The sequence below is a fragment of the Nostoc sp. CHAB 5836 genome (genome assembly GCF_020829445.1).
Taxonomy (GTDB): Bacteria; Cyanobacteriota; Cyanobacteriia; order Cyanobacteriales; family Nostocaceae; genus Nostoc.
Genome location: NZ_JAIVFV010000053.1, coordinates 1 through 40,450 on the forward strand (window position 1 = coordinate 1; position 40,450 = coordinate 40,450).

Here is a 40,450-nt window from a genome sequence, read left to right on the forward strand (position 1 = left end):
CTCCATACTTAACTATAATTATATTTTCTACTTTAATTTTTAATCTATTAATTAATTTTTCACTTACACCAAAATCATCAACAAAAAATAACCATTTTTCTTTGGTGGATTCTGGTTTATAAGAGGTTGATTGAGTGAGTACAGAGCGTTTCCATGAAGGAACATAGAACCAGTCTGTAATATCTTGCTTATTATCTAATGTTGCTGGCTTATTCTTTAAAGAAGGTGATGGAGATTTCGCATCAATCCAGTATCTTTGTCGTTCAAAAGGATAGGTAGGTAAAGGTAGACGATGACGCTGCTCGTGAGTATAAAATCCTGACCAATCTATATCGACACCAAAAAGCCACAACCGACCTAATGTCTGCAACAAAAAGCTCACATCTGATTGTTGCTTTTTAATATGAGGTAAGGAAGTCAGTACACGTTGTTTAGCATTAATATCTAAATGCTGTGTAGCAAACGTGCTTAAAGTTCGTCCCGGCCCTACTTCTAGAAAAACACCTGCAAACTCCTCTAACAGTTGAGATATGCCATTGGAAAATTTCACAGTTTGTCTTAAATGTTGGCTCCAATAGTTAGGATTTGTGGCTTGTGCATCTGTAATCCAACTACCAGTCACATTAGAAATAAAGCTGATGCGTGGTGGATTCAGTTGAACTGTTTTTAGCAACTGCACAAACTCTTCTAATATTGGTGACATCATTTGTGAATGGAATGCATGAGATGTATGCAATAGACGACATTCAACATCTTCAGAGGATAATTGGTTTTGTAGGGTGGCGATCGCTTCTTTTGTTCCAGAAACTACACATGAAGTTCGGGTATTAATCGCTGCGATTTCTAAGGAGTTCTTATACAACGTCTGTGCATCCAACAGCGATCGCACCTCTTTTTCTGGTAGTGGAATTGCCAGCATACTCCCTGGAGGTAACTGTTGCATCAGTTGTCCCCTTTTTGCCACAATTGCTAAAACATCTTCAAGAGAAAATACACTTGCGATCGCAGCTGCGACATATTCCCCGATACTATGACCTATCATTGCTTCTGGGCGCACTCCCCATGACATCCACAACTGAGCCAGGGCGTACTCAATTACAAATAACGCTGGTTGGGTGAAGGCTGTTTGTTGTAGTTTTTGGTTAGCATCTTCAACTTCTTCTGGCTCTGGAAAGAGTAGATGGCGGATATCAAAACCGAGGTGAGGTTGCAAAATTTCGGCGCAAGTATCTATGTATCTGCGATATGTCGGTTCAACTTCGTATAGTTCCCGACTCATGTTTGCATATTGTGAGCCTTGTCCTGAAAACATGAAAATGACTGGCTGTTCTCTATGCTCTTGACATACAGTAAAAATCCGTTCCGACTCCTGTGTTTCTAAAACGCTTACAGCATCTTGAACACTCTGGCACACTAATATTCGACGATGGTTAAAAGCTCTACGACCGACTTTTAAAGTATAAGCAACATTAGCTAAATTTATATCTGTATGTTGTTTTAAATACGCAGCCAAATTGGTAGTTGCAGTTTCTAAAGCTGTGCTAGTTTTGCCTGAGATTAACAACAATTGCCAAGGTCTAGACTGATCAAAATATTCAATTTCAGGGGCTTCTTCCAGAATTACATGGGCATTAGTCCCACCAAAACCCAAGGAACTAATTCCTGCTCTTCGGGGAATATTGTTAGTTTTCCATTCGGTAAGTTTAGTATTAACGTAGAAGGGACTGTTTACAAAATCAATCTCCGGATTAGGAACTTCAAAATTGAGGCTAGGAGGGATTTTTTTAGATTTTAATGCTTGTACAGTTTTGATTAGACTTGCTATTCCAGCGGCTATATCTAAATGTCCAATATTTGGTTTTACTGAACCGATAGCGCAGAAGCCATTTCTTTGTGTAAAAGCACGAAAAGCCTTAGTGAGTGCAGCAATTTCCACTGGATCTCCAGCAGCTGTTCCAGTTCCATGAGTTTCTATATAAGAAATATCATCAGCATCTATTCCAGCATTTGCCAAAGCTTCTACAATAACTTCAGCCTGACCATTTACACTAGGTGCTGTATAGCTAACTTTCAAAGAACCGTCATTATTGATTGCTGAACCTTTAATAACTGCATGAATATAATCTTTATCTGCAATAGCATCTTTTAATCGTTTTAAAACGACTATTCCAAGTCCACTGCCAAAAACAGTACCCTGTGCTTTAGCATCGAAGGCTCGACAATGACCATCAGGAGATAAAATTCCATCCTCCTCATAGAAATAACCTGATTTTTGGGGAACTATAATCGTAACTCCACCAGCTAAAGCAATATCACATTCTTCATCAAGTAGACTTTTGCAGGCTAAGTGTAAAGCAACTAATGAAGTAGAACAGTAAGTTTGAATTCCTACACTTGGGCCCTTTAAATTTAATTTATATGAGACATTTGTGGTCAAAAAATCTTTGTTAAAAGTATAGTTATTGGAAATATCTCTAGGATTAACGTTTTTATATATATTATTAAAAAAGTAAGTGTTTGTGCTGACACCAGCATAAACCCCGATTAAACCCTCATAAGTTTCTGGGTCATATCCAGCATTTTCAAGAGCTTCCCAGGCACATTCTATAAAAAGCCGATGTTGAGGGTCAATTAATTCAGCTTCTTTAGGAGTGTAACCAAAGAATCTCGCATCAAAATGTTCAATATCTGCTAATATCGGTGCTGCTTTCACATAATTGGGATCGTTTAAAAATTCATTTTCAATATCTGAATCTGGTAACTCATCATTGGAGAAAAATGAAATAGACTCAACTTCATTTTTGAGATTATGCCAAAACTCATCGATATTCTTGGCACCAGGGAAACGACCAGACATTCCTACTATTGCTATATCTGGTGCTGTTAGTTCTTGTACTATTTCGGTATTCATAATTTGATTAACCAGATAAATTAAATTTGTGTTTTAAGTAAGTCGGCGCAATTAAAGCTAACTGGCTAAGGCTGTCATTTGTCATTTGTCCTTTGTCATTTACAAGGGTTTTAAGCTTATTTACGTTTTGTAACATATTTAAATTTTTTCGCGCCAACTTACTTAGTTTATTTGCATTTTCATCTGTCTTCTTCTTTGTCCTCGACTTAACCTTTGCTCAAAAGTATTTTCATGAGGTTCTTCAGGAGTAAAAATATTTGCCATAGAGCTTATATTTGGGCATTCATATAGCTTGGCAATAGAAAGATTGGAATCAAATGCTTTATTTAAGATCATAATAATTTGAATACCTATGAGGGAATCACCACCTAGTTCAAAGAAGTTATCATAAATTCCTATCCTCTCAATTCCAATAACTTCTTGCCAGATATCAACTAGTTTTTGCTCATTTTTATTTCGCGGAGCAACATAATCATTATTTAGTTCAGGACGGGGATATTTTAATTTTGATGAATTGACAGTTTCTAAAAATTCTATGCTTGGTGTCTTGTTTTTAGAATTGTACTGTTGGAGTACATCCAATAAATTAGAGGTAGATATGACAACTTGAGGTATTGTGTTTTCCAAAACACGGATAAACACATCTACACCTTCATTAGGTAATATACCTATTTTAATATTTTCTAGTCGCAATTCTTGGAGTCGCTGCGGTAATTTTGTGTTTACTGCCATCCCAACTTCTTGCCAAGTATCCCAGTTAATGCTGGTGGTAAATCTGCCCTGTTTTGCAGCATTACTATGAGCAAAAGCATCAAGAAAAGCATTGGCTGCACAATAGTCTACCTGTCCAAATTCCGCGACAATTGAGCTATTTGAGGATACTAAAATAAAGAAATCTAACTCAATATCTTTGACAATTGTATCAATAACTATTGTCCCCTTTACCTTCGGAGTCAGAATACTTTCTGCTTCTTCTGGAGTTTTTCGTTGTATTACACCGCCTCCAGGAACTCCAGCAGCGTGGATCACACCATTTAGTTGACCAAATTTTTGTTGAGCTTGAGCGATCGCACTTTGCATTTGTTCTATATTACTGACATCAGCTGCGATCGCTAAAACTTCTGCACCCAAGTCTTCAAGTTCTTGAACTTTGCGAATCTTACAGCTAGTACTATCAGTCTCATCGTGAGTAGACAGCCATTGAGACCACTCAGCTTTTTTAGGTAAAGCAGAACGTCCTATTAACAGTAGTTTTGCTTGTACAGTTCGAGCTAAGTATTCTGCCAAAACAAGTCCGATACCTCCGAGTCCACCCGTAATTAAATACACTCCTCTTTCTTGCAGTCGAGGCTTTTTAATTTTAGTTTTATCAAAACGTACTGGCTCAAAACTCTGCACCCAACGATTCAAACCTCGATAAGCAATTAATTGTTCCGAATTATCAAGCGTCAGTTCGGCCAGTAATTTTTCTATAAGTTTCTCTTCTTGCAAACTGCCGTTAGCAGGAAGGATAACATCAATATTACGACAGTTAATATTTGCATATTCTTGAGTAATAACTTTAATTGGGCCAATTAAAGTAGCTTTCTCTGGACAAAGCGCTTCAGTTCCCGTCACTGGCTGTAGGTTGTTAGAAATAACTATGATTTTAAAATTATCACTAGTTTCTCGTCTTCCCAAAGCTTGGGCAATAAATAATAAACTATAAAATCCCTTGATTTGGGCTTGTTCTAGTTCTGCAATTTCTAATTCATGGTCACTGATCTTTGTAACATTCCATAGATGAATTATCGTTTTTGGCAACTTTTTTTGTCTGAGCAATTCTTGGAATAAAACATCGTAATTTTGATAACTTTCTGGATTGATAGTATATTCAGACTCGCCTATTTTGGTAAATTTGTCAGCAATTTTTACAGTAATTACATTCTGGTTTTGTTTTTTTAGTTGTTTTACCAACTTAATACCCAAGCCGCACTCATCAATAAATACCAAAGTGCAAGATTTTTCAGTTAATAATTCTTGGCTATCATGTTCGACTGGAGGTAAAGAAGGCTTCCAAAAAGGAATATAAAACCAGTCGGCTATATCAGGTTTTTTAGTTAGTGATACTATATGAGCATCATCTTTCTCCTGCTTTTTCGCCTCAATCCAGTATCTTTGTCGTTCAAAGGGATAGGTAGGTAAAGGTAGACGATGACGCTGTTCTTCGGTATAAAAACCTAACCAATCTATATCAACACCAAAAAGCCATAACTGCCCTAATGTCTGCAACAAAAAGCTCACATCCGATTGTTGTTCTTGAAGATGGGGTAAGGAAGTCAGTACATATTGTTTAGCATTGACATCTAAATGTTGTTTGGTTAACGTACTTAAATTTTGTCCCGGCCCCACCTCCAGAAAAACGCCTTCAAACTGCTCTAACAATTGAGAAATACTATCAGAAAACTTCACAGTTTGTTGTAAATTTTGGCTCCAATAGTTAGGATTTGTGGCTTGTGCATCTGTAATCCAACTACCGGTCTGATTGGAAATAAAGCGAATACCTGGTGGATTGAGTTGAACTTTTTTGAGCGATCGCAGTTGTCCCTTATTTGCTACGATGAATACGGCATCTTCAAGGGAAAACACACCTGCGATCGCAGCTGCGACATATTCCCCGATACCATCGCCAATCATTGCCTCTGGGCGCACTCCCCATGACATCAATAACTTAGCCAGAGCATACTCAATCACAAATAACGCTGGTTGAGTCAGAGCGATTTGTTGTGGTTGTTGGTTAGCCGCTTCAATTTCTTCTGATGGAAACAGGAAACCACGGATATCAAGACCAAGGTGAGGTTGCAAAATTTTGACGCAAGTATCTATATGTCTGCGATATATTGGTTCAACTTTATATAGTTCCCGACCCATGTTTGCATATTGTGACCCTTGTCCTGAAAACATGAAAATGACAGGGCAATGACTTGGTTTCCAGTGGTAGCTAAAAACACGTTCTGAGTCTTCATTTTTAAGTAATTTGACTGCCTCATTCACGTCTTGGCAAACTACCAGCCGCCGATGGTCAAAAGCTCGACGCCCTACTTGTAGAGTGTAAGCAACATCAGGCAGGTTGATATTGGGATGTTGCTGGAGGTAAGTAGCTAAATTTGTAGTTGCACTTTCTAAGGCTGTGCTAGTTTTTGCTGAGAGTAATAGTAATTGCCAAGGGCGAGAAGCATTGGATGTTTCAATTACTGGAGCTTCTTCTAAGATTACATGGGCATTAGTCCCGCCAACCCCAAAAGAACTAACACCTGCTCTGCGAGGTAAGTTGTTAGTTTTCCACGCTGATAATTTGGTGTTGACGTAGAAGGGACTATTGGCAAAGTCTATTTCCGGGTTGGGTTTTTCAAAGTGTAAACTAGGGGGTATTTGTTTATGTTTTAATGCGAGGACTGTTTTAATTAAACCTGTTACACCGGCTGCTGTATCCAGATGTCCAATATTGCTTTTTACTGAACCAATAGCGCAGAAGCTTTTTTTATTTGTGCTAGCACGAAAAGCTTGTGTAAGAGCCTTGATTTCAATCGGATCTCCCAAGGGAGTTGCAGTTCCGTGAGCTTCAATATAAGAAATACTATCGGGTTCTACATCAGCTAAAGCAAGTGCTTCTAGAATTACTTCTCTTTGACCATTAACACTAGGAGCTGTATAACCAACTTTTAAAGAACCGTCATTATTGATAGCTGAACCTTTAATTACAGCATGAATAAAGTCTCCATCAGCAACAGCATCAGCCAACCGTTTCAACACAACAATTCCTAAACCATCGCCAAATATTGTTCCTTTCGCGTTGGCATCAAAAGTCCGACAGTGCCCGTCAGGCGAACAAAGAACCCCCTCTTGATATTGATAACCAGATTTTTGGGGTAGCTTGGCTATGGAAACACCACCAGCTAAAGCTATATCACTTTCTCCATATAGCAAACTTTGACAAGCTAAATGTACAGCTATTAATGATGTAGAGCAATTATTTTGAACATTTATACTTGGGCCAGTAAGATTTAACTTGTAAGAAGTTTGCGTGCTTAAGTTATCTTTTTCATTACCAATAAAAATATTTAAAGCATCTACCGACTCCATTAAGTCTTGGTTTGAATATAAATTTGTAAATAAATAGTTACTATTAGTTACACCAGCATAAACCCCAATTTTACCTTGATATGATTCAGAATCATAACCCGCAGATTCTAAAGCTTCCCAGGCAGATTCTAAAAATATCCGATGTTGTGGATCTGTGATTTCAGCCTCTCTAGGAGTATATCCAAAAAATGCAGCATCAAATAACTCGATACCTTCCACTATGCTGCTGGCTTTAACATAATTTGGGTCATTGAGCAAAGTTGGCTCGATACCCGAAGCTAGCAGTTCTTCATCTGTAAAATGAGAAATTGACTCCACTCCATCTCGCAAATTTTCCCAAAATTTATCAACATTGTTTGCGCCTGGAAAGCGTCCATTTATACCAATGATGGCTATCTCATCGTTATCATCAAAGTTATTAAATTCCTGAGAATTATTCATTGTGAAAATACCTAATTAAATTGATTTACAGCAACTATGCTAGGCTCGGAGTCGCTTCTAAGGAATCTGATATTAATAAATCTAAAGCAATCTGAATTTGATCGTTTAGTACTGCATCAATATCATCTTTAGTTGTGAGTGGATTGGCGATTACCGCACGCAGTGCAGTAACAGAAATTTCTTTTTCTAAACAGCTAATTGTTTTTGTTGTCCGCGAGATAAAAGTACGACCAGCTTGACGTTGACTTTTTTGTAGGCGCTCATTAAATCTATTAATTTGTTGATTATCAGTTTCTGTTAATTGCTTTTTAACTGCAAGCTCTCTGAAAGATTCTGGGATATAACGGTAAAGAAGAAGATTTATATCCGGTTGGGATAGTAACTCAAATTCAGGCATAGTAGTAATCTGAGCAGCCATATATTGTGTCTTCTCAATACCTGTATCAATTAAAAATTCATAACCTTTAAGTCCTATCAGGTGTAGCCCAGCATGTAAAAATAATGCCATACCAGCTCGAGAACCTTCTAAAGCGCGTTTTCCCAAATCGAATGAACCCTTACGCATAGTGTAGCTAGCATTTTTTTCAATCGATGAAGCTAAGTATGGTTCGCGCATAAATACCATACCAATACCCATAGGTAAATACAGCTGTTTATGTCCATCAATTGTGACTGAATCAGCGCGTTCAATACCAACAAGTTTATCTCGATGTTGTTCAGAAAATATGAGTGGGCCACCCCAAGCTGCATCTACATGAAAATGAACATTTGCCGCTTGGGCAATATCTGCAATGTCTAAAAGTGAATCTATGTTACCGGAATCTGTAGTACCAGCAACGCCCACGATCGCAATAATATGCAAATTTTTTGACTGACAATCGGCAACAGCCTGATGTAAAGCTGGTAAGTCTATTTGATTATTACCATTAGTAGGAATTTTTATCAACCCATCTGTACCTATACCTAATAAATCTGCGGCTTTATCAAAGGAATAATGCATCAATTCAGAGCCAATAATCACGGCTCCTTGATAACCGTAGTAATCTAAAGCTGCTGCTAAACCTTCCTTTTCTACACCTGCAAAACTATTTTTTGCACCCAAAGACTTATTACGGGCGCACCATAGGGCGATGATGTTTGCGGCCGTACCACCAGAAACCAATATACCTAAAGTGCTTTGGCTATTTTGGATATGTTCGGTATAAAATTCATCAGAAAAGTTATAAATCAATCTATGCATCATTGCCAAAGCCTGACGTTCATAAGGGCTAAAAGCTTTGGCTGTTTCTATTTTGACAACATTTTGGTTCATTGCTGTCATCAATTTTGCGATCGGTCGCACAAAACAGGGAAGTGCAGAGGTCATGTGACCTATAAATCGTGGTGAAGATGTATGTATTGAATGATTAATAACATTATTTGCTAAATAATCAAGGTAGTTATCAAAATTAGCAGGATTAATAGGAACTTGACTATCAGAAAACGTTTCTACTAATGCATTAAAATCAATATCCGAATTAGTGTTAATTGCACTTAAGAAATCATCAACTAAAGTGTCAGTTTGAACACCCATCTTAGCTTCTATAGATATTAAACTTTTAGATGGTGCAAATAACTGCATTACTTCCTCAGCGACTGCATACTGTAGTGTTAGCTCATTCTCAAGAAAGAAATTTTGCTGAGTTTTTTCTTGTCTCTGCTGACTCAATGCCATTTTATACTCCAGAATATATCTTGGTTATTAATTGCCTTGCTACTAACTAACACCAAAAATACTAGCTTGTAAACAAGTTTGTAGTAAGGACTTTAGTCCTTATTTTCTCAACAAACCCTTAACTAGGTTTAAAAATACTAATTATCTTCCATTATTGATGCCCTTCGATGATTTTGTCTGGCTTGTTTGCGACGTTTAATTGAAGCAGACCTTGTTTGAGTTCGGTAAGAATCTTTTTGCAAATAAGCTTGCTCATCGCTACTTAACAACTCAGCAAGTGAACTGATAGTTGGTCTTTCATAAATGCTGATTATCGGAATATGAGCATTTAATTCTTTTTGTAGCTGGGAGATAATCTCAACACCGATGAGAGAACTACCTCCCAAATCAAAAAAGTTATCATAAATACCAATTTTTTCAATTCCTAAAACTTTTTGCCAAGTTGTAGCAACTATTTGCTCTACATTGTTGCTAGCTGGGACATACTCACTTTGTAAGTTTGCTCTGGAATAGAGCGATAAAGTATTTGGATTATTTGATGATTCCTTGTTTTGTAAAAAGTTTCGTTTTATCCATTGCTCAATTCTCGGTTGTAATTCTCCCGCAGAAACAACAATTTGAGGAGTTTTAGTTAGAGATAATACACGGTTAAAGACATCTATACCTTCTTCCCATGTCATGCGTAATTTTTCTAACGCTAATCCCACAGTTAAATCCTGTATATCGTCTTCTTGAGATTGCCAAGTATCCCAGTTCACACTAATACAAGGAAACAAATTTATCTGGTTTTGCTTCTGAGCGTAAGCATCCATAAAAATGTTGGCGGCAGAATATGAAGTTAACCCTAAACCTCCTAAAACAGATGATGAGGAAGATGTGAATAAACAAAAATCTAACTTTTGAGATTGCAAAACTTTTTCTAAAATAAATAGTCCATAAACTTTAGGATGAAATTGTAATTGACTTTGAGTTTTAGAACTTTCTTCGATAGTGTAATACGCATCGTCATTAATTCCGGCTGCGTGGATCACACCATTAATTTTACCAAAACTTTCATTAGCTAACGCTATAGCTTGTTGCATTTGTTGTTCATTGGCTACATCAGCAGCGATCGCACGAACTTCAGCACCTAATTCTTCAAGCCTCATTACCTTTTTTAGCTTCTGGCTAACTTCATTAGATTCATCATGATTTAGTAGCCATTCAGACCATTGATGTCTTTCAGGTATGCCTTTTCTACCGATTAAAACTAACTTAGCCTGCATTGTTTTTGCTAAGTATTCTGACATTGCTAAACCAATGCGACCAAGCCCACCAGTGATTAGGTAAACACCCCCTTTTCTCAACTTGGTTTTGCTGATAATACCTTCATCTAAATGTACAGCTTCATAAGTTTTAATCCAGCGATGATTGCCACGATAAGCAATTAAGTTCTCAGTTATTGGGGCTGTAAATTCTGTAAGCAGTAACTCTATCAGTGTTTGTGATGGCTTAATTCCAGATTTTGGCAGTACAATATCAAAGCAACAGCAAGTTATATTGTGATACTCTTGTGGAATTACATTGCATGGCCCTAATATAGTTGCCTTCTCAGGGCATAAATCTTCGCTACCAGTTATATCATGTAGATTACTGGTGATAACCATTAACTTTATTGGCTCAATTATATTTTGTTTTGCCAAGGCTTGTGTCAGAAATAGCAGACTATCAAAACCAAGATTTTGGCAATCTTCAAAAAACTGATATTGTACTTGTGGCTCTAGCTCTTGACTAGGTAAAATATCGTTAGGAGTAATGCTCCAAAAATGTGCGATCGCTTGTGGAATCAAATTCTGTTCTTTTAATACTTCTAGTAAAGTATCGTAATCATCCTTTTGTTGAGGATTGATTGTGTATATACACTCATCAAGCTTAGAAAATTTATCTGCAACCCTAACAAAAATCACATCCTGACTTTGTTGTTTAAGTCGTTCAGCAATTTCTACTCCCACTCCATAATTATCGATAAACACTAACCAACATGACTTTTGTTCTACCAGACTTTGCGGTTGCAAAAACTCAATTGGTGTCGATTCTTTCCAGCGAGGAATGTAGAACCAGTCAGCAATATCTGGCTTTTTATCTGACGTTTTTGGCGACATCATTGCCAAAGTTGCATTTCGATTTACCTCAATCCAGTAACGCTGGTGTTCAAAAGGATAAGTAGGTAAGGGTATACGATGACGCTTTTCATTTACATAAAAACCTGACCAATCAATTTGAATTCCTACTAACCAAAGCCTACCCAAAGTGTTAAGTAAAAATTCTACATCTGATTGTTGCTCTTGAGGATGCCGTATAGAGGTTAGTGCTATCAGTTTATCTGTTTGATGTTGTTTCGCCAAACTAGTTAACGTCCGTCCCGGCCCAACTTCCAACAGTATTGGCTCTGATTGTTTAAGCAATTCTGCGATTCCTAAACTGAAGCGTACTGGTTGTCTTAAATGTCTAGCCCAATAGTTAGGATCTGTTACTTCTGCGGTAATCCAAGTTCCACTAACATTAGAAATAAACGGAATTTTTGGGGAATTAAGTTTTAAATTTTGTAATGACTGGATGAAAGTCTCAATGATGGGTTCCATCTTATGAGAATGAAAGGCGTGGGAAGTATGCAAACATCTAAAATTTACACCTATTTCTTGTAGCTTCTGTTGTAATTTCTCTATTGCTTCTGTCGCCCCAGACACCACACAAGAAGAAGGTGAATTACTCGCAGCTAGAGAGATTTCCTTTTCTAGCAGTTGTTGTACTTCCTGTTCTGGAAGCTGAATAGAGAGCATAGCACCACCAGGCAACTGCTGCATTAGTTTTCCTCGCATTGCAACTATGGCTAGGGCATCTTCCAAAGAGAAAACTCCAGCGATCGTTGCAGCTACATATTCCCCTATACTGTGACCAATCATCATCTCAGGGTGCACACCCCATGCCATCCACAACTTGGCCATAGCATATTCAATCACAAACAACGCAGGTTGAGTAATTGCTGTTTGCTGCAACTTTTGTGTTGCTTCTTGAGCTTTTTCCGCACTGGGATAAAGAACTGTACGCAAGTCTAATTCCAAGTGAGGTTTGAGGAGTTCGCAGCAGTAATCAATTTGCTGTCTAAATACGGTTTCACTCTCGTATAATTCTCGACCCATATTTACATATTGCGAACCTTGTCCGGAAAACATAAATACAACCGGACGATTACAAGGTTCTTGGTAATGGGTGAAAGCTCTTTGAGGATCTTGCAATGCATTGATTGCATCTTCTTGGTTTTGGCAAACTACCATTCGGCGATGGTTCAAATTCCACCGCCCTAATTGCAAGGTATGAGCAACATCCGCAAGGTTTATATTTGAGTTATTTTGTAGATAATTAACCAGATTTTCTGTAGCAGTTTCTAGTGCTGTATTCGTCTTAGTTGAAAGTAATAATAGTTGCCAAGTCCGAGAACGACTAGATGATTTAATTATGGGAGCTTCTTCTAAAATTACATGGGCATTTGTCCCGCCAAAACCAAAGGAACTAACACCCGCACGACGAGGAGTGCCGTTAGTTTTCCACTCAGATAATTTATTGTTTACATAGAAGGGACTATTGGTGAAATCAATTTGGGGTGATGGTTCTTCAAAGTTCAAACTGGGGGGAATTTGTTTGTGTTTTAGAGCTAATACAGTTTTAATCAAACCTGCTACTCCAGCAGTTGAATCTAAATGTCCAATATTGGTTTTCACAGAACCAATGCCACAAAATCCCTTGTTTTGAGTTTTAGTACGGAAAGCTTGTGTTAAAGCAGCGATTTCAACAGGGTCTCCTAAAGAAGTTCCGGTTCCATGTGCTTCAATGTAGCTAATGGTATCGGGTTCCACCTCAGCCATAACCTGGGCTGCTCTTATTACCTTAGCTTGGCCATCTACGCTGGGTGCTGTGTAGCTAACTTTATTTGACCCATCGTTATTAATCGCAGAGCCTTTGATAATAGCATGGATGCAATCGCCATCTGCGATCGCTTCTTCTAAACGCTTTAAAACTACAAGACCCAAACCTCTTCCTTTTACTGTTCCCGCAGCCTTTGCATCAAAAGCACGGCAATGTCCATCAGGAGATTCAATACCTCCATCTTGATATAAATAACCATTTGCTGTAGATATTGAAACTCCCCCTGCTAAAGCAATATCACACTCACCACTGAGCAGACTTTGGCAGGCTAAATGTACAGCAACCAATGAGCTTGAGCAAGTAGTTTGCACCGCAAAACTTGGCCCCTGCAAATTTAATTTATAAGAAGCAAGTGTAGTAACATAATCTGGAGAAGTTCCTTTTTCTATCTGTTTATCACCTACAGAGGATATAAGCTCGTAATTAGAATAAATATTAAGTAGATAACTGCCAAAACTTGTACCAGCGTAAACCCCAATTGGTTTTGTATAGATATCTGAACTATAACCAGCATCCTCAAGTGCTTTCCATGAATATTCCAAGAAAAAACGGAGTGAAGGGTCGATGACTTCAGCTTCTCTAGGGCTGATGTCAAAGAATGAAGCATCAAACAAATCTATACCTTCGACTACACCTTCCGCTTTCACATAATTGATGTCGTTCAATAAAGCCGCATCTACACCTAAATCTTTTAATTCTTGGTCATTAAATCTATGTATTGACTCTACTCCGTCTCGAAGATTTTGCCAAAACTGCTGAATATTTTGAGCCTCTGGAAAACAGCCACTCATCCCAATAATAGCTATTTCCAGACCATTTCTATTACTTGATGTTTCTGAGTTCTCCATGATTAATATTAGTTATTTATTAGTTACTATTAAACATTCTGTTGTTTTTTCTGTAAAAAGCGTTGTTTTAATCTGGCTTTACCAGCTTCTAACTGTTCATTTAATTCATTACTTTGATTGGTAAAGCTTTCATCATTTTCTTCTTGACTTAAATATCGAGAAATGGAGCTAATTGTTGGATATTTAAACAGGTCAGTTATTACCAAGTCAGCTTTAAAAAGTTCTCGTACTTTACTGTAAACTTGAAGCACATTTAGTGAATGACCACCAAGTTCAAAAAAGTTATCTTGAATACCGACTTTTTCCACCTTAAGTATTTTTTGCCAAATATCAGCAATTGCGTGTTCCATTTCATTTCGCGGCAATACGTAAACTGTTTCTAATTGCGGACGAAGATTATCTGGTTTGGGTAAAGCTTTACGGTCTACCTTACCACTAGGTGCTAGCGGTAGATTTTCTAGCATTACAAAAGCAGAAGGTAACATGTGGTCAGGTAATTTTTCTTTTAAGAAGCTACGCAATTCACTAATACTAGGAACTGCTTCTGTCTTAGCAACCACATAGGCAACCAATTGCAAGTTACCTGGTTCGTCTTGCTGAACCACGACTACATTTTCACGTACATTCGGATGCTGACCCAAAAATGTCTCAATTTCCCCCAGTTCAACGCGAAAACCACGAATCTTTACTTGATGGTCAATACGTCCGAGAAATTGTATATTTCCATCAGGAAGCCACCTTCCTAAATCTCCAGTTTTATAGATTAAATCTCTGCGATTTTCTGGTAATTTCTGGCTAACATCTGTAAACGGATTGGGAACAAAGCTTAAATTAGTTTTTTCTTCATTTTTCCAGTACCCATCACCTACACCAATTCCCGATACACAAATCTCTCCAGGAGCACCAATAGGTAATAGTTGCATTTCTCTATCCAAGATGTAGAGATTTAAGTTGGCTAATGGTTTCCCAATTGGAACTGTTCGCTGATTTTCTGGTAAAGGCTTGTCAACGATAAACTGAGTAATATCATCAGCAGCTTCAGTAGGGCCATAAGCGTTAACAATTTTGATTTCGGGATATATCTCAAGCCATTTATTTACCCAACTTACTGATACTGGTTCCCCCACAACCATCATCCATTTTAAACATGGTAATTCTCTTTCATGAATTGGTAGTTGGGAAGTATATTCAAGCAAGCCTCCAAATAATGCTGGTACTAATTCAACAACTGTAATTTTTTGTGATTTGAGTGCTTGAAATAGTTTATCAGGAATAGCAACGGTTTCTATATCTACTATTACTGTCTTACCACCGATTAAAAGTGGTGCTAAAAATTGCCATACAGAAATATCTGTAGAAGACGGAGCGCTTTGGAGAAAACAAAACTCCTGTGTTAACTCCAACTCATCAAATTGGGCATAAATATGATTGATTGCACCATCATGCCTGACAATTGCCCCCTTTGGTAATCCTGTAGACCCGGAAGTATAAAGCATATAAGCTGGGTCAACAGCATCATTTATAACTTCTACATTATCATTAGATAGTTGCTTAAAATCAAGTTTATCATATATTTTTAATCCTATTTGTTTAGCAAGCGGTATATCTTGATTAACAATGCTATCTAAACAAATAATAGATGATAATTCTGAACAGCCTTCTACCAGTCCCGGTAGAAGATTAAATAGGGAAAAATCTGTTAATAGCAATTTAACTTCGCTATTAGATAGCATATATTTAATTCGATTTGGTGGATAGGTACTATCAATGGGTACGTATGCTCCACCTGCCTTATATATAGCAAGAATAGCAACAAGAAAATTGATGTCGCGGTCTTTAAAAATGCCTACAAACTCTCCTTTGCAGACTCCTAATTTCCGTAATAATTCAGCTAGTTGATTAGCTTGACAATTTAGTTCTTGGTACGTTAGTTTATTTTGTTGATGAATGACAGCTATATTGTTTGGAGTTTGAGATACTTGCTTTTCAAATAGTTGATTTATCGTCTTTTCAACTGGATATTGTTTAATGTTGTTATTAAATTCTGTTAATAACTGGTATCGCTCAAATTTTTTCAATAGAACAACATCAGAAGTTTGAGTATGAATATTATTTATAACATTTTCAAGAATATTGGTATAATATCTACTCATGAATTTTATATTTTCATCTTCAAACAGATGTTCCTTATAATCTATGTCTGCACTAATATTTTCACCGTTAACCTTAAAAGAAATTGTTATGTCATTATTGAGTTGGTTTAAATTGCTTTTAAGATGAATATTTTCTAAACAAACTACTATATCAAAAATTGGATGCTGATTAGGGCTTGTTGGTAGAGCCAATAAATCAATTAGTTCATCAAAATTATAGTTCTGATGACTGTAAGCTGCGATCGCAGCATCTTTAACTTGCAAAAGTAAATCTTTGAATGAAAGTTGAGGTTTGACTTGAGTACGCAAAGGAATAACTTTGGTATTTATGCAATCTATACCAATTTTATCATATACTGGTATTCCGACAATAATATCATTATTTCTAGTATATTTTGGTAGCAATATATTAAATACAGATAGAAGTATCAAGTAAATTGAAAAATAAGAGCCTTTACCTAACTTAATAATTGCTTGAGATAAAGTATCTGATAAATCAAAGCTAAAAGATTTGTTTTTCCCACTAGAAAACAAAGGTCTGACATAGTCTAGCATCAGATTTGTTTCTGGTAATTCTCCTGATAGTTTATTTATCCAATAAACTTTTTGAGAGAATGAGTCATTTGAATCTAGATGTATACCCATATTTTTCTCCTTGTAACCAATTACTTGCTGAATTATAAGACTCATATTTGATTTTTGAAAAAAACTCAGTACACCTTTATTCCTTCTTCCCAGTCCCTAGTCCCCAGTCCCCAGTCTCTACGAGTAATTCAGGAATCAAATCAGATTGCTATATAAATACTAATATTTAACTTTACTAATGTATACAGTCATCAAAAGCTTTTTTGATAATTGAACATCCTTTTTCCAAGGTAGACATATCAATGATTAAAGGCGGCAAAATTTTTATAACAGTATCATTTCTGCCTGCTCGTTCAACTATTAATCCTAGTTCAAAACAACGCGATGTAATACTTTTAGCTAAACTACTACCACCAAAGTTTTTAACATCAATACCCCAAATCATTCCAATTCCGCGAATTGCTATTTTCTCGCTAATTGGTAATATTTGTTGAGTTAGAAAATTTTTCAACAAAAGCTCTTTAGCCTTAACATCCTGTTCAAAATTACAACTTTCTCTATATTCTAGAGCAGCTGTTGCTCCTACAAATGCCAATTGATTACCCCTAAAAGTACCATTATGTTCACCCGGTTCCCATATATCTAACTCTGGCTTAATCAATAATAGCGACATTGGAAAACCATACCCACTAATAGATTTAGAAAGTATTACCATATCAGGAACAATATTTGCTCTGTCAAAAGAAAAGAAAGGCCCTGTTCTACCACAGCCTACTTGAATATCATCACAGATTAATAAAATATCATTTTCGTCACACAACTTTCTTAGTCTTTGTATCCAGTCAATAGGAGCTATAACAACTCCACCTTCAGCTTGCACTGTTTCAAAGATTATTGCTGCTGGTTTTTCAATTCCAGAATTGACATCATTTAAAACTGTTTCTATATATTCTATTGTGTCAAAAGTTTCCATAAATCCATAGGGATAAGGCATAAATGTTACATGATTTGATGTACCAATTGCCCCTGCTCGAATTCCGATATTACCACTAATCGATAGGCTACCTAAAGTCATTCCATGATATGCTCCCATGAATGAGAATATACCTGGTCTTCGTTTTACTTTTCTGGCTAACTTTAAAGCTGCTTCAACTGCATTTGTCCCTGTTGGGCCGCAAAACTGAATACGATAATCAAGTTTTCTTGAACTTAGCACTACCTCATCAAACTTAGCTAAAAATTTCTCTTTAGCCGAAGTATACATATCTAAACCATGTGCAATTCCATCGGCATCTAAATATGACATAACCTTTTGCTTTATATAGTCATGGTTATGTCCATAATTTAAAGCACCTGCTCCTGCAAAAAAATCAATATATTCTTTGCCTGAGTCTGAATAAATTATCGAACCTTTAGCTCTATGAAATATATCAGGAAAACTACGACAATAGCTTCTGACGTTTGATTCACACTTTTCAAAAATATTCATGAGAGTGTTCTGTTTAAATTATAAAATGGATTCAGTTTGCTATCAACACTAGATAAGTTGATAATTCTAAGAAATATAATTTAGATAAGATTTATAAAATTTAAAAACAATTTGAGGAGGTACTTTGAAAACTAAACCCATCACTAATAAAAAATTATAGTATAAGTTTTGAATTGGCATCCCTCTTCTAATAGCTGCTAGAGCATTCAGTGAGCTTTTTTGGGTATGCCAATCGATATTAAAAGAAATGGACATATCTAAACTCCTAACATGATGTAGTGTTCCGGGAGGCATATATAAAATATCTCCAGGATTTACAATAAATTTAATTGGTCTGGCATTTTTGTATTCAGGATATTTATTTAAATCTGGGTTTTCTGGATTAACCAGAAACCATCGCCAGCCTTTGCGATAACAATATTTAGCATCTTCAGGTAGTAATATAGTAAATTGTTTCCGTCCAACAATTTGAAAAAAAATATTGTTAGTCAAAAGGCAATCAAAATGTAGCGGTGTAATACTATTGGAAGAACCTAAGAAAAACTGGCAGTAACGCCACCACTCGTGCCAATACCATTCTGGCAAATAATCAAAAGGAAATGGTTGAGCATCTTCCACTAAAGAAGGTATTAAGCTAAATAAAGGTAGGTCATGACAATATGGTGGTCGAGTATGATTTTTAGGATCTTCTTCATAATTTTCTATTAATTCAATATATCTTTCCATTGTCAGACTACATATCTCGATTCCCTTGTCACTAAATTTCTTTGCGTAAATATTTAGAGAAGGAGATAAATCTTTAAGGTATTTTAAAGACCATTTATCATAGCCATTCCAGCTTGAAATTACTCCAGAAATTATGACTGGTTTTCCTAATTCAACATAATCTTTCTTAAATTCATTACTTGAGAGTTTATATCTTCTTTCTATTGCAGATGAAACAATCATATTTTTATCCTCTTGAATATTATCAATTCTCATGAATTTGATAAATATTTTTCATTATTGGCAATAATCAAGATAACTACTTTTGAAGTACTTTATAAATCGACCCACTCAGTTATTAATTGCATGAAATAGATACTAAATAATTGCTTGTTGACTGCGAATAATTTAAAACATTGGAGCTAATTCCAAATCAAATAATGCTTCTTCTTGTAAAGCAGTTGTTATTTTCTGCTGTTGAGGTATCAAAAATGACAAGTCCTTTATTGGAATATAAGGATTAGTCATGATTTGTTGTAGCAATGTTTGAAAATCTCTAATTATCCCGGTAATTGTAGCAATATCAAATCTCCGAGAATCATACGAAATTGCCACTATAATTTCGGTTGCTGGATATATAACTAAATTCAAAGGGTAGTTATTCCTGTAATAAGTTCCAGTGGATTCAAATTGTATATTTCCTTTCCAGTTGCTTACAAATTGACTGATTGGAAGGTTTTCAACTACCACAATAGTTTCAAACAAAGGTAAATTTCGGGGGACTTCAGTCCATCCCTGAATTTGTGTCAGCGGAGTGTATTCGTGATGACGCACTTCTACTAATTGAGTCTGAAAATCTTGTAGCCATGACAACAACTGTTGCTCAGTATTCAACTTGACATTAATTGGTAAGGTATTTATAAACATACCAACTATTGAATCTACTTCGGCTAAGTCAACTGGTCTTCCTGTAACAGTACATCCATAAATTATATTGTTACGACAAGTGTAGCGACTGAGGAGAATAGACCATATTCCATGAACTAAGGTGGCAAGGGTAAGATGATTTTTGGTAGCAAAAGATAGTAGTAGCTTTGTAGTTGCTGCCGATAGTTGAATTCTCTCTTCGTCGTACCTTTCCTGTTGATTAGATAATTGGTTATTTTCTATATAAGTTAGGGGAGTTGGTGCTTTGACTCCTTGTAATGCTTGCCGCCAAAAGTTTTCAGTCTTAGCTATATTTTGTTGCTGCAACCAGTCGATATAATCCCTAAAAGGACGAGCTAGTGCTAAAGTCGCGTTTTTGTATTCACAAAGCGCTTCGTAAATTTGTAAGCATTCTTCTAATATAATCGGGCAAGACCATCCGTCTATGATTATATGGTGATTACTCCAAATAAATTCATAGCGTTCATCAGCAAGACGAATCAAAGTTAGACGCATTAGACATGGTTGAGAAAAGTCAAAACCTAATTTGCGATCGCTCTCTAGAAATGATTTCAATCGCTCTTGTTGTTCTGCTTCTTCAATACCACGCCAATCGTACTGACTTAAGGTAATTTTTACGTGTTTATAAACAACTTGTAATGGATTATCAATATCTTCCCAAAAAAATCCTGTACGCAAGACTGTATGTCTATCTACCACTTGTTGCCATGCTTGCTCAAAAGCCTCTACATTTGGATTACCATGCAAAGTTAAGGTGTGGTTAAAAAAGTATAGTGCTGATTCGCTGGCATACAAACAGTGAAAGAGCATACCCTTTTGTACGGGTGTAAGTTCATAAATGTCCTCGACATTTTCTGCTTTCATTGTGCTTTTTTCTCACTTGCTGTGTTAATTTTTGCCAGAAATTTATCTAGGTCTTGTTGGCTCAAGTTAGCTCTGGGAAAATCAGAAGGTGTATATTTTTCTATTTCTAGGGAGTGACAGTGAGCAATGATGCTTTGTATAGCTCCAATGAAGTTTTTTGCTAAAGTTTCAATTGTTTCTCGACGATGAATTGCTGTGCTATAAGTCCAATTAAATTGCAGTTGATCTTGAACAACAATCCCGTTAATCTCCAATAAGTAAAATCGATTTGCATTTTTACTTTGGCTGACTTGAAAAGACTGCCCAGTTAAGTTAAATAAAGATGACTGCAATCTCACAGGGTCAAAATTACCTAAGTAATTAAAACTTACTTGAGGTTGGGGAAAAGATTTTAACTTGGAGTTTATTTCTGGATTGCTGGTTATATAGCGCAGTATATCGTACCCAATTCCTTTATTTGGAATGCTACGTAAATACTCTTTGACTGCTATCAATGCACTTCCTTGATCGGAAGTTTCTGTTATATCTAAAAGGACTGGAAAGCAAGTTGTAAATAAACCAACCGTACGGGGCAGGGATATATTATTTACATCTTTAAAAATTGTCTCTCGACTATTATCTTCTATATCTACCCATAGTTGCTTCTCTCCCATCCACTTTGCAAAAGCTTGCACTAAGGCTGTTAGTAAAACATCGTTTATCTGGGTGTTATAAGCTTTATTTACATTTTTTAATAAAGCTTGCGTTTCCTTTTTATCCAGAGAGATTGATACTATGTCAGCGTTAGCTACTGTATTTTCAGTTGTAGAATAGTCAACAGGTAGACTGCGGAAAGGTTTTTGGGCTTTTGCTAACCAATAGTCTTGCTCTTGGATGATTTCAGAAGTCTGAGCGTACTCTTGCACACACTGCGTCCATCGCTGGAATGAAGTACTTTTATCAGACAAATGTATTGCGTTCCCTTGACTGAGTTGCTGATAGGCTATTTGTAAATCTTCTAGCAAAATCTGCCAAGAAACAGCATCTACTAAAAGATGGTGGATGGTAATTAAGAGGTAGCTATTTTGCTGCGATCGCAATTTAATAAAAGCAACTTTTACAACTGGCCCTTCAGTGAAGTTTAAGTTACTTTGTAATTGTCTAATCGCAGACTCAAAAGCATATTCTTGCTCATTTTCTGGAAGTGAAGATAAATCGATATCTTCATATACCATCATATCATTAATATGAGCTTCAATTTGCTGCCAGCCAGATTCTTTTTGAATAAAACGCAGACGAAATACATCGTGGTGTTCAATTACATATCTTACAGCTTGCTCTAATACTTGGGGATTGCATATTTGTTGTATTTCCAGCAATAAAGACTGGCTCAAATAATATACGTTTAGCTGATTTTGAGTAAATAATCGATGCTGAAAAGGTGTTAGGTAAACTTCTTCAGAGCGGTTAATTTCAGCCACACCTGTTGCTGTTGCTAGTTCAGCAATAGTTTGGTGCAAAAACATTTGTTGAGAAGTTAACTTTAAACCTAATTGGTTAGCTTTGGCAACAATTTGAATTGTAATGATTGAATCTCCTGCCAACTCAAAAAAATTGTCATAAATCCCAACCTTTTCGATTCCTAGAAATTGTTGCCAAATGTTAGTAAGGGTCTGCTCAACTTCATTACGAGGAGCAACATAAGCATTTGCTAAATTTGGACGTGGATGGCTGAGTTGGGCAATATTTGTTGTCGATATCTCTGATAAAAGTGTTAATTCTTTTTCTAGATAATTGAAAGCATTGTCCTGCTCAATTACTTTTTGGAAGTCTTGCGGGGACACAACAACATGAGGCAAGCTACTTAGTAAAATACGATTAAAAGCTTCAGCACCTTCTTGAGATAATATTCCTTTTTTGAGATTCTCTTCACGTTGGAGTTTTAATTGTTCTGGTAGTGCTGTCTCTACTGCCATGCCTACCTCTTGCCAACTACCCCAGTTAATTGCCACTGTAAATTGGTCAGATTTAGAAGTACGCTCGTATGCATAAACATCTAAAAATGCATTAGCTGCACAATAATCGATCTGTCCGAATTCACTCAATATAGAACTGTGGGATGAACAAAGTGCTAAGAAATCTAAATTAATATTTTTTAAGTTTAATATTTCCTCTAATACTAATGTGCCCTTTACTTTTGGTGCTAATACGCTGTTTGCTACATCTTCTGTTTTTAGTTGAATTATGCCACCACCAGCAATACCTGCTGCATGAATAACACCATTGATTTGACCAAATTTTTCTAAGGCTTCAGTAATGGCTACCTGCATTTCTTCGTAGTTGGCTACATCGGCACTTTTAACCTCAACTTCTGATCCTAACTCTTGAAGTGCTAGGATTTTTTGGATTTTGCAACTAACACTATCCTTACTATCATGAGTTTCTAGCCATTGATTCCAGTGCGATCGCTCTGGTAATCCCTTTCTTCCAATTAAAATTAACTTAGCTTGTACTGTCTTTGCTAAATATTCCGCCAACACCAAACCTATGCCACCAAGTCCACCAGTAATTAAGTAAACTCCTCCTTGCTTTAACTTAGTTTTAGCTGGGGTGCTTTCATCCAGACGAACAGCTTCAAAGGTTTGAATCCAGCGATGATATCCACGGTAAGCAACTATATTATCAGTTTGCTCTGTTGCCAGTTCTGTAATCAGATAGTCAATAAACTTTTGTGTTGGTGAGGTGTTAAAAGCAGGAATTACTACATCGATAAGACAGGAATTAATATTTGGATATTCCTTGGGAATTATCTTACACGGCCCCAATATAGTTGCCTTTTCTGGGCATAACTTTTCGTCACCAATGACATTATATAAATTGTTAGTTACGACTCTCAACTTCAGGGAATCGCTGATATTTTGCTTCCCTATTGCCTGTGTTAAATACAATAAACTCCAAAAATCGAGATTTTGGGAATCTTCAGAAATTTGTTTTTTGAACTCATTGCCAGATAAAGTATCATTTGGCGTAATGCTCCAAAAGTGAGCGATCGCATTTGGAATCAAGCTATCTTTTCGGAGTTCTTGAAACAAAGTATTGTAGTCATCGCTTTGTCGGGGGTTAATAGTATATGTATATTCATTCAGCTTAGTAAATTTCTCTGCAACCCTAACTGTAACAACATAATTTTGCTGTTCGAGTCGTTTAACAACTTCATCTCCAATTCCATATTCATCGATAAAAACTAACCAACGAGTGTTTTTATCAATTACTAGTTCTTTCCCTTGAAAAAACTCAAGTGGTGTAGATTGTTTCCAGATTGGTATATAAAACCAATCGGCAATATCTGGCTTTTTACCTAATGATTTTTGCGATGCTTTTGATAACGCAGTTTCGGGGTTTGCTTCAATCCAGTAACGCTGACGTTCAAAAGGATAGGTAGGCAAAGGAATATGTCTGCGTCGCTCTTTTGTATAAAAACCTGCCCAATTTATTTGCAATCCTGAAAGCCAAAGCTGAGAGAGAGTCTTAAGCAAAAATGCAACATCAGAAATTTGCTCTTGGGGATGCCGCAACGAAGTTAGAACTATAGCCTGTGAAACCAACTGTCGTTTGGCTAAGGTAGTTAATGTTCGTCCTGGGCCAACTTCCAATAGGGTTCGCTCAGGCTGTTGCAGCACTTCGGCGATTCCCTCGTTAAATAATACGGGTTGTCGCAGATGTCTAGCCCAGTAGTCAGGATCGGTCGCCTGCTCTGCCGTAATCCAAGTTCCGGTAACGTTGGACACAAAAGGAATTTGAGGTGATTTCAGGTTGACTTCTTTAACTTGCCGCATAAATGGCTCTAAAATCGGCTCCATCATCTGGGAATGAAAAGCATGAGATGTATGCAGGCGGCGACAATCAACACCTTGCGCTATCAAACTATCTTGTAATAGTTCTATTGCATTAGTAGCACCAGAAACCACACAAAGGGATGGAGCATTGCTAGCTGCTAAAGAAAGTTCTGAACCCAACAACATAGGTTGTATTTCTCTGGCAGATAGAGAAACGGAAAGCATCGAACCTGGTTCGACTTGTTGCATTAGTCGTCCGCGAATTACGACTAAAGTCAATGCTTCTTCTAAAGAAAAGACTCCTGAAATACAAGCGGCTACATACTCGCCGATACTGTGACCAATCATTGTTTGCGGATGGACACCCCACGCCATCCAAAGTTTAGCAAGGGCATATTCAATCACAAATAGCGCGGCTTGCGTTAAAGAGGTTTGTTTAAGTTGTTCTGCTGTAGTTTCTAATGTTGTGGGATAAAGTATATCTTTCAGGTCTAACTTTAAATGTGGTTTAAGTAATTCACAGCAATCATCAACTTGTTCTCGAAAAATCAGTTCTGTTTCATATAATTCCCGTCCCATATTTACATACTGCGCTCCCTGTCCGGGAAACATAAACACAATTGAATGGTTACGGTTTTCGGAAAAATTACTTAAAACTCTTTCTTGGTTTGGCGCAGTTAGTATTTTTATAGCATCTGGAATATCCTGACATAGCAACGCTCGACGATGGTTAAAATTTCGACGACCAACTTGCAAAGTATGAGCTATATCAGCAAGATTGCTATCAGGATACTGTGCTAAATAATTAGCAAGGTTAGATGTAGCTGATTCTAAAGCAGTTTGAGTTTTGGCAGAGATAACTAACAATTGCCAGGGGCGAGAAACACTCTCTTCGGGTGTAAAAACTGGAGCTTCTTCTAAAATTACATGGGCATTAGTCCCACCAATGCCAAAAGAACTCACACCTGCTCGACGTGGTGTACCCTTAGTTTTCCACTCTGATAATTTGTTATTGACATAAAAGGGACTGTTGGCGAAATCAATTTGAGGATTTGGTTCTTCAAAGTGCAGGCTAGGAGGAATTTGTTTGTGTTTAAGAGCTAAGACTGTTTTAATTAAACCTGCAACACCAGCAGCTGCATCCAAATGCCCAATATTTGTTTTTAAGGAACCAATTGCACAGAAACTTTTCTTTTTTGTACTGCTTTGGAATGCTTGTGTTAGTGCCGCAATTTCAATTGGATCTCCTAAAGATGTTCCAGTTCCGTGAGCTTCAATATAAGTTATTGTTTCTGCTTCTAACTCTGCAACAACTTGAGCCGTTTTGATAACTTTAGCTTGACCTTCTATACGGGGTGCGGTGTAGCTAACTTTGTTTGATCCGTCGTTATTTATTGCTGAACCTTTAATTACAGCATGGATAAAATCTCTATCATTTAAAGTATCTTCTAATCTTTTCAAAACGACGATTCCTACACCTTCTCCACCCACAGTTCCTTGTGCTTTAGCATCAAAGGCGCGGCAATATCCATCAGGAGAACTAATACCTCCCTCTTGATAAAGATAGCCAGCTTTTCTTGATGCGCTAATGGAAACACCGCCAACCAAAGCCATATCGCATTCACCGTTGAGCAAACTTTGGCAGGCTAAATGTACGGCTACTAATGAGGTTGAGCAAGCTGTTTGAACTGTATAGCTAGGCCCCGTTAAATTAAGTTTGTAAGAAGTACGTGTAGTAAGATAATCTTTATCAGCTGCGATCGCTATTTTATGTTCGTCTAGTGAGTTTCTAATATTTGGATTAAGATAAATGTTTAGTAAATAACTGCTTAAGCTAGAACCAGCAAAAACACCTATAGAACCATTGTATGTTTCAGAATTATATCCTGCTTTTTCCAGCGCTTCCCAAGCACATTCTAAAAAAATCCGGTGTTGCGGGTCAGTTATTTCTGCATCTCTGGGATTAAAACCAAAAAAATCAGCATCAAAAAGTTCTGCATCTTCTATGACAGCGTTTCTTTTAACATAATTAGGATTATTGAGAAGCGCTGCATCAACTCGTGCTTCCAATAGTTCTTCATCACTAAAAACAGAAATTGACTCTACCCCATTTTGGAGATTATGCCAAAATTCATCAACATTTTTAGCTCCAGGGAATCTTCCTGCTAATCCAATAATTGCTATTTCTGAACCGTTAGTAGTATATGCATCAGATGGAATATTCATTGTTTGTTAATTCCTTAATTATTTTCAACTGATTTCATTTTTTGTAGACGTTTTCTTTGTTGCGCCTTACCAGATGAAATTTTCTCTGCTTGAGTATCATTTTCCTGTAAAAGGGCTGTGGAATTAGGAGATGAACTTAAATACTCTGCTAAAGAATTGATAGTGGGATATCTAAACAAATCAAGGGTTGACAGTTCTGATTTTAAGATTTCTTGCAATTGGCTGTGAACTGTAACTAAAAGTAATGAATGACCGCCAATTTCAAAGAAATTATCGTGAATGCCTATCTTTTCAAGATTCAAAGCTTTTTGCCAAACAGAGGCTATTGTTTTTTCTACCTCAGTTTGCGGTATCACATAATCAACTTCTAATTCTGGGCGCAGAGCATTGGGTATTGGCAATGCTTGACGGTCTACTTTGCCATTAGATGTTAATGGTAATGCCTCTAATATCATAAAGGCATTTGGTATCATGTGGTCAAGCAATTTATTCTTCAAGAAGCGGCGCAGTTCAGGAATTGTTAATGTTTTGTCTTGGTGGAGAGTTGTATAAGCTATTAAACTTTGATTTCCTGATTTATTCTCCCGCAGCATAACTACACTTGCAGATACTGATGGATGTTGAATAATAGCCGCTTCAATTTCTCCTAGTTCAACACGGAAACCACGTATCTTAACTTGATTATCGATGCGACCGAGATACTCAATATCCCCACTTGATAAAAAGCGAACTAAATCACCTGTTTTGTAAAGGCGATCGCCTTCTTGTTTACTAAAGGGATTAGGGATAAATTTAAGGGCTGTTAATTCAGGTTGATTTAAATAACCTCTGGCTAATCCAAGCCCACCAATGTGCAATTCACCGGGTATTCCGATCGCTACTGGCTGCTGATAACTATCTAGTAAGTAAACTTGCAAGTCAGGAATTGGACGACCGATTACACTTGCTGATGCTAGTTCTAAGTCTGCCATTGTTAGCGGCCGATAGGTAACATGCACGGTTGTTTCTGTAATGCCGTACATATTTACTAACTGTGGAGACTTATCGCCATGACGCTCAAACCAAGGTCTTAAACTCTCAATTTGCAAAGCTTCTCCACCAAAAATGACTGCTCGTAGCCTTAAGTTATTACTATTTTCCAGAGATTCTTCTACTTGTATCAGTTGGCGAAAAGCCGAAGGTGTCTGGTTCAATATCGTGACTTGCTGTGTTAATAGCAATTGATAAAAATCTTCAGGTGAACGACTCAGCCAGTATGGTACTACTATCAACTTTCCACCATACAGCAAGGCTCCCCAGATTTCCCAAACAGAAAAATCAAAGGCTATTGAATGGAATAGCGTCCAGACATCTTGTTGATTAAAGTTATACCAGGAATCAGTTGCAGCTAAAAGACGAGCTACATTAGCGTGATTAACTAACACACCTTTGGGTTGACCTGTCGAGCCAGATGTATAGATGATGTAGGCTAAATTATCAGCTATACAGTCACTAATTGGGTTTGTTTGGTTTTGTTGAGTTATAGTTTGCCAATCTGTGTCTAAACAAATAATTTGAGTTCGATGTTTGGGAAAATTTTCTATCAAGTGCTGCTGGGTTAATAACACAGACACCTGAGCGGAATGTAATATCAAGCCTATACGTTCCGGTGGGTACATTGGATCTATGGGTACATACGCACCACCAGCTTTGAGGATGGCTAATAATCCAACGATCATCTCTATAGAACGCTCTAGACAAATTCCCACCAAAACCTCTGGTTTTACTCCCAGCTTTTGTAAATAATGCGCTAGTTGATTCGCTTTGGCGTTCAGTTCTCGGTAAGTAAGTTGCTGTTGTTCAAACACCACCGCCACAGCGTTGGGTGTTTTTTCTACCTGCGCTTCAAACAATTCATGAATGCATTGTTGAGGATATTCAACTTCTGTACCATTCCACTCTACAATTAATTGATGTCGCTCAGATTCTGTTAACAGTGGTAACTCCGACAAACGCTGCTGTGGATTCGCTATAATTCCTTCAAGCAACATTTGCAAATGCGCCGCCATTCTTTGTACAGAACTTTCCTCAAATAAATCAGTATTGTATTCTAAATTACCAATTAATCCCTCAACCGTTTCGGTTATATATAGAGTTAAATCGAACTTAGCACTATTACTATTGCTTTCTAAAAAGTTTAAAGTCAAACCAGACAACTCTAAAGCAGACATCGGCGCATTCTGAAGCACAAACATCACTTGAAATAGCGGTGTATGACTTAAATCCCGCTCTGGTTGCAACTCTTCAACTAACAACTCAAAGGGTAAATCCTGATGTGAGTATGCTCCCAAAGTGACTTCTCTCACCCGTTTTAATAACTCTTCAAAACTCGGATTTCCGGCTAAATTAGTCCGCAAAACTAAAGTGTTGACAAAAAATCCAATTAACCCCTCTATCTCTGCCAGGTTACGGTTAGCAATCGGCGAACCAACCACAATATCTTCACTACCTGTATAACGCCATAGCAATGTTTGAAAAGCTGCCAAAAGAGTCATAAATAAAGTACTTCCCTGTTGCTGGCTGAATTTATTTAAGCCAACAGAGAGTTGTTCAGATAACTTAAATGAGTAAGTTGAACCCCGAAAAGTCTGAATTACTGGTCTGGGATAATCAGTGGGTAACTCTAATACTTTTGGCGCGTTTTCTAACTGCTTAAGCCAGTAAGATATCTGAGTTTTGAGGACTTCTTCTTGTAGCCATTGTCGTTGCCAAGCCGCGAAGTCTACATACTGTATTGGTAGTCCAGGTAAGGGTGACGGTTGTCCATCACAAAAAGCTTGATAAAGTGTTGCTAACTCCCGCACGAGTATATCTATTGACCAACCGTCAGAGACGATGTGGTGCATTGTCAATAATATGATGTGTTCTGATTCACCAAGACGTAATAGTTTCACTCTCAGTAGCAAGTCTTCTTTTAGAGAGAAAGCTTGCTGTGCTTCTTCAGAAGCCTGTTTTTTGACTTCAGCTTCTTGTTGATTTAAAGTTAGCTCCCTCAGATCGAATATTGGTAATATCAAAGACATCTCTTGTGAGATCACAGCGATCGCTTGCCCTTCTCTGGTTTGAAAATTGGTTCGCAGGACTTCATGACGGCTGATAATTTCGTTAAAACTTTGTTCTAGTGCCTCGACATTCAATTGTCCCTCTAGGCGAACAGCAGCAGGCATATTGTAGAAGGAACTGTTTGGCTCTAATCTATCAAGGAACCATAACCGTTGTTGAGCATAAGATAGCGGTAATTCTGGCGATCGCACAATTTGCTCAATCTTCGTTACCTCGTCTCCTGAGTCTACTTTGAGCGCTTTTTCAATTTCTTTTGCTAATCCAGCTATTGTTGGTTTTTCAAATAAATAACGTAAGGGAAGCTCTACTTGAAACACTTGCCGAATTCGGGAAATTACGCGAGTGGCGATTAATGAGTGCCCACCTAATTCAAAGAAATTATGATCAATACTTACTTTTTCAATCCCAAGTATTTCTGCCCAAATACCTGCTAATAAATTCTCAATTGGTGTGGAAGGAAGAATAATATTTGATGATGATATCTGTGTGAATTCGGGAATTGGTAACGCTTGACGGTCAACCTTACCATTAGGTGTAAGCGGTAGTGCTTCTAATATGACAAAACCCCCTGGGATCATGTAGGTTGGCAACTTTAACTCTAAAAAGCTCCGTAGTTGAGTAATTGTCAGTGTTTGTTCTGTTTGAGGAACTAGATAGGCAACTATTTGTTGCAAATCTGCTGCATCATTGCACACCACAACTACAGTTTCTTGGACTGCTAGATATTGGCTGATTACTGCTTCAATTTCTCCTAGTTCAATCCGAAAACCACGGACTTTTACTTGATGGTCAATGCGACCAAGATACTCGATTTCTCCATTTGGTAAATAACGCGCTAAATCCCCTGTTTTATAAAGACGTTCTGCTTTTTTACTGAAAGGATTGGGGATAAATTTTTCTGCTGTCAAGTCGGGGCGGTTAAAATAGCTTCGTGCAAGTCCATTCCCACCTATATGCAATTCGCCTACTACACCTACAGGAACTAATTGACTGTATTGGTCTAGGATGTAAAGTTGCGTATTTGCGATCGCACGACTAATAGGTACAATAGTACTACCATTTTCTACCTGAGATGCTGCTGACCAAATAGTGGTTTCTGTGGGGCCGTACATATTCCACAAAGAAGCACACCGATGCAATAATTCATTAGCTAATTGTCCAGGTAAAGCTTCTCCACCACAGAGGATTTTTAATTGCTCATTGCCACTCCAGCCTGCTGCTAGAAGTAGTTGCCAAGTCGCTGGTGTCGCTTGCATAACTGTAGCTTTTGAATTTGTCAGTAAAACTGACAATTGCGTTCCATCTGAAGCTACTTCCCGACTAGCGATTACTAAAAAACCACCAACTATGATTGGTAGAAAAAGTTCTAACGCCGCAATATCAAAGGAATATGTTGTTACCGCTAATAAGGTATCCTCATGGGTTAACCCTGGTGTTTGCCTCATAGAGTACAAAAAGTTGCTCAAAGCACTGTGGGGAATTTGTACACCTTTTGGTTTACCTGTTGAACCAGATGTATAGATGACATAAGCTAGTAGGTCAGTAGCTAGCTCAGATAATAAATTTTCTTGACTTTGTTGTGCAATATTGTGCCAATCTGCATCCAAACAAACAACTTGAGCTTTGTGTTGTGGTATTGCTTGTAATAGTGATGTTTGAGTTAGCAATACTGGGGTTTGGGTATCTTCTAATATAAATGCTAATCGTTCTTGAGGATAACTAGGGTCTAGTGGGATGTATGCACCACCAGCTTTGAGGATTGCTAATAATCCAACGATCATCTCTATCGATCGCTCTAGACAAATTCCCACCAAAACCTCTGGTTTTACTCCCAGCTTTTGTAAATAATGCGCTAGTTGATTCGCTTTGGCGTTCAGTTCGCTATAGGTCAATTCTTGGTCTTCAAACACCACCGCCACAGCATCGGGTGTTTTTTCTACTTGCGCTTCAAACAATTCATGAATGCATAGCTGTTGAGGATATTCAACTTCTGTACCATTCCACTCAACTATTAATTGATGTCGCTCGGTTTCTGTTAAAAGCGACAACTCACCAAGACGTTGCTCTGTCTTTGTTACCATACCCTCTAACAAAGTCTGCAAATGTCCTAGCATCCGGGTGATGGTGTCAGTGTCGAAGCGATGCCTACGGCGGGCTACGCCTACGCTATCATCACAAGTAATCTTGAGCAACAACTCTTCACCTGGAATCACAGTTAGAGTTATCGGATAGTTAGTTTTTTCAAAGCTATGAAAATCCTTGATCTCCAAATTTATATTGCTCTGCCGTAAGGAAGCATCTATGGGATAGTTCTCAAAAACTACAATACTCTCGAACAAAGATAAATCTTTGGGAACTTCGCTCCATCCTTGGATTTTCACTAACGGAGTATACTCGTACTGATGTGCCTCAACTAGTTGCTCTTTGATTTTATGAAGCCAAGGCAAAAGAAATTCTTCGGGTGATATTTGGACTCTAATTGGCAGTGTATTAATTAATAGCCCTACCATAGACTCAACTTTAGCTAAAGTTGGGGGACGACCAGAAGTTACTGACCCAAAAACTACATCCTCCTGACCACTGTAGCGGCTCAAGAGTAAAGCCCAAGCTCCCTGTAATAAAGTATTTAGCGTTAACTGATGTTGCTTTGCTACAGATTGCAATCCTGCTGTTGTGGCTACAGAAAGCTTAACCTCTTGCTCCTTAGAGCTATCTGTTTGATCTGGTAATTTTATAGCTGCTTTATTTACTGATAGCTGTGTTGGAGTAGTAAAACCTTTAAGTGTTTGTCGCCAGAAAGTCTCAGCCTCAGATAAGTTTTGTTGCTGTAGCCAGACAATATAATCTCGATATGGGCGAATGGGTTCTAGATGCACATCTTGAGCATTGCTGAAAGCTTTGTAACAAGCAAAGACTTCCTTAAAAACTAAGGGAACAGACCACCCATCTAACAACAGATGATGATGACTCCAGATCAAGTTATAGGAGATGTCTGAAAGTTGAACTAGTGTTAGGCGCATCAATGGTGGCTGCGTCAGTTCAAAGCCTCTGGAGCGATCGCTTTGCAAAAAAAGTTCTAACTTTTGTTGTTGTTCTTCTGGAGATAAATGTTGCCAATTATACTCTTGCCACGGTAAAGATACCTGTCGATGCACAATTTGTACTGGTTCTTTTAAACCTTCCCAAACAAAGCAGGTGCGTAGAATTGAATGTCGTTCTACAACATACTGCCATGCGCGATGGAATTCTGAAATGTTGAGTTTTCCTTGGAGAGTCAAACTAAATTGTTCAAAATAGATGCCAGATTGAGGAGCAGCAATACTATGAAAGAGAATGCCCTGCTGCATCGGCGAGAGAGGATAAAATTCTTCAATGTTTTTGTTTTTCACACTCATCTTACATATCTCCCATAGCTGCTGTAATGGCATCGAGATCAGTTTGATCCCATTGGCTTTGCTTAAACTCAGCGAAATCGGAAGGGGTAAAACCACCTGCATCATAAGACTGACAATGAGCAATCAGCGATCGCAATGCCTCAATAAACCTTTGAGCAAGTGCTTCAATTGTGCTTTGCTGATGCAACTGATTGCTGTAAGTCCAACTCATTTCCAATTGCCCCTGATAAATACCACCATTAATTTCTAATAAGTGAGTTCGTTTACTTCGTAAACTGTGACTTGAACCACTTAAACCCTGTACTAAGCTAAATAAAGATGATTCTGGTAAAACTTGATCAAACTGCCCTAAATAGTTAAAAATAACTTCAGCCTTTGATAAGGAAAGTTTTTCACTTATTTCCTTATTCTCATTAATATAGCGCAGTAATCCATAGCCAATACCTTGATTTGGAATTGCTCGAATCTGCTCTTTAATCGACTTCAAGGCTTTTCCTAGATCGTTGGTATTTTCAAGATTGAGGTGTACTGGGAAAATACTTGTGAACCAACCTACAGTCCTCGACAAGTCCACATCTTCAAATATTTCTTCTCGCCCATGTCCTTCTAAGTCAATTAATAAAGAAGTTTCGCCCGTCCACTGGTGAAATGTTTGGGTCAGTGCTGTTAATAATACATCATTAATTTGTGTCCGGTAAGCTGCTGGCACTTGTTGCAGCAAACTCTGAGTTTCTTCTGTGGATAATGATACTGATACAATAGAAGCCGTTTCTTCTATATTATTTCCACCACGAAAATCTATTGGTATCGACGAAACAGTTCGATTCTGTGTTGTCAGCCAAAATTCTAATTCTGAAAGCAGTGCTGAAGATTGAGCATATTTTTGTAAACAGCTAGACCATTCTTTATAAGAAGTTGTTTTGGGTGGCAGCTTTATAGCTTTACCCTGACTAATTTGCTGGTAAGCTGTTTGAAAATCTTCAATTAAAATTCGCCACGAGACACCATCAACAACTAAATGATGAATAATCCAAAGCAAGCGTTTGGCTTGATTTTCACCCAAGTTAAAAAGAGCAACTTTGAATAATGGGCCTTGTGAAAGATTTAAGCTAGCTTGCAGTTTATTGGTTTCTGCTTCAATTGCTGCCGCTTGTTGATCTTTTGGTAGTGCTGACAAATCAAAGTATGTCAATGGAATTTTATCATCAGGACTAGCGTTCAGTGCTTGGGTATTAAATTCATCTTGTATAAATCGTAAACGTAGAACATCATGATGTTTTTGGAGAAACTTTAAGACTTTTTCTAAAATTACAGGGTCAATTTTCTGCTTGCTTTCTAACAATACCGACTGATTCCAGTGGTGTGGTTCTGGTTGCTTTTGTTCAAAAAACCACTGCTGAATGGGTGTTAGCTCTAGCAAACCAGTTACTGCCATCTGCTCGGCTTGAATTTTCTTAGTTGTTCCAGCTATAACTGCTAATTGAGCAATGGTTTGATGTTGAAACAATTGCTTAGGATTAAGATTTAGCCCTATTTGGTTGGCTTTAAATATTACTTGAAGGCTAAGAATAGAATCGCCACCTAATCTAAAAAAGTTGTCGTTTCTACCTATTTTTTCCAAGCCTAATACCTCTGACCAAATAACAGCTAATTGTTTTTCAATAGTGGTTTGTGGTGCAACAAAGGTTTCTTCAAGTTCTGGACGTACCGTATTAGGAATAGGTAGTGCTTTACGGTCTACTTTACCATTCGGCGTGAGCGGTAGTGCCTCCAAGATTACAAAAGCTGCTGGTATCATATAGCTTGGTAACTTTGGCTCCAAGAAGCCGCGCAGTTCAGTAATTGTCAGTGTTTGTCCTTTTTGAGGAACGATATAAGCGACCAAACGTTTAGAATTTACAGAATCTTGACTTACAACAACTACAGTTTCTCGAACGGCTAAGTGTTGATTGAGTAAGACTTCTACTTCACCTAATTCAATGCGAAAACCCCGAATTTTAACTTGATGGTCGATGCGTCCGATAAATTCCAAGTTGCCATCAGGTAGATAACGAACTAAGTCGCCTGTCTTATAAAGACGCGCTCCTGGTTCTGTAGTATAAGGATTGGGGATAAACTTTTCTGCTGTTAATTCTGGTCGGTTGCGGTAGCCTCTTGCTACACCCACACCTCCAATGTACAATTCGCCAGGAGTTCCTACAGGCAAGAGTTGTAGATAGGGGTCGAGGACGTAAGTTTGGACTTGGGGAATGGCTCTACCAATCGGTACTTCGCCAGATGTCGATACTGATAAGTCACAGAGGGTTGCTACAATTGTTGTTTCTGTTGGGCCATAGCTGTTGACAAGGCGTACCCGTTGATTAACCTGTTGCTGCCACATTATCAGGTGTTTTCTGTCGGCTCTTTCGCCTCCAATAATCACTAATCGCAGGGAATCGGGAAGTGCCAAATTTGCTGTTGCTAATTCAGCAGTCATTTGATGCCAAAAGGCGGTAGGCAAATCAAGAACAGTTATCCCCCAATCATGACACTGCTGTAAAAATTGAGGTGTCGAGCTTAATGTCTCATCTGTACGCAATATCAGAGCAGCACCGCAGATCAGACAGGGAAAGATTTCTTCAGCAGCTGTATCAAAGCTGATGGAAGCGAATTGCAGTATGCGTTGGTTTTGGCCGCCGTCAGCATCGCTTGTTTTCATCTCAAACTTTATAGATGCAGTATTGATATAGCAAACCAAAGAGCGATGCTGAATCATTACCCCTTTGGGTGTTCCCGTTGAACCAGATGTATAAATTAGATAGGCGAGGTTTTCAAGTTGTGTCTGATGAATTGGGTTTTCCTGGTTTTCCTGAGAAATGGCTTGCCAATCTGTATCTAAGCAAATTACCTGTGATTGCTGTTCAGGAAGTGTGTTCAATTGTACTGATGTGGTTAGTAAAACTGACACTTGGGCATTCTTTAACATCAAAGTGAGGCGTTCTTTTGGATAGGCCGGATCTAGAGGCAGATATGCCCCTCCGGCTTTGAGGATTGCCAAAAGTCCGATAATCATCTCTAAAGAGCGTTCTATGCAGATTCCCACTAAAACTTCTGGTTTGACTCCGAAGTTTTTGAGGTAGTGCGCTAGTTGATTGGCTCGCTGATTTAATTCTCTGTAAGTTAAATACTGATTTTGAAATACCACTGCAATTGCATTTGGTGTTCGTTCTACCTGCGCTTCAAATTGTTGATGAATGCATTCTTGAGAATTGGGAATTTGAGATTTATTTGTACTAAGTTCTAGTAACTCATGATGATCTGCGGCGCTCAAAAGTGATAAGTTGGATAGCCGAGCTTGAGGATTAACAGCAATGCCTGAGAGCAAATTCTGAAAGTGTCTCAGCATCTTAGTGATGGTAACAGCATCAAATAGGTCAGTATTATACTCAAATGATGCCATCACTCGTTCTTTAGTAATCTCAATAGACAGGCTCAAATCAAACTGCGCTGTTTTGGTTTCTATTTTTAATAAGCTCAATGCCAAACCAGGCATTTCTGGTAACTGCGAGTAATCTTGGACATTGAACATAACTTGGAAAAGCGGCGTTTGACTGGTATGCCGTTCTGGCTGCACTGCTTCTACAATTTGGTCGAAGGGCAAATCTTGGTGTGTATAAGCTCCTAAAGCTACTTTTTTTACTCGCGTCAGCAACTCGTCAAAAGTTGGGTTGCCGCCCATATCTGTACGTAGCACCAATGTATTGACAAAAAAGCCAATTAACTGTTTTATTTCATCACGGTTACGGTTAGCGATCGCTGTTCCTACAGCAATATCATCTTGACCGGTATAACGATAAAGAAAAGTCTGAAATGCTGCCAATAGCAACATGAATAGAGTTACACCTTTTTGAGGAGCGATCGCCTTTAATTGCTCAATGACTTTTTCGGGCAACTCGATAGATTGTTGAGCGCCGTGTGAAGTTTGCACTACCGGTCGTGGTCGATCAGTAGGTAGTTGTAATGCGGCTGGGATACCCTCAAGTTGTTGTTTCCAGTAAGAGAGTTGGGTTTGCAGAATTTCCCCTTGTAACCATTGTCGCTGCCAGTATGCAAAGTCTTTGTATTGGATAGAGACTTCGGGTAGAGGTGAAGAACTTCTAGTTAAGAATGCTTTATATAGTAATGCTATCTCTTGTAAAAATACCTCAACAGACCAGCCATCAGAGATTATGTGGTGCATCTCAAGCAAAAGAATATGCTCTTGTTGTGCTAGGCGCAAAAGTTTAGCACGTAACAATGGCCCCTGTATTAGGTCAAAAGGTTGTTGGCTTTGTTGAGTCAACAATTGCTGAACTGCGCCATTTTGATAATCTATTACTGATAAAGATAATTTTAGAGAAGAAGCAATAATTTGAACCGATTGTCCGTTGACTGTAGAAAAAGTGGTTCTTAGAGTTTCATGTCGCTGAATAACTTCATTCAGACTTTGTTCTAGTAGAGTAACTTCAAGCTGACCTTTGAGATTAACAGCTAAGGAAATATTGTAAGCTGGGTTGCCTGGTTCTAAACGATCGAGGAACCATAGTCGTTGTTGGGCAAAAGATAGGGGATAAACTTCGGCTTTCTGGACTTGGGTAAGGGATAGTGATGGTATTGTCTCAGCTGTCATTTGAGCAAGGATTTTGGTAGCAAGCGATCGCATACTCATCCCTTCAAAGAAGTCTGCTATGGATACTTCTGCTTCTAAGTCAACCTCAATCCGATTTTTCAACTCAAATACTTTTAAAGAATCAAGTCCCAGAGTGCTTAATGGTTCTTCAGTATTGATGGAATCTGTTGCTATTGAAAGTACTCTTGCCAAAAGTTCAATCAGATATGATTCTAAAAGCGGTTGACATTCCCTTGGGGAAAGCGCCAACAGTTCAGAACGCTGTAATCGAGTTTCTTTTGTGGCAATATTACTAATTTTGAGAATGTCACTTTCAACTATATTCAGTTCACCATTCTGGAACTGAGTGCGAGTTGTACGTCTTTGAATTTTACCACTGGAAGTTTTGGGAATACTACCTGGTTTAATTAAAACTACTGCATAAACTTGTACTTCATGTTCTTCAGTAACAGCTTGGCGAACTGTAGAAATTACTTGTTCTAAATTTGGCTTGGCACGAAACTCTAATTCTTGTACAATTACCAGTTTTTCTTCGTTATTAACTTCTACAGTAAATGCTGCATTCCCACCAGAACGTAATGATGGATGACTACACTCTGCGGTTAATTCTATATCTTGCGGGTAAAGATTGCGACCGCGAATAATAATTAAATCTTTTGCTCTACCTGTAATAAAAAGCTCACCATTCTGTAAAAAACCTAAATCTCCAGTTCGCAAGAATGGCCCTTTACCTGTGTCTGATAGATAACCACAGAAGGTTTCTTCTGTCTCTTGAAAACGATTCCAATAACCTTGACCAACACTCGGCCCAGCTACCCAAATTTCCCCAATTTCATCTGGTTGAGAACTATTGAGTGTTTCTGGATTAGCAATTACTACTTCCTGTTCTGGTATAACTCGACCACAACTAACTAACTGATAAATATTCTCATTTTGAGCAGATGCTTCAACGACTCGATTGCATTCTAATGCAGACTTCTGGACTGTTTTGATAATTGGTGAGCTTGCCTTTTGCACGCCAGAAACCATCAGAGTTGTTTCAGCCATGCCATAACAAGGATAGAATGCCTCTTTACGGAAGCCACAATCTGCAAAAGCTGCTGCAAACCTCTCTAAAGTATCGTACTGAATCGGTTCAGCACCGTTAAATGCCACACTCCAACTACTCAAGTCAAGAGTTTCTTTTTGTTCAGGAGTAATTTTTTGAGTACATAACTCATAAGCAAAATTAGGCCCACCGCTGGTTGTGCCTTTGTAGTGAGAAATAGCCTGCAACCAACGATATGGACGTTGGAGAAAGGAAGCTGGAGGCATGATGATGCAAGGAAAACCTCCATACAAAGGTTGCAATATTCCTCCAATCAGACCCATATCGTGGTACATCGGTAACCATGTTACGAACTTACTCTCTGGAGAATGCTCCATGAATTGGTAAGTTGTGTCAGCATTATGCAATAGGTTTCCATGACTAATCATTACACCCTTGGGTGTCCCTGTAGAACCAGAGGTGTATTGCAGAAAAGCTAAGGTATCTCTCGAAATACAGGGTTCTTGCCAAGCATCTTCTATTCCCTCTGCAAGATTATCTGTAGTTAACCACTGTAAGGATTCTAAGTCATTCTTTTGTGACATTAAAGACTGTACATTAGGCAGGATTTCTGTTGTAGTGAGAGCGATCGCTGCTTGTGCATCTATAGAAATAGCTTTTATTCTCGGTGTGTTGCGCTCATTTCGAGGGGGATATGCAGTTACAGCCACAACTCCCGCATATAAACAACCGAAAAAAGCAACCAAAAAATCGAGTCCGGCGGGATAAAGTAGTAAAGCGCGTTCTCCAGTCAAACCCAATGCTTGTAATTGAGCAGCTATTTGGCGCGATCGCCTATCTAATTCTTGATATGTTAGGGTTGTTTGTTCTCTTTCCCCATCTAACAAAAAGGTAAAAGCATCTCTATTTGGCTGCGTAGAGCTTCTTAAGCGTAGGAGTTCGACAACTGTAGAAAAGTTGCCCACAATATCAAAGAAGCTATGAGAAAAACCATTCATTTTTATTGTCAACCCAGCACGATGTGCAACTTACTTTGTTACAAGAGCATCAATCAAGCATTCTCTTCAGGACTTACGCAAAAATAATGTGAAAGCCTTGATTTCCCGTAGGGGCAATTCATGAACATTAGTGTCTACTTTTGCCAAAAATAGCGTACTGATTGGGTGTTGTTCACCCGCCAGGGAATTATATTCCCTGACTAACAGCGCAAGTCTACTGAAGTAGACTAGGGATTTTTGGCGATATTTTAGTCATCATTCAGATGACTTTAGCTATGAGACAGGGATTTACAATCCCTGGCGGACGGGCGGTTTCGCGTTAAGTTGACACCAATGTTCATGAATTGTCCCTTAATCTTAGTCTTTTGAATACATCAAAAGATAGAGAACATAACATTATTTTAATTTTAAATCACTTCTTAAGATGGTAGCCCGGAGATAAAAAACGACCTAATCTAGTTCTTGAAGTTATTTA

11 protein-coding genes are annotated in these 40,450 nt (G+C 38.0%); all 11 read right to left on the reverse strand.

Annotated features, from left to right (window positions below):
• On the reverse strand, positions 1-2,911 hold a 2,911-nt coding region (locus LC605_RS13070), incomplete at its 3' end, for a type I polyketide synthase (RefSeq protein ID WP_229547964.1).
• A 162-nt stretch (positions 2,912-3,073) separates the two neighbouring features.
• The gene (locus LC605_RS13075) at positions 3,074-7,474 is read right to left on the reverse strand and encodes a type I polyketide synthase (RefSeq protein ID WP_229547965.1); all 4,401 of its coding nucleotides are present in this window, start codon (positions 7,472-7,474) and stop codon (positions 3,074-3,076) included.
• Positions 7,475-7,508: 34 nt separating this feature from the next.
• Entirely contained in the window at positions 7,509-9,188 is a 1,680-nt protein-coding gene (gene panP / locus LC605_RS13080) for a pyridoxal-dependent aspartate 1-decarboxylase PanP (protein ID WP_229547966.1), read from the reverse strand.
• Positions 9,189-9,325: 137 nt separating this feature from the next.
• Complete coding sequence (locus LC605_RS13085) at positions 9,326-13,999, reverse strand: type I polyketide synthase (protein WP_229547967.1); 4,674 nt, start codon at positions 13,997-13,999, stop codon at positions 9,326-9,328.
• A 29-nt stretch (positions 14,000-14,028) separates the two neighbouring features.
• Positions 14,029-16,842 (reverse strand): non-ribosomal peptide synthetase, encoded by a 2,814-nt coding sequence (locus LC605_RS13090; protein ID WP_229547968.1) that lies wholly within the window; start codon positions 16,840-16,842, stop codon positions 14,029-14,031.
• A gap of 130 nt (positions 16,843-16,972) precedes the next feature.
• Entirely contained in the window at positions 16,973-18,226 is a 1,254-nt protein-coding gene (gene ectB / locus LC605_RS13095; protein WP_229547969.1) for a diaminobutyrate--2-oxoglutarate transaminase, read from the reverse strand.
• A 66-nt stretch (positions 18,227-18,292) separates the two neighbouring features.
• The gene (locus LC605_RS13100; RefSeq protein WP_229547970.1) at positions 18,293-19,207 is read right to left on the reverse strand and encodes a cupin-like domain-containing protein; all 915 of its coding nucleotides are present in this window, start codon (positions 19,205-19,207) and stop codon (positions 18,293-18,295) included.
• Between the two features lie 132 nt (positions 19,208-19,339).
• Positions 19,340-20,743, reverse strand: a complete 1,404-nt coding sequence (locus LC605_RS13105; RefSeq protein ID WP_229547971.1) for a condensation domain-containing protein — start codon at positions 20,741-20,743, stop codon at positions 19,340-19,342.
• Positions 20,740-26,784, reverse strand: coding sequence for a type I polyketide synthase (locus LC605_RS13110; protein WP_229547972.1), 6,045 nt, complete (start codon positions 26,782-26,784; stop codon positions 20,740-20,742). The genes LC605_RS13105 and LC605_RS13110 overlap by 4 nt, the downstream gene beginning before the upstream one ends.
• A 14-nt stretch (positions 26,785-26,798) precedes the next feature.
• Entirely contained in the window at positions 26,799-33,281 is a 6,483-nt protein-coding gene (locus LC605_RS13115) for a non-ribosomal peptide synthetase (RefSeq protein ID WP_229547973.1), read from the reverse strand.
• A 1-nt stretch (position 33,282) separates the two neighbouring features.
• Positions 33,283-39,975, reverse strand: coding sequence for a non-ribosomal peptide synthetase (locus LC605_RS13120; protein WP_229547974.1), 6,693 nt, complete (start codon positions 39,973-39,975; stop codon positions 33,283-33,285).
• Between the last annotated feature and the right edge of the window lie 475 nt (positions 39,976-40,450).

Coding starts and splice junctions, on each gene's coding strand:
- LC605_RS13075 (WP_229547965.1), bottom strand. CDS start 7,474: ATGAATAATTCTCAGGAATTTAATAACTTTGATGATAACGATGAGATA.
- panP (WP_229547966.1), bottom strand. CDS start 9,188: ATGGCATTGAGTCAGCAGAGACAAGAAAAAACTCAGCAAAATTTCTTT.
- LC605_RS13085 (WP_229547967.1), bottom strand. CDS start 13,999: ATGGAGAACTCAGAAACATCAAGTAATAGAAATGGTCTGGAAATAGCT.
- LC605_RS13090 (WP_229547968.1), bottom strand. CDS start 16,842: ATGAGTCTTATAATTCAGCAAGTAATTGGTTACAAGGAGAAAAATATG.
- ectB (WP_229547969.1), bottom strand. CDS start 18,226: ATGAATATTTTTGAAAAGTGTGAATCAAACGTCAGAAGCTATTGTCGT.
- LC605_RS13100 (WP_229547970.1), bottom strand. CDS start 19,207: ATGAGAATTGATAATATTCAAGAGGATAAAAATATGATTGTTTCATCT.
- LC605_RS13105 (WP_229547971.1), bottom strand. CDS start 20,743: ATGAAAGCAGAAAATGTCGAGGACATTTATGAACTTACACCCGTACAA.
- LC605_RS13110 (WP_229547972.1), bottom strand. CDS start 26,784: ATGAATATTCCATCTGATGCATATACTACTAACGGTTCAGAAATAGCA.
- LC605_RS13115 (WP_229547973.1), bottom strand. CDS start 33,281: ATGAGTGTGAAAAACAAAAACATTGAAGAATTTTATCCTCTCTCGCCG.
- LC605_RS13120 (WP_229547974.1), bottom strand. CDS start 39,975: ATGAATGGTTTTTCTCATAGCTTCTTTGATATTGTGGGCAACTTTTCT.